This window comes from Prevotella sp. ne3005 (assembly GCF_900110085.1).
In the GTDB taxonomy this organism is placed as follows: Bacteria; Bacteroidota; Bacteroidia; order Bacteroidales; family Bacteroidaceae; genus Prevotella.
Map to the genome: position 1 here is coordinate 1 of NZ_FOCK01000008.1, position 57,671 is coordinate 57,671.

Consider the following 57,671-nt stretch of genomic DNA (forward strand, 5'->3'; position numbering starts at 1 on the left):
GTTACAAAGAGAGAGAAGTACTGATGGTAACTTACGAGTTCAATCAGGCAACAGACGTAGAAGGACAGATGGCAGGTATCCCCCGCGGCGGTAAGATCAGGGTTCGCGTGAAGGCCCTCAACGACGGCACCCCCGACCTGCTCGCTTGGATGACAGAGCGCAGCCTCCCGAAGAACGGTGAGATCAAGTTCTTGGAGACCAAGACCAACAAGGAGATGAAGAGCATCAAGTTCACCAACGGCTACTGCATCAACTTCGAGGAGAAGTGGGAGGACAAGATGGGTCACTTCGAGGAGATCGAGATCACCTGTAAGGCCATCGAGTTCGGCAACGTGAAGTACGAGAACGATTGGGCATAACCTAAAGTAAAAGGTAAAAAAGTAAAAAAGTAAAAAGTAAGTTGAATTTTAAAAATAGAAAGGAAACATATTATGGCAGAGAATGTAACACCAGTAGTTCTTGAGGTTAAGGATTTTGAGCCTCGTGAGGTGATGATGGTAGACTACAAGTTTGATCAGGCTACCGATCGTGAAGGACAGATCGCAGGTATCCCCCGCGGTGGTAAGGTAACAATCCGTGTAAAGGCTATGAACGACGGCAACAACCAGCTGATTGCCTGGATGCTTGACCCGACAATGCCGAAGGATTTCTCAGTGAAGTTCGTGAACACCGTGGACGGCGCCGCCATGAAGGAGATCAAGGGCACCAACTGCTACTGCATCAACTACGTCGAGAAGTGGGAAGACGGTGAGCAGCACTACGAGGAAATCGAGATTGTATGTCAGAAGCTCGAGAACGGTCCTGTCGGTTACGACAATCCTTGGAAATAATAAAGAAATCCCCCTCCCAGTTGGCGAGGGGGATTTTTTTGCCATTTGTGCCCAAATGACAAACATTTTTCCCGAATTATAGTAGTTTTTCGTTTTTTTTTCTTACTTTTGCGCCCACATTAAGAACTTTTCTTAGAATAACGTATTATGGAACATCAGGTATTATTTGACATCTTCGGGTGGATTGCCAGTATTAGTCTTATCCTCGGTTATCTGCCTCAGGCCATTCAGACCATTCGTACACGCAATACCGACGGTATCTCCATGCCCGCCTTTATCATGATGGCCGTTGGCAGCTTAGCTTTCATGTGTCAGGGTTGGATGCTCGGACGCGAAGGCGTCTTCATGTTTTTTACTAACGTCATCACCTTCACCTGCAGCGTCATCATCTTCGTCATCAAGATTTTGAACGACAGAAAAAAGAAAAAGAGAGGATAGGGAAGATGAATATAGCAATTTTTGTATCAGGAAGCGGGACGAACTGCGAAAACCTGATTAAGTATTTCGCGGGTTCAGAAACAGTGAATACAGCCCTCGTAGTAAGCAACAAGGCCGATGCTTACGCATTGGTGCGTGCTGAGCGCCTAGGCGTACCGACAGCCATAACCCCCAAGGCAGACCTTCACAATCCTGACGTGATGCTGCCACTGCTTAAGAAGTATGATATCGGCTTCATCGTCCTGGCAGGATGGCTACCATTGATTCCAAATTTCCTGATTGAGGCTTATCCCCACCGCATTATCAACATCCACCCTGCCCTTCTGCCCAAATATGGCGGCAAAGGTATGTGGGGCCATCATGTGCATGAGGCAGTAAAGGCTGCCGGAGAAACGGAGACGGGTATGACTATCCACTGGGTCACTCCCGTCTGCGATGCAGGTGAGATTATTGCACAATACAAAGTGGCACTATCACCCGAGGATTCGGTAGACGATATCGCAGAAAAGGAGCACCAACTGGAAATGGAATACTTCCCCAAGGAAGTGGAAAAGATTATAAAAACGCTGTAGATTGATTTCTACAGCGTTTTTTTATGAAACAATTTATGCTCCTTATTTGCTGAGAGAGGTACAATAATCCTGATACAATTTCGTATAGGGGGATTTATCGTCTAATTGGCTTATCAGTTGCTTGGCACATTCAATAAGATCTTCACCAAATTCTTGGGTGATGGCAGGTGATTTGGTGAAGTCTCTAAATAAGCCTATAAAGATGACGTGGAACTCATCCTTGTGATAAATCTCAAGATTGAGCTGACGGAAGGTGTTGGCAAGCATTCCTGCAGCGATCTTCTTACAGAAACCACCTAAATCAGGATCAACATTAAAATGATCCAATGGAGCGCCTGATGCCCATGGGCGCATCTTGGCAAGACAATCCACCACACTGGTGATCAAGGTCTCATCTACGACATTGGCTTCCTTATATTTCCTGAAAGCCACATCATTATTGTTTCGGGCTTCCTGGGCAAGAACAGTAAGAGTGGCCAACTGCATCACAATCTGCTTATCACTGTATCTTTCGACAACATCATCTTGCAATGCTTGCCACAAATTGATGCCATCGGTTCCTTTCTCTTGTAAAGTGTCGGAAACTGCATCAAAGCCTGCATACAAGCCCTGATAGATACCATTCATCAGGATAGAACGTGACATATTGCCCGATGTCTCGGAGAAGTGGTCCATGATGTCTTTAGCAGCTGCTTTACATTTCTCAGCATTCTGCCACTCTAACGTTTTCACCGTTTCCGATAAATACTGCCTAAACTCTTGCATATTTTTCTATATTTTAGTTATTCTGCTGCTGATTTGAGGATCTCGGAGAGCGTAGGATGGATGTGCACCATATCGGCGAGTTCACTAAGCGTAGTGTGCTTACACATCAGTACGCTAACTTCCTGAATGATATCAGCACTATGAGCACCATAGGCATGACAACCTAAGATTTCGCCAACCGGGTTCACGAATAACTTCAGCATTCCTTCTGTCTCACCCATAGCAAGAGCCTTGCCGTTGGCGCGCCAGAAAGACTTACGGCACTCGTAAGCAATGCCTTGAGCCTTGAGTTGGTCTTCTGTAGGACCTACGCAAGCGGCCTCGGGAGAGGTAAAGATGGCAGCGGGCATGATGTCGAAACGGATACCATCGGTCTTACCCAAAATCTGATTGACAACATGAACAGCTTGCATCTCGGCAGCATGAGCGAGCATCTGACGGGCATTACAATCTCCAATAGCATAAACACCCTTGACATTGGTGTCAAAATGCTCGTTGACCTTGACACCCTGACGCTCATCGTAGTCGATGCCAGCCTTAGCGAAATCTGCCTGAACACGCGGTTTCCGGCCCGTGGCCATCAGAATGACATCGGCTTCAACACGCTCTGTTTGACCTTTCTTATTTTCAAAGAACACCTCACCATCAGCTATCTGCTTCACACCACATTGCATATTGAAGGAAATGCCTTCCTTCTCCATCTGCTTGCGGAGGCGTTTGGCGATGTCACTATCGAGCGCCGGCAGACACTCCTTGAGGAACTCTATCACCGTAACCGCTGAACCAAAACGGTTGAACACAGAGGCGAACTCCATACCGATAACACCTGCACCAATGATGCAGAGGCGCTTGGGCAGGGTTTCGAGATTCAGAAGGCCTGTGGAATCAACCACTTGAGGGTCGTTAGCGCCTTCAATAGGAAGCCATTTGGTTTCTGAACCTGTGGCGATGATGATGTTATCAGCGGTATGGTCATTAACCGTATGAGCATCAACGAAAGCAGCCTTCTCACGTACCAACGTGATGTTGGGATGTGAGAGAATGCCCTCAACGCCCTGACGCAACTGGGGTACTACCTGAGCCATACGCTCACGAGCCCCGGCAAAGGTTGCCGAGTGGACGTAGGTTTTGGTAGGGATGCAGCCCACATTGAGACAGGTGCCGCCCACCTCAGCGCCCTCGAAGATCGTAACCTTCAGGCCTTGTTTGGCGGCATATTCAGCGGCGCGGTAGCCACCAGGCCCCGCGCCGATGATAATTAGATCAGCTTTAGTCATTGAACATTGAAGATTGAAGATTGAACATTATGTTTCTGACATAAGTTGACGATAGGTGACCACAGGATGCTTGGCAGCAAGGACATCGTCGACACGTCCGATAGGCGTATTGTGTGGTGCAGACTTTACCAGATCAGGATCAGTCTTAGCCTCCTCAGCAATCTGGCGCATCACATTGATAAAGCCATCGAGCGTCTCCTTACTCTCATTCTCCGTAGGCTCCACCATCAGGCTCTCGTGGAACAGCAGGGGGAAGTAGATGGTGGGGGCGTGATAACCGTAATCAAGCAGACGCTTGGCCACATCCATCGTCGTAACACCCGTGGATTTATCCTTGAGGCCATCGAACACGAACTCGTGACAACAGATGGTGTCGATGGGAAGTTCGTAGACATCCTTCAACGACTCCTTGATGTAGTTGGCATTGAGTACAGCCAAGGGACCTACCTCTTTAATATGCTCACGACCCAACGAAAGGATATAAGCATAAGCACGCATCATCACAGCGTAGTTACCCTGATAAGGCGATACGCAGGGGAAGAACTCTTGCAAGCCCTCACGAACACCAACAGGGCCACTGCCAGGACCACCTCCACCATGAGGTGTAGAGAAGGTCTTGTGAAGGTTGATGTGCATCACGTCGAAGCCCATATCGCCAGGGCGACAAGCGCCTAACATGGGATTCAGGTTGGCACCATCGTAATACATCAGACCACCACAGTCGTGAATCAACTGGGCTATCTCAGGAATACGGGTCTCGAAAAGGCCCAGCGTATTGGGATTGGTCATCATCATGGCGGCAATCTCAGCACCCTGTTCAGCGACGATACGTTGCAGGTCCTCAAAATCCACCGTACCATCGGCCAGTGACTTCACTTCGATAATCTCCAAGCCACAGACAGCAGCAGAAGCAGGATTGGTGCCATGGGCTGAATCGGGCACAATCACCTTTTTACGAGCCATATCGCCACGAGAACGGTGGTAGTTGTCGATGGTCATCAGACCAGTTAGTTCACCATGGGCTCCAGCGTAAGGCTTGAAGGTGAAGTGCGCCAAGCCCGTGAGTTCACAGAGTGATTTCTCCAACAATGTCACCAAAGCCGACGCGCCCTTCACGGTGGCAGCCGGTTGTTTTGGATGTAGGTTTTGGAACTGGGGCAGAGCAGCCATCTCCTCATTGATCTTAGGATTGTACTTCATTGTACACGAGCCCAGAGGATAGAATCCTGTATCCACGCCGAAGTTATTATTAGAGAGATTGGTATAGTGGCGCACTACCGTCAACTCGTCGCACTCGGGCAATTGAGCATCTTCTGCACGTTTCATAGAAGCAGGTATCTCGTAATCTCCAAAATTGTTTTTGGGCAGACTATAACCTTTGCGGCCCTCGTGGGAGAGTTCAAATATCAATGATCCATATAACTTACTATTCATATTTTTTCTATTTTTGAGAGTTAATGTAGACCATCCGCCAACGGAAGTGCTTCGACGAAACGGTCGATTTCTTCCTTTGTACGCTTTTCTGTAACAGCAATAAGCAGACTACCATCGTTCATCTTAACACCCGGGAGAATGCCATTCATCAGATAGGACGAGAACAATTTGTCAATATCTCCATCATAGCGAACAAGGAATTCATTGAAGAATGGCTTGTCGTAAACCAAATGGAACTTTCCTGTTGCCAAGAGTTTATCACAGAGATAGTGAGCACCTGCGTAAGAAAGTTGTGCTGCTTCCTTCAGTCCTTGTTTGCCCATCAACGACATGTATATGGTCACAAAGAGAGCCATCAACGACTGGTTGGAGCAGATATTCGACGTGGCTTTCTGGCGACGGATATGCTGTTCACGAGCCTGAAGGGTTAGCACAAAGGCTCGCTGATTCCGATTATCTTTAGTCATACCCACGATACGACCAGGCATCTTACGGATGAGTTTCTCTGTGCAACACATATAGCCCACATAAGGACCGCCAAACTGCATCGGGATACCCAGACTCTGACCATCGCCCACTGCAATATCAGCGCCCCACTCTCCCGGAGTCTTCAGCACAGCAAGATCGGCTGCAACGCTATTAATAATCAAAAGAGCCTTGTTATCATGACAAGCATCAGCAAAACCAGTAAAGTCCTCAACGATACCACAGGCGTTAGGCTGTTGCACGATAACGCCAGCCACGCCTCCAGCAGCCAGTTTTGCCTTAAGATCTTCAACATCAGTTACGCCATCCTTCTCGCTTATTGTCTCCAGTTCAATACCCTGATGTAAAGCATAGGTATTGAGCACCTTCCGGGTATCACCATTCAAGGTCTCTGACACTAGCACTTTGTTAACTTTTTTACCAGCAGCCACAGCCATCATCATAGCCTCGGCAGTAGCAGTTGTACCATCGTACATGGATGCGTTGGAGACTTCCATACCTGTGAGTTCTGTCATCATGGACTGATACTCAAAGATATAGTGCAGGGTACCTTGCGAGATCTCTGCCTGATACGGAGTGTAGGAGGTCAGAAACTCGGAACGCTGCAGCAGACTGGGAATCACAGACGGTGTGTAATGATCGTATACGCCATAGCCAGCGAAACAGGTTAGTTGCTGATTCTGCGAACCCAATTTCTCAAACAGTTGGCGCACCTCCATCTCACTCATCTCCGAGGGAATCTTATAGTCTCCTCGGAAGCGGATGCTCTCAGGAATCTGGGCATAGAGGCCATCGAGGTCTTTCACCCCCGCCTTTTCCATCATCGTGCGCAGGTCGTCTTCCGTATGGGGAAAATACTTATAGTTCATTGAAGATTGAACATTGAAAATTGAACTTTATTTTTCGCAGAAAGCAGCGTAAGCCTTGGCGTCCATCAGGTTGTCGAGCTCAGACTTGTCGCTGAGTTCCACCTTGATAATCCAGTTCTCGAAAGCATCCTCATTGATCAGCTCGGGCTGATCCTCAAGGGCTTCGTTGACTTCGACAACAGTTCCACTAACAGGAGAATACAAATCGCTGGCAGCCTTGACACTCTCTACGGCGCCAAACTCCTCACCGGCTTCCACCTCATCGTCGACCTCAGGCATATCCACATACACCACGTTACCCAAAGCGTTCTGGGCATAATCTGTAATACCGATGAAACCAAAATCACCTTCTACTCTTACATATTCGTGTGACTCTGAGTAGTAGAGTCCTTCAATTACTTTTGCCATAATACTTATTATTGTTTATTTTTTACCTTTTTTTCTTTTTTACCTTTTTACTTTTTATAGCTCTTGCTATAGAATTGTTTCTTGACCACCTTTCCTGGGAAGACCTTCTTACGAATCTGGATTTGCACCTCAGTGTCAAGTTTGGCGTAGGCAGCATCCACGAGTGCCATACACACACTCTTATCAGACGACAGAGTATGATAGCCCGTGGTTACCTCACCAATGGGTTCGCCTTCCATGTTCAGCACGGTATAACCGTGACGGGGAATGGCCTTATCGAAGAGTTCGATACCCACGAGTTTCTTTGCCGGACCTTCAGCTTTCTGCTTGGCGAGAGCTTCCTTACCGATAAACTCAGGCTTGTCGAGTTTCACGAACATACCTAGACCTGCCATGATAGGGGTAATCTCCTCAGAGAGTTCATCACCATAGAGAGGCAGCCCCACCTCGAAGCGCAGTGTATCGCGGCATCCCAGTCCACAAGGCTGAACACCTGCAGCGATAAGTTTATCCCAACACTCGTTGATGAAGGCATGCGAGCCGTAGATCTCAAAGCCGTCCTCGCCAGTATAGCCCGTGCGGGATATAATCACGTCACCAATGGTCTTACAGGTGTAGAACGTCAGTTCCTTGCAAGGCAATCCCAATACCGTTTCTACATTATGCTCAGCCTCAGGGCCCTGAACGGCAATCTGACCATAGTAGTCGGAACGGTTCTGGAGGTCGATGTCAAAGCCCTCGGCTTTCTCCTGCATCCACGCCCAGTCTTTGTCGATGTTGGCTGCGTTGATAACCAGGAAGAAATCGTTCTCGCCCATCTTATATACTAAGAGGTCGTCTACTGTGCCACCATTCTCATAGCACATCATGCCATAATAGATCTTTCCTACCGGAGCCCCTGCGATATCGTTCGTAAAGATATGTTGTACATAGCGCTCGGCATCGGGGCCTTTTACGGTGACCTCACCCATGTGGGACACGTCGAAGAGACCCACATGTTCACGAACGGCGATGTGTTCAGGGGCGATGCCCGCATTCTGATACAGCAGGGGCATGTCAAAGCCACCGAACTCCACCATCATAGCACCTAACGACAGGTGCTTGTCATAGAGACAAGTACGTTTGGTTTTCTTTTCAAGTTCTTGTTTAATTGCCATAGATTATTGTATTTGTTTGATAAAGTCTTCACGCAGATATTGTTGTTCAATTTTTTCAATCTCAGCCACCTCATCAAGGGTCAGCAGCCGCTCCCCCACACAAAGCGTATCACGGATGAGAGCCTTCACCTCGTCAAGACCCAATGAGGTGTGGTCTTTTAATAATGTGATGCGCTGGCGTACACTCTGGATGCCTTTTTTCTGAAGTTTCTCCGTACTGGGGGTGATGGCATGGAGCATGTGGTCCATGTTGGTATCATAGAGCAGGGTGGAATGCACGATGCTCCGTCCCTCAAGATGATAACAGGCAGTACCGCACACCTTACGGTCGCCGATCATCACATCATTATGAGCCGTTCCCGTGGCCTCGACACCCATTTTCCGGAGTACAAGCAGCACCATATTTATGAAACGGTTGAAGGCAAAGCCTACATTCTCGCCAGAGGTGATAAACGAGAGCATGACATTGTCCATATCGGCATAGACACAACCTCCCCCACTCTTCCGACGGACCACATGGATGCCATGCTCACGACAGTAGTCGAGGTTGACCTCGTTTTCCACCACCTGATTGCGCCCGAAGATAACCGTAGGTTCCACCTGCCACATAAAGAAAGCGTCGGACTCGTCGAGACGACGGGCCACGAACTCTTCCATCGCCAGATAAAAAGAGAGGCGACGGGTGTCAGTAAACGGCAAGGTGATAAATTTCATATTTTAGGTGCAGTCTTATAAACTTTCTGCAAAAATATGAAGTTTTTATGTAACTACCAAACCTTTTAGCATTATTTATAGAAAGAAATCCAACCGTCCCATAACACCTATTTTAAGTCTTATTCAGATTTCGCTATGCAAAAATATTGATTTATTTTGTAAATTGATAAAATTTGTATATCTTTGCAGTCGAAATAACAATTATTAGTGTGGAAAAGACTGAATTTACACTCTTAAGCAAGATCCAAACCCCTGCGGACCTGCGTAAGCTCACGGTCGACGAGTTGCCCCAGCTATGCGATGAGCTGCGTCGCGATATCGTGGAAGAGGTAGCCGTCAATCCTGGGCATTTGGCATCGAGTCTCGGCGTGGCAGACATTACCGTAGCACTACATTATGTGTATAATACACCCGAAGACCGTATTGTATGGGATGTGGGCCATCAGGCGTATGGCCACAAGATATTGACAGGACGACGCGAACAGTTCTGCACCAACCGCAAACTTGGTGGCATCAAGCCATTCCCCTCACCAGAGGAGAGCCAGTACGACACGTTTGCCTGCGGCCATGCCAGCAACTCCGTTTCTGCAGCCCTTGGCATGGCAGTGGCCGCCAAGTTGGAAGGCAAGGAAAACCGGCATGTGGTGGCTGTCATTGGTGATGGAGCCCTGAGTGGCGGCTTAGCCTTCGAAGGCTTGAATAACGTTTCGTCGAGTCCCAACGACCTACTCATCATCCTCAACGACAACAACATGTCTATCGACCGCTCGGTAGGCGGTATGAAACAATATCTGCTGAACCTGAGTACCAACGAGACCTATAATGCCCTGCGCTTCAAGGCTGCCCGTTGGATGCACAGTAAAGGCATGCTCAACGATGACCGCCGGAAGGGGATCATCCGATTGACCAATGCTGTAAAGAGTGCCATCTCCCATCAGCAGAACATCTTCGAAGGAATGAACATCCGCTACTTCGGACCCTTTGACGGGCATAACGTCAAGGAGCTGGTGCGCATCCTCCGGCAGATGAAGGACATGAAGGGACCGAAGCTGCTGCATCTGCATACGCAGAAAGGCCATGGCTATGCCCCTGCAGAAAAGGATGTGACCACCTGGCATGCTCCAGGAAAGTTTAATCCCGACACAGGTGAGCGTATTGTGGACAATGACCCCACGAAACCTCAGAAATACCAAGACGTGTTCGGCCATACCCTGTTGGAGTTGGCCAAACAGAATCCAAAGATTGTCGGTGTTACCCCCGCCATGCCCTCGGGCTGTTCGATGAACATCATGATGAAGGAGATGCCCGACAGAACCTTCGATGTAGGTATCGCTGAGGGACATGCTGTCACCTTCTCGGGTGGTATGGCCAAGGACGGGCTACTGCCTTTCTGTAATATCTACAGCGCCTTTGCCCAGCGTGCTTTCGATAATATCATCCATGATGTGGCGTTGCTGAACCTGAACGTGGTATTCTGCTTCGACCGTGCCGGACTTGTTGGAGAAGACGGTCCTACACATCATGGTGCCTTCGATCTTGCAGCCTTACGCCCGATTCCGAATCTGACCATCTCATCGCCGCTCGACGAGCATGAGCTGCGCCGACTGATGTACACAGCCCAGTTACCGAACAAGGGACCCTTTGTCATCCGTTACCCGCGTGGTGGTGGCGAACTGCAGGATTGGCGTTGTCCACTGGAGGAAGTAAAGGTGGGCACTGGCCGTAAGCTGAAAGACGGTAGTGACGTGGCTGTGCTAAGCATCGGTCCGATAGGCAACAATGTGACGAGAGCCATCCAACTATTGGAGGATGAAGGCAAGGCCATCAGTGTGGCCCATTATGATATGCGCTTCTTGAAACCCATCGACGAACAGATATTGGATGAGGTGGGAAAGAAATTCAAGAAGGTTATCACGATTGAGAACGGAACGAAGGAAGGCGGACTGGGCTCTGCCGTCCTGGAATGGATGAACGACCACGGCTACCAAGTTCGTGTCGTCCGCCTCGGATTGCCCGACAAGTTTGTAGAACACGGCAAAGTCTGTGAACTGCAGAAGATTGTCGGCATCGACGAGCAAAGTATCATCAAGGCAATCAAGGAAATATGAAAATCGTCATCGTCGGTGCAGGTGCCGTAGGAACTCATCTGTCGAAACTGCTGTCGCGCGAACATCAGGACTGTGTGCTGATTGATGCCGACGAAGAGCGCCTCAACGGCCTCGGCGAGTTTGACGTGATGACCTATTGTGCATCGCCCACCAGCATCAGGGCACTGAAGGAAGCAGACACACCGCATGCCGACCTCTTTGTGGGTGTCACCCCCGAGGAGAGTACGAACATCAATGCCTGTATTCTGGCGCATGCCTTAGGAGCCAAGAAGACTGTAGCCCGCATCGACAACTACGAATATCTCTCACCAAGTCTGCAGCCCTTTTTCAAGAACCTGGGACTTGACTCACTCATCTACCCCGAAGTACTGGCTGCCACCGACATCAACAACGGACTGAAGATGTCGTGGGTACGTCAGCGTTGGGACGTACACGACGGTGCCCTGATTTTGTTGGGCATCAAGCTACGTGAGACAGCTGAGATTCTGAACCTGCCGTTGAAAGAACTCTGCGGTCCGGACGACCCTTATCACGTTGTAGCCATCAAACGTGGCGGTGAGACAATCATCCCGAGTGGTATGGATGAGTTGCGTGTGAACGACCTGGCCTACTTCATGACCACCAAGGATTATATCCCATACATCCGCAAGATTGTAGGAAAGGAGCATTATACCGACGTGAAGAACGTGATCATTATGGGCGGTGGCAAGACAGCCGTACGAGCAGCCCTGACAGCTCCCGACTACATGAACATGAAGATCATCGAGAAGGATGTTGTCCGTTGTGAAAAACTGAATGAGTTGTTGGAAGACAATGATACGATGGTGATCCATGGCGACGGACGCGATCTGGGATTGTTGGAGGAAGAAGGTATCAAGAACACCCAGGCCTTTGTGGCACTTACAGGCAATGCCGAAACCAATATCCTGGCTTGTCTGACGGCCAAGAAGCTTGGTGTACGCAAGACCATCGCCATGGTCGAGAACCTCGACTATGTGAGCATGGCAGAGAGTCTGGATATCGGCACCATCATCAACAAGAAGACCATTGCCGCCAGCCACATCTTCCAGATGATGCTCGATGCCGATGTCGACAACCTGCGAAGTCTGATGCTCGTAGATGCCGAGGTGGCGGAGTTTACGGCTGCCGAAGGCTCCAAAGTGACGAAAAAGCCCGTCAAGGATCTCGGTATGCCGTTTGGTGTGACCATCGGCGGACTGGTTCGTAATGGTCAGGGCATGCTGGTGAATGGTAACTCGCAAATCGAGGCAGGCGACTCGGTGATGGTATTCTGCCACGAACAGAAACTGAACAACGTAGAGAAGTTCTTTAAGAAAAATACGATATGGTAAACTTCCGTATCATCAGTAAGATTATCGGCTCACTGCTATTCATTGAGGCATTGTTCATGTCGTTGTGCGCCCTGATGGCCTTTTCGTTCGGAGAAGACGACCTGATGGCCTTTCTGATATCACTACTGATCACCTTCGGAAGCGGCTTCTTCTTCCTATACCTTGGACGGAACGCAGACAACAGCCTGAGCCGTAAAGATGCATACGTAGTGGTAACGGCTGCATGGGTGGTATTCTCGTTCTTCGGGATGTTCCCATTCCTGATACATGGTAGCATCACAAATGTTACCGACGCTTTCTTTGAATCAACATCCGGTTTTACAACCACCGGAGCATCGATCATAGACGATGTGGAGGTGTTGCCACACGCCATACTCTTCTGGCGATCGCTGACCCAATGGATAGGAGGATTGGGAATCGTGTTCTTTACCATTGCCATTCTGCCATCGCTGGTGGGCGGTAGCGTCAAGGTGTTTGCCGCAGAGGCAACAGGCCCCATAAAAGCGAAAATGCACCCAAGACTCTCGACGACGGCCAAGTGGATCTGGAGCATATACTTCATACTGACAATAGCCTGCGGACTGGCATTTTGGGCTGCAGGCATGACCCTTTTTGAGGCCGTAAACTACTCCATGACCACCACAGCCACTGGCGGATTTGCCATCCACAACGAAAGCACCGAGTACTACCATTCGGCCACCATCGACTACATCTCCATCACCTTCCAATTCCTTTCTGGCATCAACTTCACCTTATTATATATAAGCATCATCAAGAGGAAAGTGAAGTCGTTGTTCACAAACTCTGAATTCAAGCTTTATGTAGGTGTATTGACAGGTGCCACGCTATGGATCATGTACTTGCTGCTGACCCGCATGGACTACGGCTTGGAGCACGCATTCAGAGCGGCACTCTTCCAGGTGGTATCATTCATGACAACCACGGGAATGTTTAATGAAGATGCAGGCACTTGGCCACACATCACATGGGTGATACTGGGAGTGGTGATGTACCTGGGAGCATGCGCAGGTAGTACCAGCGGTGGTTTCAAATGTGTGCGAGGCGTGATGCTGCTGAAGGTGATACGCAACAACTTCCGTCAGATACTTCACCCGAATGCCGTGCTGCCCGTCAAGGTCAACGGTGTAAACATACCACAATCCAAGTTGGTTGCACTATTTGCATTCTTTACGCTTACCATCCTGATGACACTGGTTACAGCCACCATCATGATTGTGGTCGGCATAGACAATACAAACGCCATCACCATAGCCTTGAGCTGCGTCAGCAACGTGGGACCGACACTGGGCACACAGATAGGTCCTGTGATGTCGTGGTCGGTATTGCCCGACGTTATCAAGTGGATTTTATGTCCGCTGATGCTCATGGGACGTCTGGAGATCATGACCGTACTGGTATTGTTTACCCGCAGCTTCTGGAAGGAGAACTGAGGAAAGAATGAAAGAATGAAAAAATGAAAGACTAGTTAACAATGTTCAAGTTTGAGCCACTACTGAAACAGACACTTTGGGGAGGAGACAAAATCATCCCTTTTAAACATCTGAATACCAAGATGGAACAAGTTGGCGAGAGCTGGGAGATATCCGGCGTCAAAGACTTTGAGACCATCGTGGCCGATGGCCCTGATAAAGGCAAGAGCCTCAACCAGCTCGTCAGCGAGATGAAAGACCAGCTCGTAGGCAAAGAGAACTACGAGCGCTTTGGCGATGAGTTTCCCTTGCTTGTCAAATTTATCGATGCCCATCAGGACCTGAGCATCCAGGTTCACCCCTCCGACGAGGTGGCCCACCGTCAAGGCAAGAGCCACGGCAAGACCGAGATGTGGTATGCCCTCCCCTCCACCCCTGGAGCGATGCTATATAATGGTCTGAAGCAGCAGATCACCCCCGAGCAATACAAACAGATGGTGGAGAACGATACCATCACCGATGCTTTGGCACGTTATGAGGTACACGAGGGCGATGTGTTCTTCATCCCCGCAGGGCGTATCCATACGATTGGGGCCGGATGTTTTGTAGCAGAGATCCAGCAGACGTCGGATGTCACCTACCGTATCTACGACTTCAAGCGTAAGGACAAGAATGGCAACTACCGTGAGCTCCACACCCAGCTGGCTGCAGAGAGTATCGACTACACCGTGCTCGACAACTACCGTACGGAATACGAGCCCTTAAAGAACGAGGGGGTGCAGGTGGCAACCTGTCCATACTTCACCACAGCCGTCTACGACCTTACCGAGCCCATGACGCTCGACTACTCCGAACTCGACTCGTTCGTGATCCTCATTGCCGTCAAGGGCGAGGGCCGTCTGATATGCAATGGCGAGGAGATGCCCTTCCAGATGGGCGACACCGTACTTCTCCCTGCCACCACCAATGAGGTCAGGGTAGAGGGCGAAGTGAAATTTCTTGAGACGTATGTCTAATCCGCATCCAGATAGTGACGGATATCATCCTGCAGACGGCGGAACTGCTCGGAGACCATATAACCCGTGTTTTTCTTAAGCATCACCTTGATGTCCTGCAGCGAATTCTCGTAGCAGGACATTTCGTTACGTTTCTGCGTCTTGTGCGCCGAGGCGTGATATATCTCGTTCTGGCGCTCCTGACGAAGCAGGTTGCACACCTTCGACAAGATGGGCGACACGACGGTATCAAAGAGATGATGCCCCTGTATATATAAATAGGTGGTCTGAGGGGTCACACCCAGTGCCTTCATGTCGTCCTTGGTAGCCAGATACTCGTCTTTCGCATCCGGGAAGAGGCGCTGCAACTCATTGATCTTCGTATGCACCTTCCGCCTCAGTTTGGCAATCGAGGGGTCTGGCATCTGCACGTTGAACCCTCCCGGGTCAGCAATACGGCAGAAATCCGTAATCGAGAACTTGGGATAGTTGCCATTACGATACACCATGACCGACCACACGAACAGCGGGAATATCGCCTCGCTGAACTGTTGGAAATACCCGCGGAAGTCGAAGATGCGGTGGTCGTTAAGCGTTACGGAGACACAGACATTGTGCAACGACGGAGCATAGCACTGGAAGTTCTCAATGGCATAGACATAAGTATGGAAGACATAGGGACTCTCCAGCACCCGCTTCGACTGGTGTGTCCGACCTTGTATCAGATAGTCATAATCGGCATCCACGCAGGCAATCATATCCTTCCCCAAGGGCTCGCCCTCCAGGAAGTTCATCAACACCGACTTCTTCCCGCGTGTCAGATTGATCTTCGAGGGCAGCATCACCTCGAAATAGCGCTTGTCGTTCTCAAACTCCGAAAGAACGGTACGCCAGAAATAAATATCATCATAGCTCTCGACATAAGCCACAATCCTATGTCGTGCCGTCTTCGATCTCAGCGCATTGGCCGCCTCGAAGTAGCTGCTATTCAGATTATCCCTGAGCCTACTAGGCATAATTTTCAATCTTCAATCTTCAATCTTCAATCTTCAATTTTCAATTATCTATCAAACCGTGATGTCACTCACTTCCGTCACCGAGTCCACCCAACCGTTCATCACCACGGCAGGCGAATGGGTAGTCAGGATAATCTGCACATTCGGATTCAACTCCAGACAGAGGTCTATCAGCCGCTTCTGCCACTCCATGTGGAGCGACACCTCCGGCTCGTCCATAAAGAGCACGTAAGGCTCATCATCCTCCACCAGCACCGTCAACAGGATAATCAGGATCTGCTTCTCACCGCTCGACAAGCGATAAGGCAACAGCACCTCACCTATCTGCGTGAACTGCAGCTCGTTGGCCGTACGGATCATCTTCTTTCCCGTATCACTGAACAGCTCGTCGACGATATCCTGGAAACGGGTCTTCTTCTGCGATATCTGCTGGGCAGCCTCAGCATCACCAGTCTGGAGCTTCTCGATGATGCGGTTGCCGATATTCACCTGATAATCCAGATACTTGCGCTGCAGCTGGAAGAGCTGCATGTCAAGCAGCGACCCTGCCCCCACTCCAGCCAAGGCCGTCATGGCCTGAGACAGGAACCCGGTATTCTCAGAAAATGTCTGCTGCAGATTGGAGTCCAGCGAACGTATCAGGTCATAGCGAATCCACTTGGCATCCTCTGGCTCCACATCCAGGCGCACCCCCTTCAGCATGTGGGAGGGGAACTCACCACCTGCTGAAAGTCCCTTCACCACTTTATTCAGAATGGTACTCTTACCCGCACCGTTGGTACCGCTCAGGATGTTGACATGGCGGTTCAACTCCCAGACGATGTGCTTCTTCCCACTCCAGAGCGAGTCGATCTCTATCCGTTTGATATAATCTGCGTACTTTGGCATAGCTTTTGGTTTTTATTCTTTGGGGACAAAGATACGAATAAGTGAGTAAAATACCAAATTTTTATTGGAGTATTTTCAATACGAACGCATCTTCAACGAAGTTAAAGATACAAAAAGATTCACGATCGCTACCAAAAAGAAAATTATTCAGAATTTGTATTTTAGCCTACATGCCTACATATTTAGCATATATCTGCCTAGATATTAAGCATTTAGTAAATTTTCAGCCTACATAAAGCCTACATAAAGCCTACATGCAGCCTACATAGTACCTACATATTTTAGGCGTTTTTGCATACACAAACTGCATGTTTAGATGCTATAAACATCCCATTTATGCCACTTAAACGCGCAGTATGCTCCTTAAAGACTTTGAAATTCTCTAGAGAATTCACGAGTTTAGTCGTCACTCTCTGGAACTTTCCCCGGACTAAAGTCCGCAATTCTCTAGAGAATTGGTGAGTCATCCGTAATATCCCTTGGCCTTTAGACTATCCTTCGCAGCACTTTAGATAGTCTTTCGAGTGACAAAAGATAGTCTTTCGTATGCCAAAAGATAGTCTTTCGTATACCAAAAGATAGGCTCTTGCATGACAGAAGACCATCTTTTGTGTTCTAAAAGAACATCTTTTGCACACAAAAAGACGCTTTTTTGTTCAGAAAACCCCGTATTTATGTAGGCTATATGTAGGCTCCATGTAGGCTGCATGTAGGCTTTATGTAGGCCGCTTTTCTACTAACGTATTGTCTTTCAGGTTGTTATAGCCTATTTATGTAGGCATGTAGGCTATTTTTGAAATTTGAAAAATTGTTGAGCCGCTTACCAAGTACTCAGATTTCGCTGCAAAGGCGGATTCAGACACCGCCCCAGAGGCAAAACAGATAACAAACAGACAGCCCCGCTGACCATTCACACTGACGGTCAGCGGGGCTGATGTTTTGTTTTCCTTGTGTTCATTTGGCAAGTCATTGATTCCTTATCCACTCTGCCATGAATTTGTCATAGACTTCATAGACCCCTTGCTGGTGAGTCAGCAATTGCTTCTCAATAAGAGCGTGTGATGATTTTTAAATGCCTTTTCGCAAAGACTTCGTATTCTGGCAGAGGAAGAATTATCCAAAAAAGATTATCCAAATCGGATAAAATTGTAATTGTACTTTTTACCCCACATTTGGATAAAAACTGGGCGGTTTTTGTCCAAATCTATACTTTTTACCCAACATTTGGACAAAAACCGCTTCACTATCCTGCCTCGGCGTGGATGCCTTCGGCCATGAGGTTACTTGAAGATCGAGCGGTACTCACCTGGATGCCACATGTCGTACATGGCGATCTCGAACACCAGGTTGGTATAACCTGGGATGGTGGTGCTGGAAGAGGCCTTATAGTCGTTCTTGCCATAACCTAACATATAAGGAATACGAACGCGCCAGCGGTCACCCACATGCATGTGCATCAGGGCAGTGGCAAAGCCATCCACCAAAGCACCTGTCTGGAACTTCGCAGTACCAGCAGTCTTCCAATTGAAGTCATCAAGATAGGTCTGGTCAAAGACAAGGCCCTCTGGATAAGACGCCGTAGGGATGTAATGACCACGATAGGCTACGCGAACGGTGTCGGTATAGAGCGGTGAGTCACCACCACTGCCCGTCTCAAGCACCTCTACATAGATATAGTCCGTATTCTTAAAGGAAGCGATAGTACTCTCATTCTTCGAGAAGGTCAGAATCTTCTTATAGCTGGGATTGGCAACCCACTGATTCAGAATTTCCTCGTTCTTCTCCTGCCACTTGTCAAACTCGTCTTCCTCCTTACTATCCCCTGAGCACGATGATACTATCCCCATAAACGGGAATAGTATCACGGCCAGGAATATGTAGCTCAGCTTTTTCATTTACTGAAGTTTCTTCAAAAGACTTGCAATGCTTACCTTATCCTCGATGATGGCGTTGAGGTCGCTGATGTTCACACGCTCCTGCTCCATCGTATCACGGAAACGGAGTGTCACCTTACCATCAGTGAGTGAGTCGTGGTCGACAGTGACGCAGTAGGGAGTACCAATGGCGTCCTGACGACGATAGCGCTTACCGATAGAGTCCTTCTCATCATACTGGCAGTTGAAGTGGAACTTCAGCTGGTCGATGATCTCACGAGCCTTCTCGGGCAGACCATCCTTCTTCACCAGCGGCATAACAGCACACTTCACAGGAGCCAGAGCTGCGGGCAACTTCAGCACCACGCGGGTCTCGCCATTCTCCAGCTTCTCCTCGTCGTAAGCATGACACATGATAGAGAGGAACATACGATCGACACCGATAGAGGTCTCGATGACATACGGAGTGTAGCTCTCATTGGTCTGAGGATCGAAGTATTTGATGCTCTTGCCAGAGTACTTCTCATGCTGAGAGAGGTCGAAGTTCGTACGAGAGTGGATACCCTCCACCTCCTTGAAGCCGAATGGCATCTTGAACTCGATATCGGTAGCAGCGTTGGCATAGTGGGCCAGCTTGTCGTGGTCGTGGAAACGGTAGTTCTCAGCACCGAAGCCCAGAGCCTGGTGCCACTTCATACGAGTTTCCTTCCACTTCGGGAACCACTCGAGCTCAGTGCCTGGCTGTACGAAGAACTGCATCTCCATCTGCTCGAACTCCCTCATACGGAAGATGAACTGACGGGCCACGATCTCGTTACGGAAAGCCTTACCAATCTGAGCGATACCGAAAGGAATCTTCATACGACCAGTCTTCTGAACGTTCAGGTAGTTCACGAAGATGCCCTGAGCCGTTTCAGGACGCAGGTAGATCTTCATCGAAGCATCGGCACTGGCACCCATCTCAGTAGAGAACATCAGGTTGAACTGACGAACATCCGTCCAGTTCTTGGTACCGCTGATGGGATCTACGATCTCCTCGTCGAGGATAATCTGCTTCAACTCATCGAGGTCAGGACCCTGCATGGCAGCCGCATAACGGGCATGCAGAGCGTCGCGCTTTTCCTTGGTCTCCTTCACACGTTCGCTGGTTTCCAAGTACTTAGCCTCATCGAAGCTGTCGCCAAAACGCTTGCGGGCCTTCTCAACCTCCTTCTGGATCTTCTCATCGTACTTGGCAATCTGATCCTCGATCAGCACGTCAGCACGATAACGCTTCTTGGAGTCACGGTTGTCGATCAGGGGATCATTGAAAGCATCCACGTGACCAGAAGCCTTCCATATGGTAGGGTGCATAAAGATGGCGCTGTCGATACCCACGATATTCTCGTGCAGCATCGTCATGGCCTTCCACCAATACTGCTTAATGTTATTCTTCAACTCCACACCGTTCTGACCATAGTCGTAAACGGCTCCTAATCCATCGTAAATCTCACTTGAGGGGAACACAAAACCATATTCCTTACAATGACTTACGATCTTCTTAAATACATCTTCTTGTGCCATAATAACGTTATTTATTTGCAAATTTGCGTGCAAAGATACAACATTTAATTAAGAATTAAGAATTAAGAATTAAGAATTAACAAAAAAACATAGAAAGATTTGGTTGTTTCAAAATTATTTGCTACTTTTGCACCCGCAAAACAGCAATTCAGGGGCATAGCCCAGTTGGTTTAGAGCGCTGCAGTCACATTGCAGAGGTCCCCGGTTCGAGCCCGGGTGTCCCTACGGAATCCCACAGTCTTACCCACTGTGGGATTTTTTATTAAAATCGCATCCCAATGTTCACCTGAGCATCAAAATCCCTGTTGTTTATCTCCGTATCGGCATTGTTCCTGTATAGATACTGGCGATAGTTAAAAAGGAAATTGAGGAGAAAGCGGTCAAAGCTATAGCTGACGGCAAAACGCCCGAAGTAGTTGAACACGAAGCGGCTCTTGCCATTATCCACCGCATCATAATAGTGCGTATCATAATTGCTCCAGCGCAAACGCTCACTGGAATCGTCATACTTGTGTACCAAATGATTAAAGATGGAAATCATAGGAATCACCGACATGTGTATACACACTTTTCCCTCATTGATAGACCAGTTGTATCCATATCCGGGGCCGAAAGAGAGCTTCCAGTTGCGGAATTCGTCACGCTCATGGTTAAAAAGGGTGTTAGCCCCGAACGTGCTCTGGTAATAGTTACCCATCACGAACAGGCTGCCCGCACTGCGTTTCTGCACCATATCCCCGTAAGCACCTGCTGCAAGACTGAACTTCTTGTGGTTAAACACATAGTATCCCTCCACATAGAAAATCTTAAGATCCATTTTGCCCGCAGGAATAGTGCTTTCCGATGTTACAGCCGGGTCGTTCGTTTGGTTATCCACGTTGCGTTTCCATTGAGACATCCCCTGGTTAAATGCGTCATCCAGAACGCCCTCCATATTCTTGAGCGACTTGTAGCGAATACGGGCGCCCCATACAGAGCCGTTCTTCGCAAGACCGAAGGACATGCTGTAGCGGTTGCGGATAGGGATAGGAAGTTCCAATGATATGCCTCGCCAGTCTATGCCCAACTCAAACTCTGTCTGGTAAGTGTGCATATCGGTCGCCATATATTTCTTCTCAGACATATTGGGCGGCATATACTGCCCATCCAGAGGTATATCCGCATTATTAACCAACACGGGGAAAGTCATGTCGTGCTGCTGGAAATAACCGTAATATCCAAGATACACCATGCGACTCAACTTTGGCTTACGGATATAATTGGTATCAACTCCTTCTTCCTGCCAACGATCAAGCATGTCATCTGCAGATTTCAGGAATTTCCCTATGCCATGATCCCAAAAAGACCTCTTCTCCTGTGCAGAAGCATACAGGAAACTTGAAAAGGCTAATATCAATACAATAGTACGGCTCCTGCTCACGTGTGAGGTTTTAATTAAAGAGATAACGGATTGTGAACATAATCTGATAAGTGGATGATGTGGTGAGCATGTCCCTATAAGTCTTCAGATGACGTTCGCCATCCACCGTATTATATACATACTTTCCTTTACTGTAGGAGAGCAGGGACGTCTCAGAAACCTGCTTGTAGAGACCCCACTTCTTGGATAAGAAATTGGGCAGGTTCAGGATGTCGACACCCAGCTGGAGAGTATGTTTGGTCTTACCTACATTGATACCCAGATCCTGCTGGAACTTGAAGTCGATCTGATAATGCCAAGGCATCTTGGCACCTCCACGCTCAGCATATTCACCCTTGCGGTTCTTCAGATAGTCATCCTGCTGGATATAAGTCCAGAAGTCATCGCGCTGCATCTCTGGCGTATACACTTTCTTGTCAGGGCCATAGGTGCTCTCTGCGAAATCCCAGCTATCAAGTTCCTGACGCGAGGCAGGCACATAGATCAGGTTGGCGGGAGCCAGAGCATCGTTGATGACATTCGCGGAGAAAGTATACGAATAACGGCTGAACGCATAGTCATTGAGATAGCCATATTGATAGCCGTCATAAATCAACGAGAAGCGTGAGGTTGCATTCTTCGACTCCTTCAGTGTGTAAGAAGCAGAGAGAAGCAGACGGTTCGGGGCCACATAGGTGGCATAGCCCGTCTCGTTATCATTGACGGCATTCACGGAGTAACGATAGTTGTTATAGGCCGAGGCCACCTGGTTACCAATACCGTCAGTATAGGTCTTTGCCTTTGACAGCGTATAGCTGGCAGAAAGGTCCAGACCGAAGGCAAATGACTTGCGCAATTGGGCACTCAACGAGTAATAGTAGGCCTTTGAGCCTGCATTCTCCAGCACATAGGCAGATGAATTGGCATCGTAGTAAGACATCTTGCGACGAACATCACCATGTCCGAGATCAACGGTAGAACTACCATCCCAGTAGAAGTCTTGGTTCGACACCACGACTGGGTTCATATCCTTATTATATATGCCCTCCAGAGTAAAGTCAATATCACCGGGGAGCTTCGCATCGAGTGCCAACGAAGCCTTCCAGGTCTTAGGCATACGCAGGTCTTCGCTCAAGATAGTAGGCGAACCTGGAATGGTGGTCTTACTGGTAGCACCAATCTGGCGCAGCATATCCTCCTGACTAGTGGTAAAGGTCGGGATAACACCCTTGGTCTGCGAAGCGATATAAGAGGTCTGACCCATACCAGAGTTACCCACTGCTGAGATCAGCCACACAAACGGCAGACGACCCACGAACAAGCCTGTACCACCACGCAGGATAAGATTGCGCTCACCAGTGATATCCCAGTTAAAACCTATACGGGGTGAGACCGATATGCTGGCGTTGGGCACATTATCGGTACGGAAGTGCTGACCACCGAAGTCGATCTTATAGTAACCCTCATTGAAGTTATCCTTCAATTCCGGATACGAGGGCAACTCAAAGCGTAAACCCAATGACATACGGAAACGGTCGGAGATACTCCAGTTATCCTGCACATAGAGCGACCACTGGTTGGTTGACATCTTGGCAACAAAGCCCGAGTGGTCTTCATTATTTCCATAGGTGATACCAAACAAACGGGTATTGGCGGGAGTAAACACCGAAGCCCAGTCGCCAGCTGCAACTTGTTCCGGGGTAGCCTGGAAGGCATAATAGCCAGCAGCAGCCTGGGCATAGCCATTGGCAGCGTAATCATGTTCAAACTGAATACCACCAAACAGATTGTGCTTGCCCAACTGGATGTTCACCTCATCGGTAATCACGGTGGTCTTCGTCTGGGCCACATTCTGATATGTAAACAGATCACCCGTCAATGCCCAAGAAGGGAACAACCCCTGTCCGTTATCCATCACGATCTCAACCACGGGAGCCGACTCACCATACTCATTACTACGGGGCTGGTCCTGGAACGAATAGGTGCCACGCAGCGTATTATGAAGTTTGCCGAACTTACTGTTCAATTCTGCAGCAAACGAAGTAAAGCGATACTCATTATAGTAACGGCTGGAAAGCGATGACATGCTGTAGTCTGTATTACTTCCGTATGAGTTCTGGTTACCACCGTATATAATCGTAGTACGATTGCTGCCAATGGAACGAGAGGCGGTGGCAGGATTAGACTCCTTACGATTTGACTTGGTAAAACGCACATTCAACTTATGGTTGTCATTGATATTCCAGTCTATTCGTGCCAGAATACGATAGGCGGGCGTTTTCAGATTATAGTCCTGCCATGGTCCTGTGGACAGACCATATTGCTTAGACATAAAGTTTGAAAGGCTCTCAAGTTCAGAGAGACGGGGTCGGCGATTCGTGGCCGAATATGGAGCGTTGCCATTACCTGCCATTACTGCAGGGCCTGTAACCACATTGTCCTCATACTCACCATTAACGAAAAAGAAGAGCTTATCCTTCAGGATGGGGCCACCAAAGGTCACGCCAAAGGTAGAGTTATGGCCATCTGCAATAGGAAGCTCAACATCGCCAACCTTACTGCCCTTCAGCGACGAACTGGTCAGATAGGTATAGGCTGAGCCCTTAAACGTGTTGGTACCGCTCTTAGTAACGGCATTCACGCCACCACCCGTAAAACCACTCTGACGCACATCGTATGGAGTGATCGACACCGTCATCTGTTCAAGCGCATCGATAGAGATAGGAGTGCCGCCACCAGGGAGGGGACTGGGCTCCATACCAAACGAGTCGTTAAACGAAGCACCGTCGATGGTGACACTCGACTGACGGTAGTTACCACCACCGATAGCCATGCCACTGGCCGAACTCGACTGAGGTGTCATCTTCATGATATCCAGCATCGTACGTCCTACGGTTGGCACCGTCGCCATCTGCTGGGCATTCAGGTTGGTAACGGCACCAGAGCGGTCGCTACGCATGGTGTTGTTGGCCTTAGCCACTACCACCACCTCCTGAATCATCTCAGAGCCCTCACTCAGCGTGGCATCGATGACCGCATTCTGACCCAGTGCCAACTGGATATCTGAAAACACGGCCGACTGGAAGCCTATGTATGAAATCTCCACATCATAAGGGCCACCGGCACGCATACCCGTAATCGTATAATGGCCATCAATATTCGTGACAGCACGATAGACAGAACCTGAAGCAACATGCTTGGCCGTTACCGTAGCACCGATAGCCTCTTCACCACCAGCCATTACAACACCGGTAATTCCAGAAGTAGTCACCTGAGCCATAGCTGCTGATACCATCAGCAGAACAACAGCCAATATGGACAATCTCTTATGCATTTCGTTAATATATTGGTAGATGAGTATTATTAGCTGCAAAGGTAGGAATTTAATTTCATTAATGCAACTTTTTCATCAATTATTTATGTAAAAAAGACTCCCAGTGCCCAAAACACCGGGAGTCATTTATAATTTAGACTGTTTATTTACTTGCTTGAGAAATATACAGCGTTTTTCACCTGGGTTGTTCCATTATAGGTAGTCTTCGGACCTATCACGGTCAATGTAGTGCCTACGGTGATACCATAGGTGGCAACAGCACCCTTACGGGCATCACCAGTTGCGCCCCATCCGGGATAGCAACCATAGATATACAAGCGGTTTGTACCATCGGTGATGTAGATGTTACCATAAGTATCGTTGGCAATCTCGTCAACAGTACCAGACACTTTGTAGTAAGCGCCAGTATCATCAGGCTCAGCGAGGAACTCTGAAATAGTCTTCTCTTGAACCTTAATATAGCTCTCTGTCTGGGCGTTAGTCATCTGGGCTGTTCCCTTATACTCGCCACGCTTACCGACGAGTGTTACCACATCGCCCTCTACAAGGCCACTGGACTTGAAGGCGCCCTTAGCACCAATGCCATAGACATAAACCTCGCCAGAGTAATCCTTGATATAGAGATTGCCATTATCTGCATTATCTATTTTAGTGATAATACCAGACAAGCGATACTGGAAATTACTTACAGGTGCAGCAAGGAAGTCGGCAATACTGCACTGTATGATAGCACCCTTCTGCTTGATTGTTGTCTGAGCAGAATATTCCTTAGAGCCATCAGTAGTCTTAAAGACCACTGTAGCCTCTCGGTCACCACCCTCGTTCTTGGCAGCACGGAAGGTAACAGTAGGATTAGCACCTACAGTAGAAGAAACCACGCCGAGCCAGCTCTTGGCATCTTCGGGTATCTCGACAGCTACGCCAGTACCTTTGCAGGTAAGGTATGCAAGGATCTCGCCGCCTTCAACAGCCAGAGGCTCAGCGGTACTCAGAGAGTCGCACTTAATCAGTGACTTGTTGATCTTCACAACAGTCACATTAACGAGCTCAACAGTTGTACCATAGGTAGTCTTGGGACCTTCGATAGTCACCTCATCACCCACTTCGAGACCCAGGCTTTCGAAATTCTTCTCGGCACCTTTCTTATCAAGTGTGCCATAGATGTATACCTCACCTGTGCCATCGTTCAAATACCAGTTACCATAAGTAGTATTGGCAATAGAGGTTACGACACCAGTTACACGATAGGTCTTGGAATCAGGGCCAGCAATCACCTCTGCACATGTAGCAGTAGATACCTGTGCAATACCCTGGATCACATTCACACGCTGACTCACGCCATCGCATGTAATCAAAAGCTCAGCCGAGCGGCCTTCTGCAGCATCAGCAGAGAAGGTGATAGAGCCGTTACCAGTACCAGAAGCAGGTGAAACGGTCAACCACTCAGGAGCACCTGTAACAGTCCAACTTCCGCTAGCTGTTACATCGATAGAAGTAGAACCACCGCTGGTATTAAGAGCCACATAAGACTGTGACACACGAATCTCACTGAGATAGGTCGGGTCGTTTTTGTCAGAGCAGCCTGTAAACATAGCAGCAACAACTGCCATGAGAGACGGAATGAAATATCTTAGTTTCATATTCTTTACCTTTTATATTATTTACCCTTTTTACTCTTAATTAAAATAGTACTTAATACCGATTGAAGCATTCCAGCACTGGCTGAGCGAGTAGTTGGGAGTCCATGTCTCTGTCTTACCACTGATAGAGCCCGGTGTAGAGAAGGTTGCATAACCCTGTGCGTCGACACCTTCATACTTCAGGATACGGGCCTCAGAACCAATCTCAGGATTCAGGAACTTGGCAACGCCCCAAGAAGAGTCGAAGAAGTTCAGGACATTCTTCATATCGAAGGTCAGCTGCAGAGTGTGCTTGGTCTTACCGATATTCAGCGTAAAGTCGTGCTTATAACCGAAGTCAACACGGTGTACCCAAGGAGAGTAAACGCTGTAAGGCTCTGCATACTCACCCTGATGCTTGCTCAGGTAGCCGTCATTATGAACATAGTCCATGAAGCGCTGCATATCATCCTGAGAAACGAAGCGGAACTCACCGGTGCCTACGCCTACCTCACCATCCTTCGGGATATAGAGGGCATCGTAGTTGTAACCGTCGCTATTGATATCATTAACCATCATATAAGAGTAGTTGTTTCCACCACGGAAAGCCTCATAGACAAGGTTGTAGTGGTTACCGCACTTATCGTGAATAGTAGCGCTGGCTACCAGACGATCAGGAGTTACATACTGAGAGTTGTGCAACTTGATATTGTTCGGACCCTCCACAGTGGGAACATATGTAAAGGCAGACTCGGCAGCAGAACCTGGCATACCGGTAATCTCCTTGCTCACAGTATGCGTATAAGCTGCCATCAGACTAATCCAGTCAGCAGGCTGGGCCTTCAACTCAACCGATGCACTCCATCCATAACCCTTGCTGGTGTTCTCAAGGACGAACGCCTTGGTGTTGGTACGGAAGCCGGCAGGATAGATAGGACGGTTGTCAGCACCGTTGAAACGGGCAAAACCACCGGGGTTGGGGATACTCCAGTCAGAGATTGACACACCATTGATGGTCTTGTTGAAGATGCCCTCAACACTCACCGTGAACGGGAAGTTCACAGGCAGCTGATAGTCTAAAGCGATTGAGCTCTTCCATACCTGAGGCATCTTAAAGTCAGGATCCACACCATTCACAGCAGAAGGAACGGTACCGTCTTTAGGAGAAACAGTCTGAGGATATCCCAGGCTCTGCAGTTTGTTCAGCATGTCGCTGACACTGGTCATCGGACCGCCTGCGAAGGTATCCATTGAAAAACCTTTCTTCTCGGCATTAGCAGCGTTGATCTGAGCCTGATACTGTACGAGACCACCATTGGTAGGCATGTTTGTGAAGAACACGAGCGGCAGACGTCCAGAGAAGAGGCCAGTACCACCACGTACCTTCAGTGACTTATCGCCAAACACGTCGTAAGTAAAGCCCAAACGCGGAGAGAAGGTAATGCTGTTCTTAGGCCACTTACCTGTATCAATTTTACGACCATTATAATCGAGATCCAGAATGGCGTTGTTTGTCATCAGGTCACTGTTGTTGAAGAACAGACCATCGACACGCAGACCATACGTAAGCTTCAGCTTGTCCGTAATGTTCCACTCATCCTGAGCATAGATACCAGGACGATTGAACTGTACGCGGGCAGCAGGCTTCGACTCACCATCGTAACCATAGGTCAGACAGAAAATCTCAGGCGTCTGGTTAAACAGTTCTTCAACACTCATGCCATCCTCCCAATTGTAACGATAGTAACCAGAGCCATTACGCATATACTGGTTGTCAGCCATCTGATGCTCAAAGGAGATGCCAGCCATGATCTTGTGGGCACCCATATAATAGGTCACATCGTCCTTAATATTCCAAATGGTGTTGTGAACGGCATTGTTCCAAGTGAACAGCTCATAACCGAGGGCAATGTAGTTATTGCCGTCTTTCGTGATATCAATGAAGGGGAACTCTGAAGAGTCTGTTCCACGTACATCGTCAAGCTTAGAGATGGTTGCCAGGAACTGGTTGGAGAGATTCTCCGTAAAACGACTGTTCAAGTCAAGCGACCAAGAATGCACGATGTTCTCCATCGAGTACATGGAGTTTGCAAAAGACATCGAATACTGAGACATACGGGCACCAGCCATACGTGTACCACCATCCATAGAAGTAGCATTAGGAGCATTCCAAACGTTGTTCTTGGTATAGTTGTAACGCAGGGCCACCTTGTGTTTGTCGTTGATGTTCCAGTCGAGACGAGCCATTAGTTTATAGTTGCTCTCATCAGCGGGGAAGCTGGTCCAACTACCAGTATTGTAACCATACTTATTCTTCACATAGTTGGAAACGGCCTCCAGATCCTTGTTCGTCGTACGTGAAATGTAATTGTCGGCATCAGCCTTACCATCATCTGAACCTCTCCAACGGTTAACGATAGAAGGAATCTTAATCATCTCACCATTAACGAAGAAGAACAACTTGTTCTTGATGATCGGACCACCAAAGGTGATACCGTAAGTAGTGGTCTGGGCCTTCTCGCGAGCACCTGCAATCTGCTGGCGGTTCACAGCGTCACCCTGCATATTCTCATTCTTGTGATAGACGTATGCACTACCCTTGAAGGTGTTCGTACCCGACTTGGTAATAGCGTTCACACCACCACCGATGAAGTTGGTCTGACGGACATCATACGGAGAAATCACCACCTGCAACTCTTCGATAGCATCGATAGAGATAGGGTTACCACCACCAGGAAGGTTAGAACTCAAACCGAAGTTGTTGTTGAAGTTTGCACCGTCGACGGTGAAGTTAGCTGTACGACCGTCGCTACCAGCAAAACTCATGCCATTACCACCATAAGGAGACAGACGGGTCACGTCCGTAATCGAACGGCTGACTGTCGGCAGATTCGTGATCTGCGAGCTATTAATGTTGGTAGAAGCACCTGTCTTCTCTGCAGCAAACTTTGAAGCCTTACCACTTACAATGACCTCTGCCAATTCGTTTGCATCCTCAGAGAGGAAAACGGTAAGGTTGTAGGTCTCACCAAGCTGAAGGGTAATACCCTTGACAGTCTTCGGCTGGAAACCAATGTAAGAAATAGTAACATCATACGGACCACCGGTACGCATACCCTGAATGGTAAAACGGCCCGTCGTGTTGGTCACAGCAGTGTAACGAGTACCAGAAGGCTCGTGTACTGCAATGATGGTAGCACCGATGACTTCCTCGCCATTAACATCGTCGAGGGTCACCTTTCCAGCCATACTTGAAGTTGTGATTTGTGCCATAGCCGTCAACGTCATCGTCAACAATACAGCAACCAGAAAGAGCAATCTTTTCTGCATAAAATAAGAACTGTTTTAATTAATTAATTAGTGGGACAAGTCCCAACAATGAAATTTCGCTGCAAAGATAAGGAAATAATTCGAATTATTGTAATAAAACGGTAACTTTTTTTAAAATTGGTAAAAAGTCTTGCTCTTAGTCATGATATCACCAAAAATGAAGAAGATGAGACTTATGCCTCACCTTCTTCTTCGTATTCAAAATCGTCGAGATCTTCTATTTCATCGTCGTCAATATATTCAATCTCATCGTCCTCGCCCTCATCTGCCAATTCCTGGGCGAAACGACTCATATCCTTATCACGATGCACAAGCGTATCCTCAGAAGTAATGACAGCTAGTTTATTACTCTCGGCATTCAGTTCGCGCCAAAGCACATCCTTCAATTCTTCAAGTCCAAAACCAGTCACGGCAGAGATAAATACGACAGGAAGATCCTTAGGCAGCGTCTCCCGCAACATCTCTATCAGCTCTTCATCGAGCAGGTCGCATTTTGTCACAGCCAAGACACGGTGCTTGTCAAGCAACTCAGGATTAAACTGTGCCAACTCGTTCAGAAGAATCTCGTACTCACGTTTGATATCATCGGTATCACCTGGCACCATAAAGAGCAGCAAGGAATTACGCTCAATATGCCGCAAGAACCTAAGACCCAGACCTTTACCTTCCGACGCCCCTTCAATGATACCTGGAATGTCGGCCATCACAAACGACTTATTATCGCGATAGCCTACAATGCCAAGGGAAGGCTCCATCGTGGTAAAAGGGTAATTGGCAATCTTCGGACGGGCATTCGAAAGCGACGACACCAACGTCGACTTACCGGCATTGGGGAAACCTACAAGACCGACGTCAGCCAACAGCTTCAGTTCAAGGATGATGGTCATCTCCTGCATCGGTTCTCCAGGCTGCGCATAGCGTGGAGCCTGATTCGTGGCCGTACGGAATTGGAAGTTACCCAGTCCGCCACGTCCACCCTTCAACAATAGTACCTCCTGACCATCATAGGTCACATCACAGACATACTTACCCGTCTCGGCATTATAGACCACTGTTCCACAGGGCACGTCGATATACACATCCTTGCCGTCAGTACCATGGCATTTGTCCTTGCCGCCATTACCACCATGCTCGGCAAAAATATGACGCTCGTACTTCAGGTGTAACAACGTCCAGTAGTTATGATTACCACGCAGAATGATACTACCTCCTTTGCCACCGTCACCACCATCGGGACCACCGTTGGGGTTATACTTCACATGGCGAAGGTGCATCGATCCCTTGCCGCCTTTTCCCGAGCGGCAATAGATCTTCACATAGTCTACGAAATTAGATTCCATCAATCACGTTACAGATATCTGCAAAGATACGGTCGAGCTCACCAGAACCATTGATATGATAGTGGATTCCTTCCTGCTTATACCACTCAATAAGAGGCTGAGTCTGAGAATGATATACTACAAGGCGCTTCTTAATCGTCTCCTCGTTGTCATCGGCACGACCACTCTGTTGTCCACGCAAAATCAGGCGCTTCATCAGTTCGTCCTCAGGCACGTCGAGCTCTATCATCGCAGCCACTTTGTCACCACGTTCTTCGAGCATCTTCTTCAGTGCCTCAGCCTGCGGGATAGTACGAGGGAAGCCATCGAAGATTACACCTTTATGTTCCTTGCCGAAAGAGTCATAGACCGATGCCAAGATGCTGACCATCAGGTCATCGGGAATCAGCTGTCCGTTATCAATAAAAGTGGCAGCCGTCTTACCTAACTCCGAACCTTTCTTAATCTCTGCACGGAGCACATCGCCCGTAGAGATATGATTCAGTCCATACTTCTCAATCATTTTGTCGCTCTGGGTGCCCTTACCTGAGCCCGGAGCTCCGAAAATTACAATATTCTTCATTATCCTGATAATTAAATTTTCATTATTATTCCTGAACAATCGTATAGATATCTTTCAAATCGCGTCCCAAACCATCATAGTCGAGGCCATAGCCCACAATGAAATCGTCTGGAATACGGAACGCCACATAATCAAGATTTATGTCTTCCTTCAGTTTATCTGGTTTGAAAAACAAAGCACAAACATGCACAGAAGCGGGATTCCTGGTACCCAGCGACTCAATCATTCGCTTCATGGTCTGACCACTCTCCACAATATCCTCCACAATAATGACTGTGCGTCCAGAAAGGTCTTCATTGATGCCCAAGACTTCATGAACCTTTCCTGTTGAGGTCGTGCCCTGATACGAGGCCAACTTTACGAAAGAAATCTCACAAGGGATTGACATCTCCCGAATCAAATCGGCTGCAAAGATAAAAGCGCCATTAAGAACACCTAAGAACAATGGAGTCTTACCCTCCATATCATGACTGATTTGTTGTGCCAGAGCCTTGACTCGATTCTTAATTTCTGACTCGGCTATCGACGTCTGAAACGTTTTGTCCTTGATTTTAACAGTACTCATACGCTGAAAGAATTGAAAATTTGTGCAAAATTACAAAAAAACTTCCAAACTTCTGCTTTTGTTAGCATATTTTTCGTATTTTTGCACCTATGAAATTATTCACGAGCGCCCAGATTCATGAACTGGACAAGTATACGATAGAGAATGAGCCCATCAAAAGCATTGATTTGATGGAGCGTGCAGCCAAAGCCATTACCCAAGCCATAACAGAAGTATGGGGGAGTCAGACGCCTGTCATCATTTTTGCCGGACCTGGCAATAATGGAGGAGACGCCCTCGCCGTTGGCAGAATGCTATGTGATAAAGGCTACGATGTATGTGCCTATCTTTTTAATGTCTCTGGAAGTCTGTCAGAAGATTGTATCATCAACCGGAAGCGACTTTTCGACAAGAAGTCGAAAGCCCTAATAGAGGTCACCCAGGAATTTGAGCCACCACAGCTAGATGCAGGAACACTGGTCGTCGACGGTCTGTTCGGTTCTGGACTCAACAAGCCGTTAGCGGGTGGATTTGCCTCACTCGTCAAGTATATCAACGCCTCACCGGCTCAGGTGGTCAGCATCGACATACCGTCGGGGCTTATGACAGAGGACAACACCTATAATGTACGCACCAATATTATTCGAGCCAATCTTACGCTGACCCTTCAGTTGCCTAAACTATCTTTCCTATTCCCAGAGAATCAGATGTATATCGGACGCCTGAAGATACTCGACATTCGACTCAGCAAGCAGGGCATCGATAAGATAGATGCCAACTACACCCTTATCGAGGAGAACGACATACGTCCCCGTCTGCTGCATCGTGATCCCTTTGCCCATAAAGGCAAGATGGGCAATGCCCTGATTATTGCAGGCAGCTACGGCATGGGGGGCGCCTCTGTGCTGGCGACGAAAGCCTGTTTGCGGGCCGGTGCCGGAAAGGTCACCACCCACACTCCCAAGCGCAACAGTATGCTCCTGCAAATCAGTGTGCCTGAAGCCATTATCCAATTCGACCGCGAAGAGACCATTTTCTCGGAGGCCGTCGATACCGAAGACTTCAATGCCGTGGGCATCGGTCCCGGTTTGGGTACCAGCGAACAGACCGCCATCGCTATCATTGCCCAACTACGCCGTACACAATGTCCGGTAGTGGCCGATGCCGACGCCATCAACGTCATCGCCAACCACCGAGCTTGGCTCCAGCAACTGCCCAAGGGTATCATCATGACGCCCCACCCCAAGGAGTTCGACCGTCTGGAGGGTCCAAGTACCGATAGTTACGAACGGCTGATGAAAGCCCGCGACTTGGCTCAGCGTCTGCATGGCTACATCCTAGTGAAAGGTCATCACACCTCGCTTTGTCTCCCCGACGGACATATCATGTTCAACTCCACCGGCAATGCAGGAATGGCCACAGCAGGTAGCGGCGACGTGCTCACCGGCATTATTACCGGATTGCTGGCACGAGGCTACAAGCATGAGGATGCCTGTGTCGTCGGCATGTATCTCCATGGTCTGGCAGGTGATATCGCCGCACGTGAACTCGGTATAGAGAGTGTCATCGCCAGCGACCTGATAAAGTACATCCCTCAAGCCTTTAAACGCATCAACGAATAAAAAAGGCGCCCGCGAGATTCATTGACCTCGCGGGCGTACCTTTTTATATTTATATTTTTAAAGGGAATCCTTACACATTCAAATCCATCACGAAACGTGCTCCTTTCGTAAACTGGGAGTCGATACTCAGGTCACCATTCATATTCTGTGCCATCTGTCTGCAGATGGGCAGACCCAAACCGTCACCTGTAGTGAGGTCCCTGATCTCAAGGAATGGTTTGAACACATCATCCTGCTTCTCCTCGGGAATACCACAGCCTGTATCCGATACCAAGAACTGGTACTTATGCGGACTACGTTTCTTGAAGTCCAGCCAGATGTTTCCACCTGCCGGTGTGTATTCTGCCGCATTACTAAGCAGATGCAACAGAATATGGGAAACGTATTCTTTATTGATACAGACGTTCATCTTGGGCACATTCACCGACAGCGTCACATCCTTCTTAATTTTGTCACGCACCTCACCCAACAAATCCTCACAGAACTGCTGAATCTGTACATCTTCCATTTCCAATTCTTTATTGGCGGAGTTTTGGAGTTCCGACAGGGTCTGGATACGGTTGGAGAAATCCAAGAGGGCCTGCACCTCCGGAATACTATCATCGAGTTTCTTCAGGGTCGGCTCCAACTGGGCAGAGATATTGCTAATGAATTTAGCCTTCAATGCATCACTTTCGTTGGCGAGTTTGATGGTCTTCTTCTGCTTTCGGGTCAGCAGGATGAAGCGCATCAGCACAACGCCACCCACTACCAGGGCAGCAGCCAACGCAGCCAGAACAATACAGAGTCCGATGATAATCACCTGACGCGTAGTCAGCGAGCTGTCCTTCTCGGAGATAGCGGCCTCATTGTCGGCAATCTGCTTCTTCAGAGCAGCAATCTCATCAGCGTGCTTCATGGCACTGGCAGAGTCTTTCCAAGCAATATAGTTACTATACGACTGTGCCACCATGTTGGCATTATTGCTCTTACGGCCATTGGCAATCAGTGTCTGATATACCTCGTCCACCTTATCATATTCCTTCTGGGCAGTAAGCTTATCGGCCATTTCCTTGAACACTGCATTACCCTGTGCATTCTGACCGAAAGTATAATAATAGATAGCCTTGGTGTAAAGCAGGTCGTTCTTTACATTCTCGTCACTGGTCTGACTAGCAAAACTTTCCAGTATCTTGAGCTGATCCTTAGCACTTTCGCCCTTGCGGAGCTTCATATACATCTGCAGACGTTCCTTCGTCACCAGATAATGCGAGGCAGCCTTCTCACTGGCCGACTGTTTACTGGAGTTGATGGCGTCATCAGCACGGTGCAACAGGTCGAAGGCTTCCTTATAGAAGTTCTCCTTATAATACAGGGCCGTTGCCTTCACGGCGCACTCTACACCCTGACGTATCTGTCCTTTATTGTAATAGTCATTGAAAGCATGGATATACAACGAGCGTGCACTGGCAATATTCTGTTTCGGGTCCACAGCCTCCGCACGCTTCTGTAAGTCACTTTTCTGCACCTCTTGAGCACTTGCGAGAGTAGCACAGAAGAGCAGACTGAAAAGAAAAAATAAAACCTTTTTGTCCATTATTTAGATTGTATTCAATTATTTATTGTGCAAAAGTAAACAATTTCCTGAACTATTCCAAATAATTCTTATTTTTTTTACATCAAAAAAGTACCGCACATAAGGAAATCCCTATGTGCGGTGCAAATTAGATTGTAAACGTCCCAATTACTGAGCCAGCTTACCATCAGAACCAAGCACATTCACAATCTTGTGGATGTACATCTTCTTCATGTTCTCACGGGCAGGCTTCAGATACTGACGAGGATCGAAGTGATCAGGATGCTCTGCCAGATACTGACGGATGGCAGCTGTCATAGCCAGACGAGAGTCTGAGTCAATGTTGATCTTGCAGACAGCACTCTTAGAAGCCTTGCGGAGCTGCTCCTCAGGAATACCTACTGCATCGGGCAGGTTACCACCGAACTTGTTGATGGTGTCAACCTCGTCCTGAGGTACAGAAGAAGAACCGTGGAGCACGATGGGGAATCCAGGAAGCTTCTGCTCAATCTCAGCCAGCACATCGAATGCCAATGGAGGAGGAACGAGCTTACCAGTCTTCGGATCGCGAGTGCACTGCTCGGGCTTAAACTTGTAAGCACCGTGAGACGTACCGATAGAGATAGCCAATGAGTCGCAACCTGTACGGGTAGCGAAATCGATTACCTCCTCAGGCTTCGTGTAGTGAGACTCCTCAGCTACCACCTCATCCTCAACACCAGCCAGTACGCCAAGCTCACACTCTACAGTCACGTCATACTTGTGAGCATATTCTACAACCTGACGAGAGATCTTGATATTCTCCTCGTAAGGCAGTGAGCTACCATCGTACATCACAGAAGAGAAGCCCATGTCGATACAGTCCTTGCAGAGTTCGAAGCTATCACCATGATCGAGGTGCAGCACAATCTCGGGATGCTCACATCCCAGTTCCTTAGCGTATGCCACAGCACCCTCAGCCATATAACGGAGGATCGTAGCATTGGCATAGTTACGAGCACCTTTGGAAACCTGCATGATTACAGGTGACTTCGTCTCAACGGCTGCCTGCACAATAGCCTGCATCTGCTCCATGGTGTTAAAGTTGAAAGCGGGGATAGCATAGCCACCAGCTACTGCTCTCTTAAACATCTCGCGGGTATTCACGAGACCCAAATCCTTGTAATTTACCATAACGTTTTAATTATAATTTTTAAAAATGAGTAATAATCAACCTAATCGCGTGCAAAGTTACAAAAATAAAGTGAAAGCGGCGCATGATGCGTCGCTTTTAACGTTTTTTACACGAGTGTATGCTCATCAAAGAATTGCTGTACATCCTCTTTGTAGTTGTCAGAGATGGGAATATAGACATCGCCAAAGACAATACGGAAACGGTCTACAAAGGGCGTCTCCGTCATGTGGACAATATACGAACGGTGGGTACGCAGGAACTCCGGTTTGGGCAAATAGTCCTCGAGTCTTCTCATCGACATCAACGACATCACCTTTTCACCATTCTTCAGGTAGAAACGCACATAGTCTTTCAGACCTTCAATATAGAGGATGTCGTCGAGGCTCACGCGCAGAAGCTTATAGTCGCTTTTGACAAGCATAAAGCGGTCGCGGCTGTACACTTCCTGCTTCAACTTAATCGAGAACCACTCCAGCGCCTTGTCAGTCGACTTCAGGAAGTCGTCGTAGGAGATAGGCTTCAACATATAGTCGAGGGCATTCACCTTATATCCCTCCACAGCATACTGCGGGAAGGCAGTAGTGAAGATGATTTTCGTATCCTTCGGTAGGATCTTGGCGAACTCAATGCCCGAGAGTTCAGGCATTTGGATGTCCAGAAACAGCAGCTGCACTGGATTCTCGCGCAAATCCTTCATGGCCTGAATAGCATTGTTGTAAGTTCCAATCAGACTCAGATATTGAGTCTTTTTAGTGTAGCTCTCCAGCAGACCTGCTGCCAAAGGCTCATCATCGATAATGGCACATTTGATCTTCATAATTTAATTTTGATGGTAGATAAATAGTTTTTCCCGTCCTCAGTAGGACCCTTAGTCCATTCATAGCGCCCAGCGTACGACAGGTCGAGCCGGCGCTGTACCTGTTGCAACCCGATACCGTGGCCACTACGGTCTTGACTGGTTTTGGGATGGTTGGAATTTTCAATCGCAAAACAGAGTTCGCGCCCCTTCTGGTTCATCTTAATATGGATGAAGCTGGGCTCCGTAGGGCTGACGCCGTGTTTGAAGGCGTTCTCTATCAGAGAGATAAAGAGCAACGGCGCCACCTTCGCATAGGGATCCTCCACATCTTTCTCAAACGTCACGTCAACATTCTGCGACAATCTGATCCTCATCAGATTCACGTAGTTGTCGAGGAACTGTATCTCATTCTGCAGCACCACCTCTGATTCTTGGTTGTCATAAAGCATGTGGCGCATCATTTTCGACAACTGTTGAATCGCATTCTGTGCCCGAGTGGTGTCAATGGCCGTCAGCGCATAGATATTGTTCAGCGTGTTCAATAAGAAGTGGGGGTTGATCTGCGAACGCAAGTTCCTCAGCTCAGCTTCCACGCGGGCATTGTCGGCTTCCAGGCGCTCCTCCTCATTACGTTGCCACTTAGTAGCAAGTACGATAGCGGTAGCCACACCTGCCGACATACCCAGACTCAGGATATCGCGGATGATATACGACACCGTATCGATGGCCGTCTCACGGAAACGAGGGGCCGTCGCCTGGAACAACTCTCGAGTAAAGAGTACCCACAGGTGGAGGAAAATGCCCAGGCCCACAACCATGATCAGGTTGAACAACAGGAAGTAACGGCGCTTGCCGACAACAAAGTTACGCGGTGTCAGCCAAAAGTAGTTCACGTAGAACACCACCATCATCAGCAGCGGCGTCATACAGTTCATCGCATACTGAAAAGCCGGCATACTATTGCCTCTCATAAAGGTGAGGGGCGAAAGAAACATGAAGGCCCAAATGCCGATGTGAAGACAAAGATATAGCGTTCTATTCATGACGGATAGCTTCTATTGGGTCCATATTGGCAGCCTTTTGGGCAGGGATATAGCCGAAGAGTACACCGATAAAAACACACACGAGAAACGACACGTAGATGCTCCATGCCGGTACGCTCGACGGCATGCCGAAAGAAGAGACAAACGCACTGACCCCTACCCCGACGAGAACGCCAATCAAGCCTCCGGTTACGGATATCAATACCGACTCGATAAGAAACTGCAGCGAAATGACAGGCCCCGTGGCGCCCACAGCCATCCTCAGACCAATTTCCTTCGTACGCTCCGTCACACTTACCAACATGATGTTCATGATACCGATACCGGCCACAAGCAGCGAGAAGGCAGCAGCCACCACGAGGATGATGGTCACCGTATCCATCGTACTCGACATCGTCTCCATCATCTCCGCCTGTGAACGGATGGTGAAGTCGTCATCGGCATCCTCTTTCAGCTTGTGGTTGTCGCGCAAGATTTGTGTCAGTTCCTCGATGGCAGCATCCGAGAGTTCCTCGGTTACGGCCGAGCAGACAATACTCGAGAAGTAGGTCTGGGCGGCAATACGCTTCATCACCGTGGTGTATGGGGCGATGATCACATTATCCTGATCCATGCCCCATGAGTTGTAACCCTTCGACTTAAGCACACCGATGATACGCATGGGGATGCTCTTAAAGCGGATGGTCTTGCCAATCGGGTCAACATTCTCGCCAAAGAGTTCCTTCACGATGGTGGTTCCCACCACGACAACCTTAGCGGCCTTCTTGATATCCTCCTCCGTGAAGCACTCACCTTCCTCTACCGGCCACTGCTTGATGTCGAGGTAATCAATCGACTCTCCATACATCGAGGCATTGGTATTATTATTACCATAGATGGCCTGTCCGCTGGCAGTAACCTCAGGTGACACCTTCGTCACAAAACGTTTCTCACGGACGATACGTTCGTAGTCGGCCATTTTCAGCGTCTGCATACTCGACGGGTCCTGACGCACACCGCCTCGCATATCGGCACCCGGCCGAATGGTCAGCAGGTTAGTACCCATCGTGGAGAGCTCGGCACGGATACTCTCCTTCGAGCCCTGTCCGATGCTCATCATGATAATCACGGCCGCCACGCCGATGATGATACCCAGCATCGAGAGGAAGGAGCGCATCTTATTGTTCGCCACTGCCTTCAAGCTCACTTTAAACAGATTCAATATATTCATTAATGTTCTATTTTCAATATTCAATACTCAATTCTCAATCATCCTGTGGTACTGGCAACTTGGCGAGAGCCTCGGCTGCTGACTTGATGTTGGTATTGATAGAATCCTCACGGATTTTACCGTCGCGCAGGTTGATGTTACGGCTGGCATACTCCGCAATCTCCGGATTATGGGTCACAAAGATGATCGTGTTTCCCTGCTTATACAACTCCTGAAACAGCACGAGCATCTCAAACGATGTATGGGTATCAAGGTTACCCGTGGCCTCATCTGCAAGCAACACGGCAGGATCATTCACCAGCGCACGGGCAATGGCCACACGCTGCATCTGGCCACCCGACATCTGGTTCGACTTATGATACATTCTATCGCCCAAGCCTACTGCCTGCAGGGCCTTGATAGCCTTCTCACGGCGCTCTGAAGCTGAGATCTCCGAGTTATACATCAGTGGCAACTCCACATTCTCCAGAGCAGTGGTCTTCGCCAGCAGGTTGTAGTTCTGGAACACAAAGCCAATCTTACGATTTCTCAGACGGGCACGTTGCGACTTCGACATCGTACGTACAGAGATGCCGTCGAGGAAGTACTCACCGCTGGTGGGAGTGTCAAGACAGCCCAGTTGGTTCAGTAACGTCGACTTTCCCGATCCCGAGGTTCCTTGGATGGTGACAAACTCCCCCTCGTAAATCTTGAACGAGACACCCCTCAGGGCCTTCACCGTCTCAGAGCCCACCTGGAAGTAACGCTTCACATTCTGCAGCTCAATGACGACTTTCCTATTGTCCTCTGCCATAGTCTTATCTTCTTTGTGGGGCACCACCACCCTGGCTGGTTTGTCCTCCTCTGTTATTATTGTTTCCTCTCGGACGCGGCATGAAGGGATTGCCACCCTGCTGGGCCTGCTCAGGCATACCGCCCGAGATATTGAAGTCGGTAAGCACCTCCGTACCGGCCTCAATACCACCTGTAATTTCCGTCATGATGCCGTTGCTGGTGCCTATCTCCACCTTGTGAGCCTTAAATACAGGACCTTCCTTCGTCCACACCTTATGGTCGCCCTCACAATCCTCGATGGTTTCACCCTTCTTCAGGAAAGCATCGTTGGGCTGGAAGCGCAGCGCCTTGGCGGGCACGGCCAGCACATTGTTCTTCTCCATCGTGTAGATGGTCACGTTAGCCGTCAGACCGGGCTTCAGCTTCAGGTCGTTGTTGGGAGCCGAGATTACCACCTCATAGGTCACCACATTACTTTCAGTGGTTGCCTGCTGGCGCACCTGTGTCACCTGTCCCTCAAAATGGTCGTCTGGGAAAGCATCCACGGTAAAACTAACGCGCTGCCCCTCCTTCACGCCACCTATGTCAGCCTCGTCGATATCAGCAATCACACGCATGTTTGTCAGGTCCTGGGCTATCACGAAAAGCTCAGGGGTGTTAAACGAGGCGGCAACCGTCTGACCCTCCTCTACAGCCTTCGAGAGAATCACACCGTCGATAGGCGACGTGATGGTGGCGTAGCCGAGGTTGGTTTGGGCCTTCTGCACACTCTCACGCGAGGTGTTCACCTGCTCCTTGGCCTTTAGGTAAGAGAGTTGGGCACTCTCAAACTCGTCGGCACTCACCAGCCCCTTGTCATACAGCGTCTTATACCTGTTGAAGTTTGACAACTCGTAGGCAGCCGAACTCTGTGCACTACTCAGGTTGGCCTTTGCTGTATTCAACTCACTGATCAGGTTCGTACGGTCGAGTTCTGCAATAACCTGTCCCTTTTTCACCACCGAGTTATAGTCTACATAGAGTTTCGAGACGATACCCGACACCTGTGTACCGACGGTCACACTCGTCACAGGCTCGATGGTACCCGTCGCCGTGATACTCGTCTGGATATTCCGGTTCTCCACCTTGGCGGTATCAAACGACACCTTTTCTTCTTTCTTTCCGCCTCTCAGCAGGAAGAATGCGATGATGAGCACGGCCACTACGCCAATGCCTATCCAACCTTTCTTTCCAATCTTCTTCATATCTTCTTTTACTTTTTTACCTTTTACTTTATCTCCCCACTTTGATAAAATTCGAGCATCTGCTGGTTATACAGTGCCAGATACTTCGACTGCAACTGGTTCTGCTGGGCCGAGAGCAAGTTATCCTTGCCCGTCATCAGCTCCACGATATTCTTCAGTCCTAGACGAAACTGTTCTGAGAGCAGGTCATAGCTCTGCTGGGCACTCTCGACGCTGCTCTTTGCAGCCTGATACTTCTGTTGGTTAGTCCAGGCATTCAGCCAGTACTGCTGGATATCAGAGTAGAGTGTCTTCTGCTGGTCCTGCAGATTAAGCTGTGCCTGCAACTGACTGATCTTCGCCTTATTCACAGCAGTCTTCGTAGACCGTCCGTCGTAGATGGGCATCGTCACGCCAACACCCAGTGATGTATTTACATTACTCTTTATCTGCGACCCCCAGTCCGTACCACTCAGCGAATTAGTCGAGGTGGTGATGCCACCCGTCAGGTTTACGCTGGGCATCCAGCCGGCCTTCGCTATCGATACGCTCACGTCGCTGCTCTTAATGGCCAACTGCAGACGTTCTATCTCCGGACGGCTCAGTAGGGCCTGCTCATACACTATCTGCATCTCTGGGATCTGTGCCAGCACCTGGTCGTCACCAATCTCAGGAATAGCGACATCAAACTGCTCATTGTCCGTAATCTCCAACAACTGTTTCAACTGCAGCTTGTAGTTCATCAACTGACTCTTAGCCTCCACGATCGAGTATTCGTCGTTGGCTCGCTGAGCCGAGAGCTGAGCCAAGTCTGCCTTCGACATCTTTCCCACGTTTACCATCTCCTGTCCGCGTTCCTCGTTCTTCAGGCTCGTTTCCAGCATCTGCTCATTCACCTTCACATTCTCTGCCAGATAGAGTATCTGGGAATATATCTGTGCGATGCGCTCTTGGATGGAGTTAGCCGTCTCCTGTGCCTGAAGCTCAGCCTGTTCCTCAGAGAACTGGTCGAGCTTCACGGTGTTGATATTACGGTTGCCGTTCCACACAGTCCACTGTCCGCTCAAAGAGTAGGAACCGTTATACGAGGTTTTGTCCACCTTCGTGTTCACCGTTCCGTTCGTTACATACGCCATCCCTGTATCCTTCCATGGCTGGTAGCCCAGACTCTGGTTGGTCGAGGCGCTCAAGGTGGGCAGCAGGGCTGCCTTCGCTCCTTTCAAATCTTCAGTGGCGCTCTCCTTCTGCAGTTTCGACTTTTGGAGGGTGATATTATTTGCCATCGCATAATCGATACAGTCTTGCAAGGTCCACTGCTTCTGTGCCATTGCCACTGACCCTGTCAACAGCATGACACTGATGAATAATAAAGCCTTTCTCATCTCATTTCAATGGTTATACATTTCATTTCGGCTACAAAGATACACACTTTATCGGTAATTACCAAACAAAATCGAAAAGAGTTTCCAGTTAGTAGACTTTTATAACCAATTCTTCGACAAAATTCTTAATTGTTAACATTTTGTTAAATAAAAAGAGAGCAGTGAGACCATTCCCACCGCTCTCTTTATATATAATAATGTGATGTCTATCCTAAAGACCTTACTTACACTTAATGTCCTTAAACTGCCAACTGCTGGAGGGTTCAATCAGATCGAACTCTGTGGCATTATCAGGAAGTGGAGGGAAGATGAGCACGAAGCGTAACTTCTGGTAAGGCCAGGGGATATAGGTCCAGGCGGGAGCCAATGTAATGTTCTCAACGCCAACCAGAGTGAGTTTCCCGCCCTTGTTGCCCTTGATGTAGGTAGCCCCCTTGATACGACCGGCATCATTGGCATAAATGCCTTCCGTCTCCATTTCCAGGCGCGTCTCCTTGTCAGAACAGGCTACGCGTACTATCTTAGTACTCGTTTCTTTTTTATTCACATACACGGGGTTTTCGCGCATATAGCGATAGCCGGAATAGTCGGGCAGGATGGTCTTGGCATTGTTTAGCACGCCGGGACCGTCATCCTCACGACCAGCCTTCACATAAAGGCCATTGATCTTTCGAGTAATCTGTCGCTGGTCGGTATAGCCATACTTACAGTTCAGCTTGGCGGCCTCCTCATATTTCTCGAGAGCGTCCTCCCACTTCTCATTCTGCTCAAAGTCCTTGGCCTCGGTCATGGCGTCCTTGAAAGTCTGTTCATACTGCGCCTTCTCCTGAGCCTTAATCTCCATCGCCTTTTTGCGCTCTGCCGATTCAATACTCTCATTAAGCACGCCCAAAACACCGCTGATGGCCGTGCTAGTATGGATTCTGTCCCACTGTGCCTGTACCGGCATCACCGTCGTCAAGCCCATTATGAATAAACACAAACTCTTCTTCATCATCAAATAGTTATATTAACTCGGCAAAGATACGAATAAACAAGCAAAACACCAAATTAAATTGGTTATTTTTTGTTTATTACTAGACCTCATGTCCTAAAGGCAAAACAATCCCCCCGGAGCAGAGCTTCAGGGGATTGTTTTGGCGGTTTACTTAAATTTGAAGATATTGATGAAGCCTGTCATGGCAAAGACAGCACGTACATCGTCGTTAATACCTTTAATATAGACATCACTGCCTTTGTTCTCTGCATTCTTCAGAATGCCCAGAAAGATACGCAGGCCACCGGAGGAAATGTATTGCAGGTCGGTGCAATCGAGAATAATGTCTTTTCCCTCACAGTCTTTAAGGGGGGCCAAAGCCTGTTCTGTCTCGGGTACGGCAGCAGTGTCGAGGCTACCTGCCAGAAAGGCAACCATGTTGCCATCTTGCTCTTGAATTGTTGTCTTCATCGTCTTTTTACTAATTTATTATTATACTATATTACTTTTTCACCTTCTGATACTTCTTAATCAGCGTCAACACATTGAATTCGCCAATACGTCTGTATTGGACGTCATCCATGATTTGACGCACCAGATGGATACCAAGCCCTCCGATAGGCCGATCCTTCGCCGAGAGCGTCGTATCGATCTCCGGCGTGGTGGTGGGATCGAAGGGGATGCCAGTGTCGCGGATGATGAACTGTAACTGTTCATCATCCGCCTGAACCTCCACAGTTAACTCACCACGAGTGCCGGCAGGATAGGCATAATCCATCACGTTAACCACAGCCTCCTCGACCGCGAGCTGCACCTGTGCGGTGACATCGAGAGGGGCATCTAAAGAATTGCACATGTCGGAGACGAAGGTATTCAGCCGCGGCACCTCCTGTGTATCGTTGGGAAGTACGATACTGTTTTGCTTTTTAATGTATTGTATAGCCATCATAGTCAAATCGTCACTTTGTTCAGCACCGCCTACAAACTGACCGACAGCTTCGGTCATGAGGTCGATTAACTGATGAGGTTCTTGTTGATGTTCGGCATGGGCCTTGACAGCCACGTCGTTGACGCTCTCCATCCGGAATTGTTCTTTAGTAGCATTCATGGCCTCTGTCAATCCGTCGGTGAAGAGGAAAATGGTGGTGCCTGTAAAGATCTGGGTCTCCTGCAACGTGTATTGCCAAGAAGGATGGAATCCTACGGGGATGTTTGCGTTGCATGTCAGGAAGCCTACGCCAGCGCCTATGAGCAATGGCGCATCATGACCGGCGTTGCAGTAATACAAGTGGCCCATACGCAAATCGAGAACGCCGACGAAAAGGGTCACGAACATGTTGGTATCATTCATCTCGGCCATCGTTTTGTTGATGGTAGAGACAATGCGGTCTGGCATAGTTTCTGTGGCCGACACGGTACGGAAGATGCTACGGGTGACCGCCATGTAGAGCGAGGCAGGAACACCTTTGCCCGATACGTCACCGATGCAGAAGTAGAGTTTCTCATCGCGGAAGAAGAAGTCGAACAAGTCACCACCCACCTCCTTGGCAGGAACCAGCGAGGCATAAATCTGCACGTCGTCACGATCGGGATAGGTGGGGAAATTCGTGGGAAGCATACCCATCTGAATACCGCTCGCGATGTGGATATCGCGCTCTATAGATGCCTTCTGGGCAGTGGTATCCCTAAGTTCGCCGATGTATTTCACGAGCGACTGCTGCATATTGCCGAACGAGTTACTCAGCTGACCGATCTCATCGACACGATTGAAATTGGGCAACTCGGCATCAAACTGTCCTGAAGCTATAGTCTCAGCCTCATGGGCCAGACGCCGAAGAGGACTGAGTTCACGGGTGATAATACGGATAAAGAAGAAGAGCATCAGCAGCAGACCAACGAAGACGATGGCCATGACAGTGCGCCGCAGACGGTCGAAGCCACCGAAGATATCCGTCTCAGGACAAACGATGGCCATGCTACAGCCCGTCTGACCAAGCGGTTTGTAGAAGACGTAGCAGTTCTCGCCATTCAAGCTCATACGCTTCATACCCTGCTCGCCACGCTGCATGGCATAACCTAGGGAAGAGAGAGCCGTATCGGGTTGTTCGATGGTCTGGGTAAAGATGGTCTGACGGGTGATCTTTGCCGTATCAGGATGTACGAAATAGGTACCGCCCCGGCCAATCATGATACTGTAAGAATGGGGATAAAGCTTGACGGCCGAGATAGTCTGGGAGAGCCAGTTCAGGGAGAGGCTTGTGTTAACAACACCGATTACCTGACCATTACGGTCTTTGACAGACTGACAGTAACTGGTAACCATCTCGCTGGTATTGGTTTGCACATCATAGTCCATATAAGGTTCCGTCCAGCACGGGTGGTCAAGAAGTATAGGCATAAGATACCAGTCAGCGAAGAAATACTGGTAAGAGTCATTGCCACCCTGTATGGTACGAATAGAGTCACCATCGCACTTGGAATAGGCCGAGAAGTAACGTCCCCGGTCCTTGAAATAGTTAGGTTCAAAGGCAATGGAGCAGTTGTAGAAATCAGGGTTGTTCAGTAGGATACCACGGCTATAGACAAACATCGAGTCGGCATTCTCGGGATGACGCTTTACGAGCCACAAGGTCATCTTATTTGCCACCTCGACACGGTTCAAGATACCCTCAACACGTAGTGATGTCTTGTCCAGAATCTGCGTGGCACGATTGACGGCCTCCTGACGCACAGTCTCACGCGACTGATAGAACAGGAATCCGAGGGCTGCAATGAATACGACAGCAGCAAAAAAGACCACCCACAGACTAACCCTGACAGAGAGCTTGCGGCGGATATAGGTGATTATGTTTCTGAAACTCGTCATCATGATTCTACGGCATTAATGATTCATATGTCACCTCCTGACCAAGCATCATGTTCTTCACCATGAGACGACTGGCCAGCTTTACCATATCCGGGCGCAACCGGAACTCACGTTTCTTAGAATCGCGATCCACCTGCAAGCGGAGCACCTCCTTGAGCATCAGCCTCTGCATTACACGGTTGGTTGCGATATGTTCACGGTCAACATACTTCATCACGATGTCCAGTGTCTCCTCGGGATGCGCGGCAGCCCACTCCCACCCTTTCTTGCTGGCTCGAGCAAAGCGCTGCGCCTGTTCCTTGTGACCGTTGTAGTAGTCGCGGGTCATATAAACGCCATCTTCCTGTACGTTGTAGCCATGGTCACAGAAACGATAGACATTCTTATCGGTCATTTTGATGCCTGCCTGCACCAGTTGATAGAATTCGTTATAACTCATGGCAAGCGTCGCATCAAGGGCACCGGAAACGAACAGGTTGACATTCTGGGCAAAACGCACCCACTCGTAGTCCAGGTGGTCCATGATACTCATGCAGATGGCCAACTGGCCGAAGCCCACACTCCAGATGCCCACACGTGCCCCTTTCTGCGTCAGCGGGTCCATATCACGGTAAGAGACGATTACCATGGCATTATTCATGGATGTCTGAAGGATGTTCACCAATGGGATGCCCTCATCAACAATCTCCAAGGCCTGACAAACCTGTAGCGTGGTGGCCTGACACAAATTCTTACGCAGTCGCGTCATAGCCGGCTGTGTAGACGATGGGTGTTCGATGCGCACCTTCACACCCGCCTCACGGTAGAAACCTTTTGTCTCAGCCACATAGTAGCCCGCAAACTGTGCCTGTGCCGTCCACTGTGGCGTAAACACAATAGTATCATTTTGTGCAGCTGCCGTCTGTAACAGCAACGCCCCCAAAATTAATAGGTATAAAGCTCGTTTTATCATTTGATCTGCTTGACTGGGAAGGTGAAGTAAGTCTCAGGGAAGGGTTCATTCTCAAGAGTGAAATGCCACCACTTAGTAGCGAGGGGCTTGAAACCATGACGGAGCATGGCCTGGCGCAGGATCATACGATTATTAAACTGCTTAGCAGTGATTTTACGTCTCTTCGGTGATTTTGAGTTGTTGCCCGTATACTCGCCCGTCTCAGGATTGCCGCAAAAGTCGGGATGACTCTCAGGGCCAAACCAGTCAAAGGTACCACCCATATCCAGTTCCTTTTCAGTAGTCATATCAAAAAGGGTCAGGTCAACAGTGGAACCACGGGTGTGACTACTCTTTGACTTAATATACTCCTGATCGAAGAGCGCACTCTTGTCGAGGTCGGGATAGAAGTAGGTCTTCATCAGTGTATCAGAGATATTGGCTGCCCAACTCATGAAATGGTCAACGCCACTTTGTGGACGATAGGCATCGTAGATCTTCAACCGATAGCCCAGAGCCTTCACATCGTCACTCACAGCCCTCAGACTGTCGGCAGCCTCCCTCGTGAGCAGGGCCGTAGGCTGTTGATAACCATCAATTCGGGTGCCTACAAAGTTGTAAGTGCCATAATAACGTATCTCCAAGATGGCATCAGGCACGGCATCGGTGATGGTCACAAACTGGGCCGTCTCATCGTTTGGCTTTTCCGAGCGGCGGAACGTCATCACGCATAAGCCGCAGATGAGGAGGATGATGACGGTGAACAACCAAATCCTTATTCTTTTCATATCTATTATTTATTGTCGACGAACGCTACTTCGTACCACCTCCGAGGGCAATGTAGAGGGCGATGACAGCTTGGGCGCCTCGGTACATATTAGAAGCCTCGCCAAGCTGGGCCGTGAGCAGGCTCTCCTGAGCAGTGAGCACTTCAAGGTAACTGGCCTTGCCATTGTCCATCAACTCATGGGTGCCAGTGTAAGCTTCATGAAGCACTTCCACCTGACGATGGTAGTAGGCATGCTTCTCACGAGCGCCCACGCAATCGGCTATTGCCTCGTTCACCTCGTTACCTGCATTGATGACGGTCTGCACATATCGCTTCTGCAGGTCTTCCTCGGTGAGTTTGGAGATCTTATAGTTAGCACTGATCTTGCCTTGGGCAAAGATGGGCTGTGTGAGCGAACCGACAAGATTGAGGAATAGCTTGGCGGGATTAATCTCGACACCTGCATTATTGGTCCATCCACCAGTACCTGTGAGGTTGATGCTGGGGAAGAAAGCAGCCCTCGCAGCCTGCGTGTTGTAGAAGGCCTCTTCCATGGCGTGGTTGGCCATACGAATGTCGGGACGACACTCAAGCATCGATGCGGGCACGCCTACTTTCAGGAAATTTATATCGAACATGCGCTGGCCAGTTTCCCCCTGTGCCTCTGGATGATGGAGGTCAGCACTGCCCCAACCGGAGCGGGCAATATGCTGTGGCGTAACTGACAGCAGCTTACAGATAGCATTCTCAGTAGCACGGATGCTACGACGGGTATCAACAATCTGGGTCTTCACATTCAGATACGACGACTCCATTTGATTGACGGCTGTCGAATAAGCCTTACCATTCTCCCATAGGGCCTTCTGGGTCTCGAGTGAGGTATTCCAGAGACTATCGGTCTGGGTAAGGATTTCCAACTGACGGTCGAGCAACTGAAGCATAAAATACTGCTGGGCTGTGACAGAGACAAGGTTGGCACGCACCACTTCCTCTTGCATCTGAGCTTGTAGGAGGACGGCCTTAGCTGCCCGTTTTTTATTGGTAATAGAGCCAAACACGTCAACATCCAGCGACAACTGCAACGGTAGCGAATAGGTCTTCGAGAAGGCACTGTTGTCAAAGCTGGCCAGCGTACCCTGGGGGGCCAGATAGAGCGATGGCAGGTAGGCAAGCTTAGCAGCCGTAAGGGCTGCCTGACTCTTCTCGATGGCAATGCGTGCAGAGTTGAGGTCGGTGTTGTTGGCCAACACCTGCTCAATGAGCTGCTGCAGTTGTGGATCGGTGAAGAACTCACGCCATGACATCTGGGCCAACGACGTCTCGCCTATGACGGCTTTTACATCCTCGGACGTGCCAAAGACCTCAGCAGGCGCCTCTGTTTTTTGTTCGTACTTGTTATACAGACCACAGCCTGTGAGCATGAGACACACGGCTACGACTGTGATGATATTCTTATATGTCATAATTTCTAAACTCTTAATTCTTAACTTCTACCTCTTTCCTTCCCTGGAACCGCTCATGCAGTTTCTGGAATACGATAAAGAAGGCGGGTACGACGAAGAGCAGGGCAATGGTGCCGATGCTCATGCCGCCGATGACACCGAGGGCAAGGGCCCGGTTACCATTGGCACCGGCACCACCAGCAATCACCAGAGGTATCATACCGATAATCATTGTGGCCACCGTCATCAAGATGGGGCGCAGACGCTCCTTACAAGCCTCAAAGGCAGCATCGCGGATGCTCAAGCCCTGGGCACGGCGTTCAGTGGCAAACTCAGTAATCAGGATGGCCGTCTTAGCCAACAAGCCTATCAGCATGATGACACCCGTCTGCAGATAAATGTTGTTGTCCATGCCTGGGAAGCCTATCAGGCTGCCGAGGTAGGCAAACACAAAGGCGCCCATCAGTCCGAAAGGTACGCTGAACAGTACGGCCCACGGTGTGAACCATGAGTTGTAGAGTGAAGCCAAGATGAGGTAAATCAGGATGGCGCAGATGACATAGATGAGGGCTGTGGCATTGGAGTTGGCAGTTTCTTCCAACTCGCGAGACATACCGCTATATTCATAGGTGGCAGTATTGGGCATCTCTTCCTTGAACACCTCGGCGATAACCCTGTGGACGTCGCCCTCGGTGAAACCGCTACCGGGCGTCACATAGCAAGTGATGCTCTGGAGTAAGTTGAAGTGCTCGATGTTGGCCGGGCCGACAATCTCCTTGAGACTGACAAACTCAGAGATGGGTGCCATCTTACCGTTACCAACCTGAACGAAGATATTGTGCAACGACTGGGGGTCGAGACGGTATTCGGGCGAAGCGGCAGCCATGATGCGATAGACCTTACCAAACTGGTTGAAGTTACCGATATATGCGCCACCGCAGAAAGCACCCAACGTGTTGAGCACATCGGCAGGTGATACACCAGCACGGTCACACTGAGCGGCATCAACATTCACCTGATACTTGGGGAATCGCTCCGAATAGGTGGTCATGGCGGAAGCTACTTCTGGTCGCTCAGTAAGCTTAGATAGGAAATGCTCGGTATGCTTGGCAAATTCCGATAGGTTCCCGTCGGTGGGGTCCTCGACAATCAGGGAAATGTCGTTACTCGAACCGTAGCCGGGAATTTGAGGCATCTGGAAGGGTAATACCCTCAGATTTTTGATGTCCATACAGTCGTAGTAGAAACGGCCAATGACGAGGTCGATTAGGTGGTTCATACCTGGACGATCATCCCAGTTCTTCAGACGCACAACCATCGTGGCAAAATTGGAACCGGCACCCGACAGCATACCATAACCACAGGTGATTGAGAAGCTCTCCAACTCAGGAATCTTCTTGACTTTCTCTTCCACCTTTTTCACCATCTCACGTGTCTGCTTCAATGTGGTACCCTCCGGAGCCTGAACTTCTGCCAGGAACACGCCTTGGTCCTCCTGAGGCACAAGGCCTGAAGGCAGACTCTTCATAAAGAACACGAGCAGCACGGCGGCCAATGCCAGCAGACTCCAGGCCAGGACGGGGCGCTTGATGAACTTCTGTACACTCTTGCTATATTTATTGTAGATGGCGTTGTAACTTACCGTGTAAGCTTTCTTCGTATAATAGGTCAATCCCTTGCCTTCCGTTTTGCCTTCTGTGACACGCATCATGATGGCACAAAGGGCAGGACACAGCGTCAGGGCCGATACACACGACAAGCCAACAGACGAAGCAATCGTCACACCGAACTGGGTAAAGAATGTGCCGGAAGTACCAGGCATGAACATCACAGGCACGAACACGGCCATAAACACCAGCGTACACGAGACGACGGCTACCGATACCTCGTTCATGGCTTGGCGAGTGGCCTCGCGGGCATCGCTGATGCCACCCTCCATCTTAGCCATAACGGCCTCTACCACCACAATGGCATCGTCAACCACCGTACCAATGGCCAGCACCAGGGCGAAGAGCGTCAGGATGTTGAGCGAGAAACCTGCCAGCGAGACGACAGCGAAGGTGCCCAGTAACGATACGATAATCGAGATAGAGGGAATAATTGTAGCCTTGAGGTTCTGCAGGAAGATGAACACTACAAGCACTACGAGTATGATGGCGATAACGAGCGTCTCCACTACATTGTGGATGGCTGCGAACAGGAAGTCGTCAGAGGTCATCATGGTCACGAACTCCAGACCGGCAGGCATTGTCTTCTTCGCTTCCTCAAACATCTTGTTGATGCTGGCGTTCACCTGAGTGGCATTGGCTCCCGGCGCAGCAAACACCATAAAGAGGGCACCCGGACGGTCCTGAATGTTCGACGTGAAGTTGTAGCTCATGGCACCGATCTCCACCTCAGCCACGTCGCTCAGGTGCAGCATGCCACCTCCACTGGTGCGCAGCACGATGTCTTTGAACTCATCCTCCGTCTTCAGCGTTCCCTTATACTGCATGTTGTACTGATAGGAGTTACCCGACTGTTCGCCTAAGGAACCCACAGCGGCCACAAAGCTCTGTCCACCGATGGCAGCAAAGATGTCGTTAGGAGTAAGATCATACTGGGCCATCACATCGGGCTTCAGCCATATACGCAGGGCATAGGTATTACCCAGACTCAGCACGTTACCTACACCGGTGATACGCATCAAGCGCGGCTTGATGTTGATATCTACGTAGTTCGACACGAAGTCTTCGTCGTATTTGCCGTCAGCACTCTTCACAGCAAAAATCTGCAGGATGTTGTTCTGACGTTTCTCTACCTTTACACCAACCTTGGTGACATCGGCAGGCAACAGGGCCAGTGCCCCGCTCACGCGGTTCTGCACGTTTACCGCCGCCAAGTCGGCATCGGTACCCTGCTTGAAATATACGTTGATCTCCACATCACCGTTCGACGAGGCCTTTGAGGTAATATAGGTCATATCGGTCACACCGTTGATAGCCTCTTCAAGGGGCTGGATAACCGACTTCATCACCGTATTCTCGTCAGCACCGGAGTAGCTGGTAGAGACCGACACCGTAGGCGGTGCAATATCCGGGTATTGTTCAACTGGCAGTGTGCTCATCGAGATGTAACCCACCAGCGCAATCACAATCGAGATGGCACATGCCATCACATATTTATTAATAAATATATTATTCTTCATAATGCGGAAGCGTATTATTCACCTTTCACTTCTTCAGGAAACAGCACCTTCTGTCCCTCTGTTACATTATTGGCACCCGTGGCCACGATCTGGTCGCCCACATTCAGTCCATTGGTAATGATGAAGTCCTGACCGTTACCAGTATCTTGTATTGTCACGTCAATAGCGGTGGCAGTACTGTCAGCCTTTACCTTAAACACTTGCGACTTGTCCTGAAGGCGTACCACTGCGCTCTGAGGAATGACTATCACATCCTTCTCTGCGAAGGGCATCACTATCGTACCCTGTATGCCGGAGTACAGATGGCCGTCGGGGTTAGGGAACGACACCTTACTGGTCAACGAGCCGGTGGCAGCATTCACAACACCCGTGAGGCTGATGACGCGACCTTTATGGGGATACTCCGTACCATTCTTCATGATAAACGTTGCTGCCGGCAGACTGGCGATATACTTCTCCACATCAGTAGCCTTCATGCCTTCCTGGACCATAGCCTCAACAATAGCCTCCGTTACAGAGAACTCAGCGTACATGGTCGTGTTGCCACTCAGCATGGTCAGCTGTGTCAAAGGCGATACCTGGTCACCAGTACGCACAGGTATCTCACCGATAATACCCGACACGGAAGCCGTGATAGTGCAGAAACCAAGGTTCACCTTCGCACGGTTCACTGCAGACTGTGCCTGGGCCACAGCTGCCTGAGCCTGTTTGTACGAGTTTTCAGAGTTGTTCAACATATAGCTGCTGACGATTTTCTTATCAAACAGGTTCTTGTTCGACTCATACTCCAGCTTGGCTGAGTTCTCTTGCGCCAGAGCAGCCTGCAGGTTGGCTTTTGCAGCCTCTAGCTCCAACTGAGCATTGCGGGAGTCGATGATAAAGAGCGTCTGTCCCTTCTTCACCTGCTGACCTTCAGTCACACAAATCTTCATCAGCTGACCGCTGACCTGAGGAGTAACCGTCACATCATTCTGACCTTTCATCCTGGCACTGAACTTGTAAGGTAATTCAATGTCTGATTTCTTCACTGTCATAGTTTCAAAAGATGAATTCGTTTCCTTTGGCATGTCAAGACCACAAGAGGCCATTCCTATTGCGGCTCCCAACATCCACGTCCATTTCATTAGGTTCTTTTTCATATAAATATATATATTAGTTAATAATCTGTTATTAGTTAATAATCTGTTTCACAGCGCAAAGATACAATTAAATTTCTTATTTCAGCATAATTCTCCAATTTTTTTAGGGTATCTCGTCGAAAAAATCCCAAGAAGTCGTCGAAATCCATTTGGAGTGAGGCGATTATCGGCGTAATTTTGCAGCAGATTTCAGAATCGAACATAATAAAAACAATTAAAGATATGAAACAGTTCAAAGCATTTTTCGCAGCAGTTGTGATGATGATGACATCACAGGTAGTAATGGCCCAGACCACTGTGAAGGGCGTGTTAATGGACGAGACACTTGGCGAGGCCGAGCCTTTCGCCACCGTTCGCGTGTTCAAGGCTGGCAAGAAAGAGAAGCCCGTTGCCATGTTCCTCACCAAGGAGGACGGTCAGTTCTCACAAGAGGTGAAGGGCAAGGGTAAGTTCGACATTGTGTTCAGCAGCGTGGGTAAGGAAGACCTCCGTCAGACCGTCACCCTCGGACAGGAGAATCCGCTCGACCTGGGTACCTTATATATGAAAGAGAATGCCACGATGCTGAAGGGCGTGGAAATCGTCGCCCAGAAGCCACTGGTGAAGATGGAAGTCGACAAGATGAGCTATAACGTGGCAGAAGACGAGGACTCGAAGTCGAACACCGTACTTGACATGCTCCGCAAAGTGCCCATGGTAACGGTCGACGGACAGGACAATATCACCGTCAACGGCTCGTCGTCCTTCAAGGTGTATGTCGACGGAATGCCCAACGCCATGTTCTCTTCCAATCCCTCGATGGTATTCAAGAGTATGCCCGCCACGGCCGTAAAAAGCATTGAGGTGATGACCAATCCTGGCGCCAAGTACGATGCAGAGGGAGCAGCAGGCATTCTCAACATCATCATGAACAAGCAGAACCCCCAGGCTGCCCAGAGTCTCAATGGCTACAACGGAACGATCCGTGCTCAGGTAGGCACCAAGCAGCTGGGTGCCAGCGCCTTCCTCAACGGCCAGCAGGGCAAACTCTCCTACAGCGCCAACGTGATGACCTCCTACAACAAGCCCGGTACCACCACCACTGAGATGGAACAGCTGCAGGACAACGGTTCCTCGCAGATCCTCACCTCTGAGAACGACGTGAAGACTCCATTCACCATGGGAAGCCTCACCCTCGGCTACCAGATCGACTCTGTCAGCATGCTCAACCTCACTGCACAGGTGAACAGTATGAACATGAAGAGCAGCGGCACCTCGACCACCGCCATTGGCGGCAATGGCTATGGCACAGACTTCAGCTACGGCAGCACTACCGATATGAAGAACGCCCGCACTTCGTTCAACGGGAGCATCGACTACCAGCGTTTCTTCAACAAGGAGCACACCCAGTCGTTAGGCCTCACCTACCAGCTGAGTTACAGCCCCTCCACTTCTGAGATGACCAACAACTTCGGCACCACTTCCAACTACATCGATCTTACCGACCGCTACTCAGAGAACAAGGACAAGACCACCAGCCACATCTTCCAGCTCGACTACACCATGCCTCTCGGCACTGGTCAGAGCCTGAGCCTTGGTGCCAAGTTCCAACTCCACGATGCCACCTCCGACTCGAAGTATTATCTGAAGAACGTCTACGACCCCAGCAGCAGCTCAGAGTATGAGTATAAGAACAGCATCCTCGCAGGCTATGGCGAATATGCCGGTAACTGGAACAAGTTCGGCCTCAAGGCAGGCCTCCGCTACGAGTACACCTGGCAGGACGTGGAATACCACCTCGGCAAAGGCGACGACTTCAAGAAGCAATACGGTAGCCTCGTACCTACAGCCAGCCTGCAGTACACCCTCTCACAGGGCTCCAACCTCGGTCTGACCTACAACATGCGCATCTCGCGCCCTGGTATCTCCTACCTTAATCCCTATGTAGACAAGACCAACCCCATCGCTTTGTCCTATGGTAATCCTGAACTCGACGTCGAGAAGGCTCACAACATCTCACTCGTCTACAATATGTTCACACCGAAGCTGATGGTCAACCTCAACCTGCACCACAACTTCACCGACAACGCCATCGCCCAGTACAGCTTCTATGACGACAACAACCTGCTCAACACCACCTACGGCAACGTCGTCAAGAGCCACCAGACAGGTCTGAACGGCTACGTCAACTACCTGCTCACCAAGGACACCCGTATCTTCTTCAACGGTAGCGTGAACTACCTCGACCTGCGCAGCGACGCCCTCGACCAGAGCAACAGCGGTTGGACTGCCAGCGCCATGCTTGGCTTGCAGCAGACCCTGCCCTGGAACCTCAAGCTCAGTGCCTTCGCCATCACCTCTACCAAGAGCTACTCCCTGCAGGGATGGAACGGCGGCTTCAACCTCCTGACAGCCAGCATCTCAAAGTCGTTCTTCAATGACAAGCTCACCGTCGGTGTCTCTGGTCTGATTGGTCTCAACAAGGGCGGCAACATCAATATCGAGTCATGCAGCAATGGCAAGAACTTCACAAGCTACACCAATGTCAAGGTGCCCATCTCCAACGTGAGCCTCACCATCAGCTACACCTTCGGTAACTCAAAGAAGCCAGCCCAGCAGCACGTCAGCCGTGTACAGAACGACTTCATCGAGCAGCAGTCACAAGGTGAGATCATCAACAACGTAGGAAACGTGAATCAGTAATTAGTTAGATTATTTTTGCTCTCCTGCATTGAGATAATGCGAGAGAGATTTTGTTATTTCAGAATTATTTCCTAATTTTGCCATCGATATGAAGAAAATCGAGAAAAAAGACCTCCTGAGGCACCTGTATCGCTTTGCAGGCCTTAAGCCGCCACAGGGAAGCAACGACTCTGACATCGCCACCAGGCCAGTCATACAACTTTTGGTATGGATCCCAATCCTAGGCGCCATGCCGATAGCCACCTATCTCAGTACCCGCGATGCTGGCGCCACCAAGACTTCTTTCTTCGTGGTGTGGGATTTGCTGAAGTCGCCGCTCATCGTCTACTTCGTCAACTTCTACATCCTGCATAAGCTATTCTTCCAGCACCGCTACTGGCTCTTTGCGTTCTTCAACCTGTTGATGATCGTCGCGCTGAATTCACAATTCATCTGGATGTTCATCCATCGCCATAACATCCCCAATATGCCTGAGATGACACCCAACATGTGGATAGGCTTCTTCTCCGGCTTCCTGATGTTCCTGCTGCTCAACTGCATGGTGGCGGCCATCGCCATCGGCATCCGCCATTTCATCCGTACCCGTCAGATAC

Annotated in this window: 45 protein-coding genes and 1 tRNA gene (1 of these 46 running past the window's edge); 12 read left to right on the top strand and 34 right to left on the bottom strand. The window is 49.2% G+C overall.

Features of this window, described 5'->3' with window-relative positions:
* The 4 genes from tssD (BMY16_RS15560) to BMY16_RS11920 form a co-directional block, all read left to right on the top strand.
* A partial coding sequence (tssD, locus tag BMY16_RS15560; protein WP_091842741.1) for a type VI secretion system tube protein TssD occupies positions 1–359 on the top strand: 359 nt, incomplete at its 5' end.
* A gap of 72 nt (positions 360–431) precedes the next feature.
* A complete protein-coding gene (tssD, locus tag BMY16_RS11910) occupies positions 432–830 on the top strand; it encodes a type VI secretion system tube protein TssD (RefSeq protein WP_091842743.1) in 399 nt (132 codons plus the stop codon).
* 147 nt (positions 831–977) lie between these two features.
* Positions 978–1,268 carry a SemiSWEET family sugar transporter gene (locus tag BMY16_RS11915; protein WP_091842745.1) on the top strand — a complete coding sequence of 97 codons (291 nt, stop codon included), beginning with the start codon at positions 978–980 and terminating at the stop codon, positions 1,266–1,268.
* A 5-nt stretch (positions 1,269–1,273) separates the two neighbouring features.
* The gene (locus BMY16_RS11920; RefSeq protein WP_091842746.1) at positions 1,274–1,840 is read left to right on the top strand and encodes a phosphoribosylglycinamide formyltransferase; all 567 of its coding nucleotides are present in this window, start codon (positions 1,274–1,276) and stop codon (positions 1,838–1,840) included.
* A gap of 42 nt (positions 1,841–1,882) precedes the next feature.
* Here the strand turns inward: BMY16_RS11920 and BMY16_RS11925 are convergent, their stop codons facing one another.
* Genes BMY16_RS11925 through BMY16_RS11955 form a run of 7 tightly spaced genes read right to left on the bottom strand, consistent with a single transcriptional unit; the run spans position 1,883 to position 8,950 of the window.
* Positions 1,883–2,572 carry a hypothetical protein gene (locus BMY16_RS11925; RefSeq protein ID WP_091842747.1) on the bottom strand — a complete coding sequence of 230 codons (690 nt, stop codon included), beginning with the start codon at positions 2,570–2,572 and terminating at the stop codon, positions 1,883–1,885.
* 50 nt (positions 2,573–2,622) lie between these two features.
* The gene (locus tag BMY16_RS11930) at positions 2,623–3,882 is read right to left on the bottom strand and encodes a dihydrolipoyl dehydrogenase family protein (protein ID WP_091842749.1); all 1,260 of its coding nucleotides are present in this window, start codon (positions 3,880–3,882) and stop codon (positions 2,623–2,625) included.
* A 27-nt stretch (positions 3,883–3,909) separates the two neighbouring features.
* Positions 3,910–5,316, bottom strand: a complete 1,407-nt coding sequence (gene gcvPB, locus BMY16_RS11935; RefSeq protein WP_091842751.1) for an aminomethyl-transferring glycine dehydrogenase subunit GcvPB — start codon at positions 5,314–5,316, stop codon at positions 3,910–3,912.
* A gap of 20 nt (positions 5,317–5,336) precedes the next feature.
* Complete coding sequence (gene gcvPA, locus BMY16_RS11940) at positions 5,337–6,671, bottom strand: aminomethyl-transferring glycine dehydrogenase subunit GcvPA (protein ID WP_091842752.1); 1,335 nt, start codon at positions 6,669–6,671, stop codon at positions 5,337–5,339.
* Between the two features lie 27 nt (positions 6,672–6,698).
* Positions 6,699–7,079 carry a glycine cleavage system protein GcvH gene (gene gcvH / locus BMY16_RS11945; protein WP_091842754.1) on the bottom strand — a complete coding sequence of 127 codons (381 nt, stop codon included), beginning with the start codon at positions 7,077–7,079 and terminating at the stop codon, positions 6,699–6,701.
* Positions 7,080–7,126: 47 nt separating this feature from the next.
* On the bottom strand, positions 7,127–8,236 hold the full coding sequence (gene gcvT, locus BMY16_RS11950) for a glycine cleavage system aminomethyltransferase GcvT (RefSeq protein ID WP_091842755.1): 1,110 nt from the start codon (positions 8,234–8,236) through the stop codon (positions 7,127–7,129).
* 3 nt (positions 8,237–8,239) lie between these two features.
* On the bottom strand, positions 8,240–8,950 hold the full coding sequence (locus BMY16_RS11955; RefSeq protein ID WP_091842757.1) for a lipoate--protein ligase family protein: 711 nt from the start codon (positions 8,948–8,950) through the stop codon (positions 8,240–8,242).
* Between the two features lie 209 nt (positions 8,951–9,159).
* On the opposite strand from BMY16_RS11955, the gene dxs reads away from it, so the two are divergent.
* Genes dxs through BMY16_RS11975 form a run of 4 tightly spaced genes read left to right on the top strand, consistent with a single transcriptional unit; the run spans position 9,160 to position 14,856 of the window.
* Complete coding sequence (dxs, locus tag BMY16_RS11960; protein WP_091842759.1) at positions 9,160–11,058, top strand: 1-deoxy-D-xylulose-5-phosphate synthase; 1,899 nt, start codon at positions 9,160–9,162, stop codon at positions 11,056–11,058.
* Positions 11,055–12,410, top strand: a complete 1,356-nt coding sequence (gene trkA / locus BMY16_RS11965; protein WP_091842760.1) for a Trk system potassium transporter TrkA — start codon at positions 11,055–11,057, stop codon at positions 12,408–12,410. The genes dxs and trkA overlap by 4 nt, the downstream gene beginning before the upstream one ends.
* A complete protein-coding gene (locus BMY16_RS11970; protein WP_091842762.1) occupies positions 12,404–13,861 on the top strand; it encodes a TrkH family potassium uptake protein in 1,458 nt (485 codons plus the stop codon). The genes trkA and BMY16_RS11970 overlap by 7 nt, the downstream gene beginning before the upstream one ends.
* Before the next feature lie 41 nt (positions 13,862–13,902).
* Complete coding sequence (locus BMY16_RS11975) at positions 13,903–14,856, top strand: type I phosphomannose isomerase catalytic subunit (protein WP_091842763.1); 954 nt, start codon at positions 13,903–13,905, stop codon at positions 14,854–14,856.
* Here the strand turns inward: BMY16_RS11975 and BMY16_RS11980 are convergent.
* The 4 genes from BMY16_RS11980 to BMY16_RS11995 form a co-directional block, all read right to left on the bottom strand.
* Complete coding sequence (locus BMY16_RS11980) at positions 14,853–15,851, bottom strand: DUF4435 domain-containing protein (RefSeq protein WP_091842765.1); 999 nt, start codon at positions 15,849–15,851, stop codon at positions 14,853–14,855. The genes BMY16_RS11975 and BMY16_RS11980 overlap by 4 nt on opposite strands.
* A 51-nt stretch (positions 15,852–15,902) precedes the next feature.
* The gene (locus BMY16_RS11985) at positions 15,903–16,739 is read right to left on the bottom strand and encodes an AAA family ATPase (protein ID WP_091842767.1); all 837 of its coding nucleotides are present in this window, start codon (positions 16,737–16,739) and stop codon (positions 15,903–15,905) included.
* Positions 16,740–18,019: 1,280 nt separating this feature from the next.
* The gene (locus tag BMY16_RS11990) at positions 18,020–18,634 is read right to left on the bottom strand and encodes an FKBP-type peptidyl-prolyl cis-trans isomerase (protein WP_091842768.1); all 615 of its coding nucleotides are present in this window, start codon (positions 18,632–18,634) and stop codon (positions 18,020–18,022) included.
* On the bottom strand, positions 18,635–20,176 hold the full coding sequence (locus BMY16_RS11995) for a glycine--tRNA ligase (protein ID WP_091842770.1): 1,542 nt from the start codon (positions 20,174–20,176) through the stop codon (positions 18,635–18,637).
* Positions 20,177–20,326: 150 nt separating this feature from the next.
* On the opposite strand from BMY16_RS11995, the gene BMY16_RS12000 reads away from it, so the two are divergent.
* Positions 20,327–20,401, top strand: a tRNA-Val gene (locus BMY16_RS12000).
* 37 nt (positions 20,402–20,438) lie between these two features.
* Here BMY16_RS12000 and BMY16_RS12005 read toward each other — a convergent pair.
* From BMY16_RS12005 to hpt, 7 genes are all read right to left on the bottom strand, one after another.
* The gene (locus BMY16_RS12005) at positions 20,439–21,473 is read right to left on the bottom strand and encodes a DUF4421 family protein (protein ID WP_091842771.1); all 1,035 of its coding nucleotides are present in this window, start codon (positions 21,471–21,473) and stop codon (positions 20,439–20,441) included.
* 133 nt (positions 21,474–21,606) lie between these two features.
* Positions 21,607–24,909 carry a TonB-dependent receptor gene (locus tag BMY16_RS12010; protein ID WP_091842773.1) on the bottom strand — a complete coding sequence of 1,101 codons (3,303 nt, stop codon included), beginning with the start codon at positions 24,907–24,909 and terminating at the stop codon, positions 21,607–21,609.
* A gap of 146 nt (positions 24,910–25,055) precedes the next feature.
* Complete coding sequence (locus BMY16_RS12015; protein ID WP_091842775.1) at positions 25,056–26,549, bottom strand: BACON domain-containing protein; 1,494 nt, start codon at positions 26,547–26,549, stop codon at positions 25,056–25,058.
* Positions 26,550–26,585: 36 nt separating this feature from the next.
* Positions 26,586–29,858: a TonB-dependent receptor gene (locus tag BMY16_RS12020; protein WP_091842776.1), complete on the bottom strand. Its 3,273-nt coding sequence runs from the start codon at positions 29,856–29,858 to the stop codon at positions 26,586–26,588.
* Positions 29,859–30,031: 173 nt separating this feature from the next.
* Entirely contained in the window at positions 30,032–31,198 is a 1,167-nt protein-coding gene (gene obgE, locus BMY16_RS12025; RefSeq protein ID WP_091842778.1) for a GTPase ObgE, read from the bottom strand.
* Positions 31,188–31,760: an adenylate kinase gene (locus BMY16_RS12030; RefSeq protein ID WP_091842780.1), complete on the bottom strand. Its 573-nt coding sequence runs from the start codon at positions 31,758–31,760 to the stop codon at positions 31,188–31,190. Before BMY16_RS12030 ends, obgE begins: the two co-directional genes overlap by 11 nt.
* 25 nt (positions 31,761–31,785) lie before the next feature.
* Positions 31,786–32,325: a hypoxanthine phosphoribosyltransferase gene (hpt, locus tag BMY16_RS12035; protein ID WP_091842781.1), complete on the bottom strand. Its 540-nt coding sequence runs from the start codon at positions 32,323–32,325 to the stop codon at positions 31,786–31,788.
* A gap of 89 nt (positions 32,326–32,414) precedes the next feature.
* Between hpt and BMY16_RS12040 the strand changes: the two genes are divergently transcribed.
* Positions 32,415–33,926, top strand: coding sequence for an NAD(P)H-hydrate dehydratase (locus BMY16_RS12040; protein ID WP_091842783.1), 1,512 nt, complete (start codon positions 32,415–32,417; stop codon positions 33,924–33,926).
* Positions 33,927–33,996: 70 nt separating this feature from the next.
* Here the strand turns inward: BMY16_RS12040 and BMY16_RS12045 are convergent, their stop codons facing one another.
* From BMY16_RS12045 to BMY16_RS12120, 16 genes are all read right to left on the bottom strand, one after another.
* Positions 33,997–35,433, bottom strand: a complete 1,437-nt coding sequence (locus BMY16_RS12045) for an ATP-binding protein (protein ID WP_244513051.1) — start codon at positions 35,431–35,433, stop codon at positions 33,997–33,999.
* Positions 35,434–35,649: 216 nt separating this feature from the next.
* The gene (locus BMY16_RS12050; RefSeq protein WP_091842786.1) at positions 35,650–36,654 is read right to left on the bottom strand and encodes a class II fructose-bisphosphate aldolase; all 1,005 of its coding nucleotides are present in this window, start codon (positions 36,652–36,654) and stop codon (positions 35,650–35,652) included.
* Positions 36,655–36,761: 107 nt separating this feature from the next.
* The gene (locus tag BMY16_RS12055; protein ID WP_091842787.1) at positions 36,762–37,472 is read right to left on the bottom strand and encodes a LytR/AlgR family response regulator transcription factor; all 711 of its coding nucleotides are present in this window, start codon (positions 37,470–37,472) and stop codon (positions 36,762–36,764) included.
* Complete coding sequence (locus BMY16_RS12060; protein ID WP_244513052.1) at positions 37,469–38,497, bottom strand: sensor histidine kinase; 1,029 nt, start codon at positions 38,495–38,497, stop codon at positions 37,469–37,471. Before BMY16_RS12060 ends, BMY16_RS12055 begins: the two co-directional genes overlap by 4 nt.
* Positions 38,490–39,707 (bottom strand): ABC transporter permease, encoded by a 1,218-nt coding sequence (locus tag BMY16_RS12065; RefSeq protein ID WP_091842788.1) that lies wholly within the window; start codon positions 39,705–39,707, stop codon positions 38,490–38,492. Before BMY16_RS12065 ends, BMY16_RS12060 begins: the two co-directional genes overlap by 8 nt.
* A gap of 34 nt (positions 39,708–39,741) precedes the next feature.
* On the bottom strand, positions 39,742–40,500 hold the full coding sequence (locus BMY16_RS12070; RefSeq protein WP_091843050.1) for an ABC transporter ATP-binding protein: 759 nt from the start codon (positions 40,498–40,500) through the stop codon (positions 39,742–39,744).
* Between the two features lie 4 nt (positions 40,501–40,504).
* Entirely contained in the window at positions 40,505–41,725 is a 1,221-nt protein-coding gene (locus tag BMY16_RS12075; protein ID WP_091842790.1) for an efflux RND transporter periplasmic adaptor subunit, read from the bottom strand.
* A 23-nt stretch (positions 41,726–41,748) separates the two neighbouring features.
* Positions 41,749–43,086, bottom strand: coding sequence for a TolC family protein (locus BMY16_RS12080; protein WP_091842791.1), 1,338 nt, complete (start codon positions 43,084–43,086; stop codon positions 41,749–41,751).
* 220 nt (positions 43,087–43,306) lie between these two features.
* Positions 43,307–44,068: a hypothetical protein gene (locus BMY16_RS12085; protein WP_139207218.1), complete on the bottom strand. Its 762-nt coding sequence runs from the start codon at positions 44,066–44,068 to the stop codon at positions 43,307–43,309.
* Positions 44,069–44,230: 162 nt separating this feature from the next.
* On the bottom strand, positions 44,231–44,533 hold the full coding sequence (locus BMY16_RS12090; RefSeq protein ID WP_091842794.1) for an STAS domain-containing protein: 303 nt from the start codon (positions 44,531–44,533) through the stop codon (positions 44,231–44,233).
* A 31-nt stretch (positions 44,534–44,564) separates the two neighbouring features.
* Positions 44,565–46,931, bottom strand: a complete 2,367-nt coding sequence (locus tag BMY16_RS12095; protein WP_091842796.1) for a SpoIIE family protein phosphatase — start codon at positions 46,929–46,931, stop codon at positions 44,565–44,567.
* A gap of 4 nt (positions 46,932–46,935) precedes the next feature.
* Positions 46,936–47,802: an ABC transporter substrate-binding protein gene (locus BMY16_RS12100; protein ID WP_244513053.1), complete on the bottom strand. Its 867-nt coding sequence runs from the start codon at positions 47,800–47,802 to the stop codon at positions 46,936–46,938.
* Between the two features lie 74 nt (positions 47,803–47,876).
* Entirely contained in the window at positions 47,877–48,647 is a 771-nt protein-coding gene (locus BMY16_RS12105; protein ID WP_091842799.1) for a M15 family metallopeptidase, read from the bottom strand.
* Between the two features lie 25 nt (positions 48,648–48,672).
* Positions 48,673–50,091, bottom strand: a complete 1,419-nt coding sequence (locus BMY16_RS12110; RefSeq protein ID WP_091842800.1) for a TolC family protein — start codon at positions 50,089–50,091, stop codon at positions 48,673–48,675.
* Between the two features lie 13 nt (positions 50,092–50,104).
* Entirely contained in the window at positions 50,105–53,257 is a 3,153-nt protein-coding gene (locus BMY16_RS12115; protein WP_091842801.1) for an efflux RND transporter permease subunit, read from the bottom strand.
* A gap of 14 nt (positions 53,258–53,271) precedes the next feature.
* Entirely contained in the window at positions 53,272–54,396 is a 1,125-nt protein-coding gene (locus BMY16_RS12120; protein ID WP_091842803.1) for an efflux RND transporter periplasmic adaptor subunit, read from the bottom strand.
* A gap of 222 nt (positions 54,397–54,618) precedes the next feature.
* Here BMY16_RS12120 and BMY16_RS12125 point away from each other — a divergent pair, with 222 nt between their 5' ends.
* Together BMY16_RS12125 and BMY16_RS12130 are read left to right on the top strand one after the other, a co-directional pair.
* Positions 54,619–57,078, top strand: a complete 2,460-nt coding sequence (locus BMY16_RS12125) for an outer membrane beta-barrel family protein (protein ID WP_091842804.1) — start codon at positions 54,619–54,621, stop codon at positions 57,076–57,078.
* 88 nt (positions 57,079–57,166) lie between these two features.
* Positions 57,167–57,671 carry the 5' portion of a sensor histidine kinase gene (locus BMY16_RS12130; RefSeq protein ID WP_091842806.1) on the top strand. The gene runs 611 nt beyond the window's last position, so the window shows 505 of its 1,116 coding nt (coding positions 1–505); its start codon is at positions 57,167–57,169; the stop codon falls past the right edge of the window.

Bases quoted from the DNA above. Each gene is read 5' to 3' on its own strand.
- BMY16_RS11930 (WP_091842749.1), bottom strand. From the start codon at position 3,882: ATGACTAAAGCTGATCTAATTATCATCGGCGCGGGGCCTGGTGGCTAC.
- BMY16_RS11980 (WP_091842765.1), bottom strand. From the start codon at position 15,851: ATGCCTAGTAGGCTCAGGGATAATCTGAATAGCAGCTACTTCGAGGCG.
- gcvH (WP_091842754.1), bottom strand. From the start codon at position 7,079: ATGGCAAAAGTAATTGAAGGACTCTACTACTCAGAGTCACACGAATAT.
- BMY16_RS11920 (WP_091842746.1), top strand. From the start codon at position 1,274: ATGAATATAGCAATTTTTGTATCAGGAAGCGGGACGAACTGCGAAAAC.
- BMY16_RS12060 (WP_244513052.1), bottom strand. From the start codon at position 38,497: ATGAATAGAACGCTATATCTTTGTCTTCACATCGGCATTTGGGCCTTC.
- BMY16_RS12095 (WP_091842796.1), bottom strand. From the start codon at position 46,931: ATGATGACGAGTTTCAGAAACATAATCACCTATATCCGCCGCAAGCTC.
- BMY16_RS12030 (WP_091842780.1), bottom strand. From the start codon at position 31,760: ATGAAGAATATTGTAATTTTCGGAGCTCCGGGCTCAGGTAAGGGCACC.
- BMY16_RS12120 (WP_091842803.1), bottom strand. From the start codon at position 54,396: ATGAAAAAGAACCTAATGAAATGGACGTGGATGTTGGGAGCCGCAATA.
- BMY16_RS12090 (WP_091842794.1), bottom strand. From the start codon at position 44,533: ATGAAGACAACAATTCAAGAGCAAGATGGCAACATGGTTGCCTTTCTG.
- BMY16_RS12055 (WP_091842787.1), bottom strand. From the start codon at position 37,472: ATGAAGATCAAATGTGCCATTATCGATGATGAGCCTTTGGCAGCAGGT.
- BMY16_RS12065 (WP_091842788.1), bottom strand. From the start codon at position 39,707: ATGAATATATTGAATCTGTTTAAAGTGAGCTTGAAGGCAGTGGCGAAC.
- tssD (WP_091842743.1), top strand. From the start codon at position 432: ATGGCAGAGAATGTAACACCAGTAGTTCTTGAGGTTAAGGATTTTGAG.
- trkA (WP_091842760.1), top strand. From the start codon at position 11,055: ATGAAAATCGTCATCGTCGGTGCAGGTGCCGTAGGAACTCATCTGTCG.
- gcvT (WP_091842755.1), bottom strand. From the start codon at position 8,236: ATGGCAATTAAACAAGAACTTGAAAAGAAAACCAAACGTACTTGTCTC.
- BMY16_RS12020 (WP_091842776.1), bottom strand. From the start codon at position 29,858: ATGCAGAAAAGATTGCTCTTTCTGGTTGCTGTATTGTTGACGATGACG.
- BMY16_RS12040 (WP_091842783.1), top strand. From the start codon at position 32,415: ATGAAATTATTCACGAGCGCCCAGATTCATGAACTGGACAAGTATACG.
- BMY16_RS12005 (WP_091842771.1), bottom strand. From the start codon at position 21,473: ATGCTTGATCGTTGGCAGGAAGAAGGAGTTGATACCAATTATATCCGT.
- obgE (WP_091842778.1), bottom strand. From the start codon at position 31,198: ATGGAATCTAATTTCGTAGACTATGTGAAGATCTATTGCCGCTCGGGA.
- BMY16_RS12015 (WP_091842775.1), bottom strand. From the start codon at position 26,549: ATGAAACTAAGATATTTCATTCCGTCTCTCATGGCAGTTGTTGCTGCT.
- gcvPA (WP_091842752.1), bottom strand. From the start codon at position 6,671: ATGAACTATAAGTATTTTCCCCATACGGAAGACGACCTGCGCACGATG.
- BMY16_RS12050 (WP_091842786.1), bottom strand. From the start codon at position 36,654: ATGGTAAATTACAAGGATTTGGGTCTCGTGAATACCCGCGAGATGTTT.
- BMY16_RS11970 (WP_091842762.1), top strand. From the start codon at position 12,404: ATGGTAAACTTCCGTATCATCAGTAAGATTATCGGCTCACTGCTATTC.
- BMY16_RS11915 (WP_091842745.1), top strand. From the start codon at position 978: ATGGAACATCAGGTATTATTTGACATCTTCGGGTGGATTGCCAGTATT.
- BMY16_RS12110 (WP_091842800.1), bottom strand. From the start codon at position 50,091: ATGACATATAAGAATATCATCACAGTCGTAGCCGTGTGTCTCATGCTC.
- BMY16_RS11955 (WP_091842757.1), bottom strand. From the start codon at position 8,950: ATGAAATTTATCACCTTGCCGTTTACTGACACCCGTCGCCTCTCTTTT.
- BMY16_RS11995 (WP_091842770.1), bottom strand. From the start codon at position 20,176: ATGGCACAAGAAGATGTATTTAAGAAGATCGTAAGTCATTGTAAGGAA.
- BMY16_RS11975 (WP_091842763.1), top strand. From the start codon at position 13,903: ATGTTCAAGTTTGAGCCACTACTGAAACAGACACTTTGGGGAGGAGAC.
- BMY16_RS12070 (WP_091843050.1), bottom strand. From the start codon at position 40,500: ATGGCAGAGGACAATAGGAAAGTCGTCATTGAGCTGCAGAATGTGAAG.
- gcvPB (WP_091842751.1), bottom strand. From the start codon at position 5,316: ATGAATAGTAAGTTATATGGATCATTGATATTTGAACTCTCCCACGAG.
- BMY16_RS11985 (WP_091842767.1), bottom strand. From the start codon at position 16,739: ATGCCAAAGTACGCAGATTATATCAAACGGATAGAGATCGACTCGCTC.
- BMY16_RS12080 (WP_091842791.1), bottom strand. From the start codon at position 43,086: ATGAGAAAGGCTTTATTATTCATCAGTGTCATGCTGTTGACAGGGTCA.
- BMY16_RS11990 (WP_091842768.1), bottom strand. From the start codon at position 18,634: ATGAAAAAGCTGAGCTACATATTCCTGGCCGTGATACTATTCCCGTTT.
- BMY16_RS12075 (WP_091842790.1), bottom strand. From the start codon at position 41,725: ATGAAGAAGATTGGAAAGAAAGGTTGGATAGGCATTGGCGTAGTGGCC.
- BMY16_RS12105 (WP_091842799.1), bottom strand. From the start codon at position 48,647: ATGAAAAGAATAAGGATTTGGTTGTTCACCGTCATCATCCTCCTCATC.
- BMY16_RS12125 (WP_091842804.1), top strand. From the start codon at position 54,619: ATGAAACAGTTCAAAGCATTTTTCGCAGCAGTTGTGATGATGATGACA.
- BMY16_RS12115 (WP_091842801.1), bottom strand. From the start codon at position 53,257: ATGAAGAATAATATATTTATTAATAAATATGTGATGGCATGTGCCATC.
- BMY16_RS12010 (WP_091842773.1), bottom strand. From the start codon at position 24,909: ATGCATAAGAGATTGTCCATATTGGCTGTTGTTCTGCTGATGGTATCA.
- hpt (WP_091842781.1), bottom strand. From the start codon at position 32,325: ATGAGTACTGTTAAAATCAAGGACAAAACGTTTCAGACGTCGATAGCC.